We start from the raw sequence: 56611 nt of genomic DNA, 5'->3' as shown, positions 1-56611 counted from the left end.
CGTCGCGAGCAGGCCCTCGACGTAGCCGTAGACGTGGTACATCGGCAGGGAGAACAGCACCCGGCGACCATCCTGGAAGGCCCGGCCGAAGGCACTGCCGTACGCCGTGCGCAGCAGCATGTCGTGGGTGAGCAGCACACCCTTCGGGCTGCCGGTCGTGCCGGACGTGTAGAGCACGTCCGCGGGGGCGCCCGGACCGGTCGAGGTCACGGGCTCCCAGCCCTCGTCCGTGCCGCCGAGCTCCTCGACGGTGCGGGCTCCGGGGCGCGGCGTGCGTCCCTCCCCGGTCAGGACGAAGACCGCCCGCAGGTCGGGCAGGTCGGCCCCTCCTCCACCGGACTCCCAGCCGGGGGCGAGGTCGTCGAGCATGTCGAGGTAGTCGAGGTCTCGGAACGCGTCCATCGTGACCAGCGCCGAGGCACCCGACTGGCGCAGCACGTAGCCCAGCTCGTCGCGGCGGTTGAGGAAGTTCACCGGCACCGCGGTGGCCCCGGCGCGCGCGATGGCGTACTTGAGCGCCACGAACTCCGGGTGGTTGGCCATGACCAGGGCCACGAGGTCCCCGGGGCGCACCCCGGCGGCGACCAGGCCACGCGCCAGGCGACGTGACCAGTCCGCGACCTCGCGGTAGGTCCAGCTGCGGTGGTCGGTGACGACGTAGGGGCGGTCACCGAACTCCTCGACAGCGGCGTCGAGCTGCTCGTCGAGGCGTCGCGCGACCCAGGCCGGGTGCCGCCCCTCGAGCGCCTCCTGGCGCTCGGCCACGCTGGGGAGCATCGGCTCAGCCCTTCCCGTTCTGCGCGGCCACGCCCTGGTCGGCGCGGGTGCGGAGGTGGTCGTCGTGCTGCTCGTCCTCGCGGCCGCCCTGCCGACCGCGCGAGGCCTGGTAGGCGTCCCAGTAGGTGCGGTGGTGGGAGAAGGGCTCATCGCGGTCCTCGACCGCGGCGCGCACCCCGTGGGCGTCCTGGAACCGCTTGAAGTCCGCCATCGCAGGCCCGGCGATGGCCATGGCGTCGGCGTCGTTGGCGGCCGCGATCGCCGAGGCGATGCCCATGGCGTCCCACCACCGGTTGGTGGCCTCCTTGTGGGAGTAGAGCATCTCCAGCGGCACGTGCGCGATGCGCTCGGCGTAGGCCATGGCCACGTCGAGCACCTCCTCGGCGGGCACGGCGCGGTTGGCGAGCCCGAGCTCGGCGGCCTCGGTGCCGGTCATGCTGTCGCCGGTGAACAACCACTCCTTGGTCTTGCGCATGCCCAGGTGGACCGGCCACAGACCGAACGTGTGGATCTCGCCCATGGTGCGGGCCTCGGGCTGCCCGAACTGCGCGTCGTCGGCGGTGAAGACGATGTCGAGCACGCCGGCGAGATCGAGCCCACCGGCGACACACGCCCCTCGCACGACCCCGACAGTGGCCTGGCGGATGCGCCACAGGCGCATCCACCTCTCGCGGGACTCGTGGAACTCGCGCCTGGAGAAGATCGGCGCACGCCGGTGGGGGCGGCTGTCCTCGGGACGCGAGGGCTCCCCGCTGCCCCACAGGTAGCCCCACTCGGTGAGGTCGTAGCCGGTGCAGAAGTTCTTGCCGTTGCTCTTCACGACGAGCACGCGGGTGTCGTCGTCGCGGTCGAGGTCGTCCATGACGAGGTCCATGTCGTCGCGCATCTGCCGGCACAGGGCGTTGCCACGGTCGGGGCGGTTGAGGGTCATCGTCGCGATGCGGTCGGACTTCTCGTAGACGAGCGTCTCGAGCTCCATGGGTGGCCTTCCTGTCTGCTCGTCGTCGGCTCGGCCGACGCGGCGCTGGGTGATGCACGTCACTGTGCATCAACATAAGCGTTGACGCGGGGTGTCGCAAGGAGTCCCCCCTGTCCCGTCAACAAGTGTGTTGACCGAACGGATCGCGATGGCTACCGTCGGTGTTCCGGAGCACGACGAGCGAGGAGACCGGCTGTGGTGGACCCTGTGGTGGACGTGACCGAGGTCGACGTCGTGGTGGTGGGGGCCGGCTTCGCCGGTCTGCGTGCCCTGCACACGCTGCGCGGGGCGGGCCACTCGGTGGTGGTGCTCGAGGCGGGCGACGACATCGGCGGCGTCTGGCAGTGGAACCGCTACCCCGGTGCGCGCTGCGACGTGGAGAGCTACGACTACTCCTACGGCTTCTCCTCCGAGCTCGAGCAGGAGTGGCGCTGGAGCGAGCGCTACGCGACCCAGCCCGAGATCCTGCGCTACATCCACCACGTGGCCGAGCGCTTCGACCTGCGTCGAGACGTCCGCCTCGGCCAGCGGATGGTCGACTCCACCTGGGACGACGCGAGCGCCCGCTGGTCGGTGAGCACCGAGAGTGGCGGGGCCTGGAGGTCCCGCTTCCTGGTCATGGCCACGGGGCAGCTCTCGACCACCAAGACCCCGAGCCTGCCCGGCCAGGACGACTTCCGCGGCCAGGTGCTGCTCACCGCGCAGTGGCCCCGCGAGGGCGTCGACCTGTCCGGCAAGCGGGTCGGGGTGATCGGCACCGGGTCGTCCGGCATGCAGCTGATCCCCGTCGTCGCCCAGGAGGCCGCCCACCTCACGGTCTTCCAGCGCACCCCCAACTTCAGCGTGCCGGCCACCAACGGGCCGATCAGTGACGAGCGTGACGCCGAGGTCAAGGCGTCCTACGCCGAGCGCCGCGAGGCCTCGCGCAACTCGCCGAGCGGTCTCGGCACCATCCCCATCAGCAGGACCTCCGCGCTCGAGGTGAGCGACGCCGAGCGTCGTGAGCGCTACGAGGACTACTGGGCCACCGCCGGCTTCGGGTTCGCGCTCGTCTACTACGACATCCTGCGCGACCGGGCCGCCAACGACACCGCCGCCGACTTCATCCGGGAGAAGATCGCCGCCAAGATCGACGACCCCGTGCTGCGCGAGAAGCTGATGCCGCGCGACTTCCCCTTCGCCGCCAAGCGCCCCTCGGTCGACAGTGGCTACTTCGAGACCTTCAACCGCGACGACGTCACGCTCGCCGACATCCGGGAGGATCCGCTGCAGGCGATGACCCCGACCGGGCTCCGCACGGCGAGCGGTGCGGAGCACGACCTCGACGTCGTCGTCTTCGCCACCGGCTTCGACGCCCTCACGGGCTCCCTGCTGCGTCCGACCATCACCGGTCGGGGTGGGCTCACGTTGAAGGAGAAGTGGTCGGCCGGGCCGGTCACTCAGCTCGGGCTGTGCGTGCACGACTTCCCCAACCTGTTCATCGTCGCAGGTCCGGGCAGCCCCTCCCTGCTGAGCAACGTGCTGCTGTCGACCGAGCAGCACGTCGACTGGATCGCCGCGCTCCTCGCCCACCTGGAGTCCGTCGGCGCCGACGTCGTCGAGGCGACCGAGGCGGCCGAGCAGGCGTGGGTGGCCCACGTGAACGAGCGGGCCCAGGAGACGCTCTACCCGCTCGCCACGAGCTACTACAACGGTGACGAGGTCGAGGGGAAGCCTCGGGTCTTCATGCCCTACCCCGGTGGCGTGCGCGCCTACCGCAGGATCCTGGAGCGGGTGGTCGACGAGGGCTACTCCGGCTTCGAGCTCTCCTCGAGCCGCGAGCGGGAGCCGGCTCAGGCCTGAGCCGACCAGGTCGGACCAGCGCCGCCGGCGCAGGTCGCGGCCAGGAGCTCCGTCAGCTCGGCGGCCTGGCTGAGCGCCGCGTCCATCCACCAGAATCCGTGCGCCGCCCCGGCGTACGTCGTCTCCTCGACAGCGACGCCGGCCTCGGCGAGACGCGCGGCGTAGTGCAGCGCCTCGTCGCGCAGCGGGTCGAGCTCCGCGGTCACGATGGTGGTCGGCGGGAGGCCGCTGAGGTCCTCGGCCAGCACGGGCGCCGCGCGCGGGTCCCGGCCGGCCGCGGGCGAGGGCAGGTAGAGGTCCCAGAACCACGCCAGCTCCCGCGCGGTCATGAGCGGTCCGTCGGCGCGGCGGCGGTAGGAGGCGTAGGGCGTGTCGAGGGCGGGGTGCAGGCACGGGTAGACGAGCACCTGCGCCCGCACGGCCCCTGGGCTGTCGCGCAGCTCGAGCGCCGTCGCGGCGGCGAGGTTGCCACCCGCGCTGTCGCCGACCAGCACCAGCGCCTGTGCGGGGTCGCCCCCGAGCGCGGCAGGGTCGGCGGCGAGGGCGCGCGCGGCCGCGACGCAGTCGAGCAGCGGGCCGGGGAAGCGGGTCTCCGGTGCCCGGCGGTAGTCGAGGGAGACTACGACGCAGCCGCTCGCGGCGGCCAGGGCCCGGCACGGACGGTCGGCGGCCTTGAGTCCGCCGAGCACGAACCCGCCACCGTGCAGGTAGAGCACCAGCGGGCGCTGCTCGTCGGGCGAGGGGTGGTAGACCCGGGCGGGCAGCAGGCCGGCGTCTCCGGGCAGCAGCACGTCGCGCACCCCGGCGACCGGGGTGGCCGGGTGCTGCAGGCGCAGCACTCCGTCGAGCAGCGCGCGGGCGTGCGGCACGCTCACGGTGTCGTAGGTCGGCACGGCCAGCTCGTCGAACTGGGCCACGAGGCGCGCCACGTCGGGGTGGGCGGTGGGCTCCGCCACGCTCACCTCACCTCCACGCCGTCCAGGAGCATGCTGGCGTAGGACTCCCCGATGGTGGCGGCGTCGACGGCGGAACGCTCGGGGTTGAACCAGCGGTTGGTCCAGCTGACCATCCCGATCAGTCCGTAGGCCATGACCCGCGGGTCGGTGACCGGACGCAGGGTGCCCTCCTCGACGCCCTGGGTGACGATCGCGGTGACGGCCTCCTCCCAGCGACGGTTGACCTTGCGCATCTCCTCGGCCCACTCGCGCCGCGCCTCGGCGACGTGGGCGAGGTTCTCCTGGAGGTAGACGTAGAGGAACGGGTAGTTCTCGGCGTAGCTGACCATGAGCGAGGTGATCAGCTCGCGCAGCTTCGCGGGCGCCGGCTGGTCGGAGTCGCGGATGCCCTCGGCGACCACGAGGTTGGCCTTGACGACGTCGGTGACGACCTCGTCGAGGAGCTCCTCCTTGCTGCTGACGTAGTAGTACAGGCTGGCCCGCTCCGTGCCGACGGCCTCGGCGATGTCGGCCAGCGACGTGCCCTGGTAGCCGCGGACCTTGAAGACCTGTGCGGCGGCGTTGATGATCTCGGTCCGTCTGAGGCTGTAGCCGCCCTTCTTGCGTCCTCGCGCGGCGGCCCGGCGCCGGCCGATGCCGCTGTCGTCGGGGTCGGCGGCGGGAGGGTCGGCCGGAGGCGGGTCGCCCGCGCCGCTGGAGAGGGGAGGGGTGCGGTCGTCGCTCACGTCGGGCACCCTAGTGCGCCGCGCCGTGGCGCTCACCCGATCACGTACCCACCGTCGACCACCACGGTCTGCCCCGTGACGTAGCCGGCGGCGCTGCTGGCCAGCCACACCAGCGTCGCGGCGACCTCCTCGGGGTCGCCCTGGCGACCCACCGCGACCCGCTCCAGCTGGGTGTCGACGTAGCCCGGTGCGTAGCCGTCGCTGATCTCGGTCTCGAAGAAGCCGGGCGCGATGGCGTTGACACGGATCCCCTTGCGGCGGGTCCACTGGTTGGCCAGGTCGCGGGTGAGACCGATGAGCGCGGCCTTGCTCGAGGCGTAGGCGGCCTGGGGGAGGGGCTGGGGGCGGAGTCCGATGACGCTGGAGATGTTGACGATGCTGCTCCCGGGGCGCATCACCCGGCCACAGGCCTGGGCCATCCAGTAGGCACCTTCGAGGTTGGTCGCGAGCACCTCGCGGAACTGCTCCGGTGTCTCCCGTGTGGCGGGGTGCGCCGTGCCCACGCCAGCGTTGTTGACCAGGACGTCGATGCGGCCCAGGTGCTCCATGGCGGTCTGCGCGAGTGTCGTGCAGGCCGTCGGGTCGGTCACGTCGGTCGCGACCGGCACTGCCCGGCGCCCCTCCGCCTCGACGAGGAGGGCGGTCTCGCGCAGCCGCTCCTCACGTCGACCGGCGAGCACGACGTCGGCGCCGGCCTGGGCGAGGGCCACGGCGAAGGCGACCCCCAGCCCTGAGGAGGCGCCCGTGACGACGGCGACCTGGCCGTCGAGTCGGAACCGGTCGAGAACGCTCATGCGGGTGCTCCTCCCTGTCGCCCGGCGGGCGTGGGTCGACGGTAGGACCGACGTCGACCGAGGTCAACACGTTCGTAGATTTAGTCAACACGGCAGTTGACAGTCGGATCGCAGGCTGTTGTGATGCACGACACATGACGTGCCGCCAGGCTCGTCGCCGTGCTTCTCGGGCCTTCGAAGGGACCCACCGATGACCAACCACCACGCACGACTGCGCGGCATGGCGGGGATCGCCGCCGCCGGGATGCTGATCCTCGGCGCCTGCGCCGCTCCCGAGGACTCCGCAGGAGCGCCGGAGGCCGCGGCGACGGCCGAGGCCGGGTCGGCCGCCGAGGCCGAGGTGAGCGCCGCCCAGGAGGTGGTGACCCCACTCCTGGAGACGCCCAGCACCATCAACCAGACCGAGCCGATCACCGGCGACACCTCCAGCGACAAGCCCTTCGTCGTCATCACCTGTGAGCTGCCCCAGTGCCAGCTGATCTCCGACGGCACCCTCGAGGCCGCCGAGGCCATGGGGTGGGAGACAGAGCTGCTGGCCTACAAGACCACCGACGGCGCCACGCTGACCTCGGCCATGAAGGAGGCGCTGACCTACGACCCCTTCGCCGTGGCCCCGATCGGCTTCAGCCAGACGTTGTGGCAGCCCCTCGTCCAGGACTTCGAGGACGCCGGCGTGATCATCACCCCGGTCGCCGTGGGCGACACCGAGCCGGGCGGCCCCGTCACGCAGGGCTCGGCCAGCCAGCTCGACTACGCGGCCTCCGGCAAGGCCATGGCCGCCTGGGTGACCGCCGACTCCGCGGCCGACGCCACCATCCTGCTCCAGGACGTGCCGGCCTTCGCGGTGCTCGCCGCCTACGGCGACGGCTTCCGCGAGGGCATCGCGGAGTACTGCTCGGGCTGCACCATCACCGAGCTGGAGAACGCCCCTGCCCAGCTGGCCTCCAACGGCATCGTCCCGTCGGTGGTCTCGGAGCTGCAGAAGAAGCCCGACATCGACTACGTCGTCTCGACCGACACCGCCTTCCTCGCCGCAGGCCTGCCCAGCGCCCTCGAGGCCGCCGGCATCAGCGGGGTCAAGGTGGTGGGCGGCTCGCCCGACATCAACAGCCTGCAGGGTGTCGTCAGCGGCGACATCGCGGCGGTGAGCGCCACCGCCGAGGACCAGTACGGGTGGACCGCGGTCGACATCGTCGCCCGCACCATGACCGGCATGGACGTGCCCGAGGCCGACGGAGGTCGCGTGCAGATGATCGCCGTGCAGGACAACGTCGGCACGCCCTCTCCCGCCGGGCTCGGGTTCCCCGAGGACTACCGCGAGCAGTACAAGGCGCTGTGGGGCAAGTGAGCACCGGGACCTCCTCCGCGACGGCCGGGACGGACTCCGCCCCGGCGCTCGACATCGTCGGTCTCACCAAGACCTTCGTCGGCGGTCACGCGCTGCGCGACGTCGACCTGCGCATCGGCGCGGGGGAGGTCCACGCCCTGCTGGGCGAGAACGGATCGGGCAAGTCCACGCTCATCAAGACCCTCTCGGGCTTCCACCGCCCCGATCCCGGGGCCTCCATCCGCATCGGCGGCGAGGAGCTGGTGACGGGCAGCGCGGCGTCGTCGTACGCCCTGGGTGCGCGCTTCGTGCACCAGGACCTCGGGCTGGTCGAGGACTGCTCGGTCAGCGACAACCTCGCCTTCGGCCCTGGCTTCCCGACGCGCTTCGGGACGATCCGCGGCCGCGCGGCCCGGGCACGGGCCGCCCGCGCGCTGGAGTCGGTGGGCGTGGAGGTCGACCCCGACCGTCACGTCGGCCGGCTCTCCCCGGCCCAGAAGACCGGCGTCGCCGTCGCCCGCGCCCTGCTCGACGACGAGTCCAGCCCCGTGCACCTGCTGGTGCTCGACGAGCCCACCGCACGACTGCCCGAGCACGAGGTCGAGGCCCTCCTCGAGATCGTCGGCCGGGTCTCGGCACGCGGCATCGGCGTCCTCTACGTCACCCACCGCCTCGACGAGGTCTTCGCCGTCGCCGCGGCGGCCACCGTGCTCCGCGACGGGGTGCGGATGACGACCCAGCCGGTGGCCGGCCTGACCCGCGACTCCCTGCTGCACCACCTGCTGGGGGCCGCTCTCGAAGCCCAGGAGCGGCCGCCACTGCGGTCGGACCCGGCCTCCGAGCCGGCCCTCAGCGTCACCGGCCTGGGCTCGGAGAGCCTGCACGGGATCGACCTGGAGGTCCGTCCCGGCGAGGTGGTCGGCGTGGCCGGGATCACCGGCTCGGGGCGCGACTCGCTCCTGGGCACCGTCTTCGGGGCACGACACCGCGACCACGGCGAGGTGAGGGTCGCGGGACGACGGGTCGGGGCCGACCGACCCGACCGTGCGATGGCCGCCGGCGTGGCCTACGTGCCGGCCGAGCGGAAGCTCGAGGGCTGCTTCGTCGACCTGCCCGCCCGCGAGAACATCGGGTTCGGCAGCCTGCGCAGCCTCTGGCGCGGCGCCGGCCTCAGTCGGCGCCGCGAGCACGACCTCGCCACGGGCTGGTTCGAGCGGCTCGACGTGCGGCCCCGGTCCGGCACCGAGCGTGCGATGTCGACCTTCAGCGGGGGCAATCAGCAGAAGATCGTCTACGGCAAGTGGTTCGAGCGTCAGCCGGTGCTCTTCCTGCTCGACGAGCCCACCCAGGGCGTCGACGTCGGCGCCAAGGCCGAGCTCCACCGCGCGCTCTTCGAGGCCGCCGAGCGGGGCGCCGCCGTGCTGGTCAGCTCCAGCGACACCGAGGAGCTGATCGCGGTCTGTGACCGCGTCCTCGTGCTCAGGGTGGGGGAGCTGGTCGAGGAGCTCGTCGGCGACGAGATCAGTGCCCACGCCCTGACCCGCGCCTGCCTCGGCATCGAGCCCGACCAGGCCTCCGACCTCATGGAGGTGATGGAGAGCGAGGGCGACCCGGCTGACCTCCGCCACCCCCACCTCACGACCGACTCGCCCGACCACCCTGTCGACCACCGCTCCGACCGTGCGGCGGTCGGCAGCCTCGAAGGAGATCTGCGATGACCCGGCTCCCGCGCGGCCTCGGCCTCGAACGCTTCAGCGGCCTCTACCTGTGGGCCGTGCTCATCGTGGTCTTCTCGGTCTGGCAGCCGCTCTACTTCCCGACCATGGCGACGGTGCACTCGATCGCCGCCGACCGGTCGATCGCGGCGATGCTGGCCCTCGCGATCCTGGTGCCGCTGGCGTGCGGTGCCTTCGACCTCTCGGTCGGCGCCACGGCCAACATCTCGACCATCTCCGCGGTCATGCTGGTCAACGACGACTGGGCGTGGCCGACCGTGGTCGTGGTGTGCACGCTGCTCGGCACCCTCATCGGAGCCGTCAACGGCTTCATCGTGGTCAAGCTCAAGGTGAGCTCCTTCATCACCACGCTCGGCACCTCGTCGATGATCGCGGCCTTCCAGATCATCATCACCGACAACGCCCAGCCGCTCCCACCGATCAACGCCTCGTGGGCCGCGTTCACCCAGTCCACCATCCTGGGCTTCCAGGTGGTCGTGGTCTACATGCTGATCCTGGCCGTCCTGCTGTGGTGGGTGCTCCAGCACACCCCGGTGGGCCGCTACCTCTTCGCCATCGGCAGCAGTCCGGAGGCGGCACGCCTGTCCGGCGCGCGCGTGGACCTCTACACGTGGCTGGCCCTCATCGCCTCCGGCACCATCGCGGGTCTCACCGGGGCGATCTACGCCTCCCTCGCCGGGCCGTCGCTGACCTACGGCGCCTCGCTCCTGCTGCCCGCCTTCGCGGCGGTCTTCCTCGGGTCCACGCAGGTCATCCCGGGCCGCTTCAACGTCTGGGGCACGGTGCTCGCCATCTTCGTGCTGGCCACCGGGGTCAAGGGTCTCCAGCTGGCCACCAACGCCCAGTGGCTCGACCCGATGTTCAGCGGCGGTGCGCTCGTCGCCGCCGTCGCCGTCGCCCTCGGACGCCAGCGGGCGGCCGAGGAGAAGGCCCGTCGCAAGCTCGTCAGGGGGGAGGCCCCGAGCGACGCCCGTGTCGCTGCCGCTCCGTGAGGCCCGGCGGCGCTCACTGGAGGGCTGCCGTCAGTCGCGTGACGTTGTCGACGCAGCGCAGCCGGGCGGATCTGAGCGACCACGCCTCGAGGCCCAGCCACGGGGTCAGCAGCACGAGCAGCAGCCAGGCCGTGCCCGTCGAGGGCTTGCGGTCGCCGGGGCTGCCGGGCGAGGCGTGGTCTAGGGCCGGTCGTCGGCGAGGAGACGGTTGAGGGCGCGGGGCACGTCGAGCACGCCGGCGACGCTGGCGCAGCGCCCGCCGGCACGCAGGGCCAGGCGGCGGGCCTCCTCGTCGTCGTCGGCCGGGGCGAGGACGACCAGCTCGTCGAGCCGGCTGGCCGCGGGCACGGCGTCGTCGTCGGTGGTGCGGCAGTCGGAGAGCAGCAGGGTGACCCGGCGGCGGGCGGTGGCGCGCGAGAGCTGGAGCCGCGCGGCGTCGAGGGCGGCGGGCAGGGCGGTGGTGCCGTGGCCGCGCAGCGCGAGCACCGTGGCGATGGTCTCGGTGGCCGGGCGGCGCGCGGTGAGCGGGGCGAGGACGTCGACGCCGGAGGCGAAGGTCAGCACGGCGTGCTCGCGCGGAGCCATGCTGGCGCACGCGGCGGTCGTCACGGCGGCGGCGGTCAGGCGGGCGCCGTTCATGGACCCCGAGCGGTCGACCACGAGGCACAGCGCGAGGTCGGGGCGGGCCCAGTCGGAGGAGACCAGCTCGTCGAGGCGCGGCATGCGGCCCTCGGCGCGGGCGCCGACGACGGCCTCCATCGAGCGGTCGAGGTCGAGGTCGCCGCCCGCCACGGCGGGGCGCGTGCGCCGGCGGGCGACCCCGGCCGACCGGGGGAGACCACGACGGGTCTGGTCGAGCACGAGGCGGGGGGCCAGCCGGCGTACCTGGGCGCGCAGCGCCTCGTCCGTGGCCCGCGACATGTCGACCAGCAGCGTGAGGGTGAGGTCGGGGTCCTCGCGCAGCGCGGCGTCGAGGGCGTCCTGGTCGAGCACGCCGGTCTCGGGGGAGAGCTCGGCGAAGCGGGGGTTGCGGGCCAGCTCCGAGCGCCCGGTGGTGCGCTCGTTGCGCAGTCGCTCGCGGGGCTGTGGCTTGGAGGGGGCCGAGGGTGAGGGGGGCGAGCCCGCCGGGGTGGGCGGGCTCAGGGTTCCCCCGGCCCCGCCTCCCCGGTGTCGGGCGCGCCGTCGGGCGGGTCGGTCTCCGGGGGCGGCCCGAAGACACGGGTCCACAGCTCGGTGACGACCTGCTCGGGGGTGCGGCCGCAGCCCTCGTGCAGCCTGACCCGCCCCGTGAGCGAGGCCTTCGCGGCGGCCAGGCCGACGTGCCACTCGGTGGCGGGCACGCCGCGCAGGGCGGCCAGCTCGACGGTGATCCGGGCCACGTCGATCGCGCCGCGCACCGAGGAGCCCCACTCGAGGTCGGGGTGCTCGCGGGTGGCGCGCACCAGCTCGACGACCTTCGCCTCCCACTCCGGACCGGCGGTGCCGCCGGTGCCGCCGGTGCCGCCGGTGCTGCCCGGGCCGCCGGTGTGCAGCGCCACGATGGCCCTTTCGGCCTCGGCGGGCTGGTAGCCCATCGAGATCCGGCAGGTGCGGTCGTAGAGCGCGCTGGAGACCCGCGCGGTGCCGATCGCGTCGAAGGGATTCATGGCGGCGACCAGGCCGAAGCCGGGCGCGGCGACCACGCAGCCCAGGCGGGGCACGGTGATCTCCTTCTCCGACATCGCGGCCAGCAGGACGTTGAGGGTCTCCTCCGGGATCCGGTTGAGCTCCTCGACGTAGAGCAGGCCTCCCGAGCGCATCGCGGCCAGCAGCGGCCCGTCCTCGAAGATCTCCGGGCTGTAGCCGCGGGCCAGCACCAGCGCGGGGTCGAAGTGGCCGACCAGCCGCGCGGGGGTCAGCTCGGCGTTGCCCTCGACGAGCACGAAGGGGATGTCGCGCTCGCGCGCGACCTGGCGCAGCAGGGTCGACTTGCCGGTGCCGGGCGGTCCCTCGAGGAGCACGTGGGCGCCGCTGCGCAGCGCCGCCTGGAGCACCTGGGCCTCCTCGGAGCGGTCGACCGCGGCCACGGGCGCGACGGCGTCGGCCGTCGCGCCCGCGGTGACCGGGGTGGGGTGGTCGGGCACGGACCGCTCAGTGCTCGTGCACGACGACGCCACGCACGTTCTTGCCGGCCAGCAGGTCGTCGTAGCCCTCGTTGACCTGGTCGAGGCGGTAGGTGCGGGTGATGATCTCGTCGAGCTTGATGTCGCCGCTCTGGTAGAGCCCGAGGATCTTCGGGATGTCGGTCGTGGGGTTGCAGTCGCCGAAGAGGCTGCCCTTGAGGGTCTTGCGGTAGAGGGTCATGATCGAGCCCGGCAGCTCGATGTTCTGCTCGTCGAGCTTGTTGAGCCCGGTCAGCACGACCGTGCCTCCCTTGCCGACGGCGTTGAAGCCGCTGGCCACGATCTCGGAGGTCATCAGTCCCGGGGTGAGGATGGCGGAGTCGGCCATCTGGCCGCGGGTGAGGTCGGTGATGGTGTCCTGGGCCTCCTCGGCGCTGGCGAAGGCGTGGGTGGCGCCGAGCTCCATGGCCTTCTCGCGCTTGTTCTCCAGGGGGTCGACGACCACGATGTTCTTCGCGCCGCTGAGGCGCGCGCCCTGCACGGCGTTGATGCCGATGCCGCCGATGCCGAAGATCGCGACCGTGTCGCCGGCGCGCACGCCAGCGGTGTTGACCGCCGCGCCCCAGCCGGTCGGCACGCCGCAGCCCACCAGCACCGCCTTCTCCAGCGGCAGGTCGTCGTCGACCTTGACGCAGGAGTTCTGGTGGATCACGCCGTACTGGCTGAAGGTGCCGAGCATGCACATCGCGCCGTACTGCCCGCGCGGGCCGGTGATCGGGAAGCGCTCCCCGGGCAGGTAGCCCTCGAGGATGGTGGCGCCCATGTCGCAGATCGACTGCTGGCCGTTGGCGCAGTAGCGGCACGACCCGCAGTTGGGGATGAAGGAGCAGACCACGTGGTCGCCGGGCTGCACGCGCGTCACGCCCGGCCCGACCTCCTCGATGATCCCGGCGCCCTCGTGGCCCAGCACCATCGGCAGGCGCGCCTCGAGGTCGCCGTGGGCGATGTGCACGTCGGAGTGGCACAGCCCGGCGTGGGTGTAGCGGATCAGCACCTCACCGGCCTGGGGGCCGTCGAGGTCGAGCTCCTCGATCTCGATCGGCTTGCCGGGCTCGTAGACGACGGCGGCGATGGTCTTCATCGGTGGCTCCTCTGGGGTGTACGGCGGTCCGCCGGGCGGCCGCGGCGGCGCAGCGGCCGGGCGCGGGTCGTCGGGCGACGTGACGGGAGCCACACCATGACAAGCCGGGGGCGGGGTGACTGTTCAGTCTCTGCACACTCCGTCGCACCCCGGGTCCGGCGTCGGGGTGGCACTGCGCCGCCGCGGGGTCGGGCAACCGCGGACCAACCTCGACGGCGCAGGGTGTGACCTGCGACACACGTCGACCGCCCGCGACCGCCAGCGGGCCCGGGAGGACCGATGAGGCGCACCAGCGGCGCGGCTGCGGGTCCCGGCCTGCCCCCCGCGGCCGGGGCGCCCGCGGCCGGGGCGCCGGGCGTGCGCGAGGAGATCGCCTCCTCCTGGCGCCGTGTGCGCCTCGCCGGTCTCGACCCCGCGGCGCCCGTGGACACCGACGCCGACGCGGGGGTGGAGACGGTCGCCGACGTCGGCAGCACGCTGCTGCGCGGCGCCGTGCCGGTGCTCGAGGACCTCGAGGAGGGGCTGCGCGGCAGCCGCTACTCCACCGTGCTCGTCGACCGCGACTGCCGCGTGGCCCGGCGCTGGTGCGACGACCCGCGGCTCGGCGAGGCCTTCGACTCCCTCGACGTGCGCGTCGGCGCCAGCCTGCTCGAGGAGCGCATCGGCACCAACGCGCTGGGCACCGCGATGGTCGCCCGCCACGGCGTCGCCGTGCACGGCAGCGAGCACTTCGTGGAGGCCCTGCAGGCCTTCAGCTGCTACGGCCACCCGATCCGTCACCCCCTGACCAAGCGGATCGAGGGCGTGCTGGACCTCACCGCGCTGCGCGAGCAGGCCAGCCCGCTGCTGGCGCCGCTGGTCTCGCGCGCCGTGCACGAGATCGAGCAGCGCCTCCTCGACGGCAGCCGGGCCTCGGAGAAGAGCCTGCTGGCGGCCTTCCAGGGCGCGGTGGGTCTGCGGCGCCGTCCGATCCTGGCCGTCGGCGAGGACATCGTGCTCTCGAACCACGCCGCGCAGGACCTGCTCAGCCCCGCCGACGTCGCCCTCCTGCGGGTGCTGGCCGACGAGCCCCAGCAGCGCGACCAGCAGGCCATCGAGCTGACCCTGGAGTCGGGCCAGCCGGTGAGCGTCGAGGTCACCCGCGTGAGCGGAGCCCGCCGCGGTGCGCTGCTGCGCGTCGACAAGGTGAGCGGTGCGCTGGCGCGGGCGGTGACCACCCGCAGCCGCACCCGTCGCGACCGGGTCGGACCGCCCCGGCTCGTCGCGGGCGTCTCGGGCAGCGGCCGCACCACCCGCGCCCGCGCGCTGGCCGCCGACCACCTCCCCGTGCAGGTGATGCGACCCGCGACCGCGCTGCTGGAGGGCGCCGAGGAGTGGGCCCGACAGTTCGAGGCCGCCATGCGGCGGGGGTCGGGCACCGTCTGCGTCGACGGCATCGACCTGCTGCCCGACGCCCTGCTCGACGTCGTGACCGGGTGGGTCGACGCCCCCACCCGACCCGACCTCGTGCTGACCTCGGGCCCCGTCGCGGGGCTGCAGGGCGCGGCCGCCACGCTCGCGGGCATGGCCACCTGGCGCGAGGAGCTGGTGCCGCTGGCGGCCCGCCGTCAGGACGTGCCGGAGCTCGCGGCCTCCATGCTGCGCGAGGTCGCGGGCGGGCGCCCCGTGCACCTGACCCCACGCGTGGTCGAGGCCCTGTGCGCCCAGGCGTGGCCGGGCAACCTGCGCGAGCTCAAGGCCGTGGTGGTCCACCTGGCGCAGGCCCGCTCCACCGGCGGCCTGACCGTCGACGACCTGCCGGAGCAGTACCGCTCGGGTGCTCCTGCCGGCGCCCTCACCGCGCTGGAGCAGGCCGAGCGCGACGTCATCGTCACCGCGCTGCGCGACGCCGGCGGGGTCAAGGTGCGCGCCGCCGAGGCGCTCGGGCTCTCGCGCACCACGCTCTACGCGCGGATGCGGGCGCTGCGCATCAACGGCTGAGCCTGGACCGGGGCGTGGACCGGGGCGTGGACCGGGGCGTGGACCGGGGCGTGGACCGGGGCGTGGACCGGGGCGTGGACCGGGGCGTGGACCGGGGCATGGACCGGGGCATGGACCGGGGCGTGGATCAGGGTCGGGTGCCGGGGGCGGGCGTCGGGGCGGTGCTGCTGTCGCCGGTGAGCACGAGGGCGGCGACGACGGCGCCGACGAGCAGCAGCGCCACCAGCACGGCGGCGAGGATCTTCGGCACGCTCCAGGGCCGGTCGCCCACGACCTCGCCGGTGGTGGCGTTGACCATCACCTGGTAGGTCGTGCCGCGGTAGAGGTAGCTGGCCAGCCAGAGCGGCACGAGCAGCAGCTTGAAGGTCGCCTGGGCGTAGGTGACGTCCATGTCGCTGACGCGCTGCTCGTCACCGCCGATGTCACGGCGGCAGTCGTCCTCGATGACCTCGCGCATCTGGCCGCGGGCCTCCTTGGCGCCCTCCTGCGGGTCGACGTCGTAGCGCAGGGCGGAGTAGCCGGTGAGGTACTCCTGCTGGAAGGGGCGCGCGTCGGCGAGCGTCCAGGGCCCCATCTTCGCCAGCTTCCCCGGCTCCAGCCGCTCGCTGGCGACGACCAGGACGTCGTCGAAGCCGCGGGAGACGCGACCCGACGCGGGGTGCCACCGCGTCCGGCGCTCCTGGTAGGTCTCGGTCCTCGTGCCGCCCTTGCCGTCGGAGACCGTGCGGGTGCGGGTGACGTAGTAGTGCTCGCCGCGCTGGCCGGTGTAGTCGGTGACGGTCTGGGCGTCGAAGGTCCAGTGCGGCACGTAGGTGCCCTGGAGGCCGTGGGTCGAGCCGACCTCCTTGAGGGCCCCCGGGGCGAAGCGCCGCGAGCCGACCCACTCGCCGAAGGCCCGCTGGGCGCCCGACTCGTCGACGTGGAACGGGATGACCGCCTCGGGCGCCACGAGACCCTCGGGGTGGTCGACGACCACCAGGGCACCGCTGCAGAACTGGCAGCGCCCGGCCAGGTCGACGGTCTCGGTGCGTGCGCCGCACCCGCCGCACTGGAGCACGTGGGCTCCGATCGAGGCGACCGTCGTGTCGCCGTTGCGCGCGCGCCACGCGTCGTAGGAGTGCTCGCGGATCGTGGCTCCGGTCGCGGCGATGGCGGTCTGCGCGCCGCACGAGCCGCAGCGCAGGGAGGTCGTGCCGGGGGCGTGGGCGACCTGCGCGCCGCAGCTGCCGCAGGTGGCGCTGAGCGTCGCGGCGCCCGGGGCCACCGGGTCGCTCGCGTCGACCGGGCCGACCGGGTCGACCACGCCGGCCGCGCCGGGGGGCGAGGTCGCGGGCGGCTCGGGCAGCGGAGGGGGCCCCGCGGTGCGCCCGCCGGGCAGCGGAGGGGGACCCGCCGGGTCGGCGGGCTGCTGGCCGGTGGGGGTCGGGTCGGTGGGCACCGGGTCTCCTCGGCTCAGGCCTGGGGCGGCAGCGGCGGCGGCGTGGCGGCGAGGAGCGCGGACAGCGCCGGCACCTCGGCCGCCGCGGTCCAGGCGGTCATGCCCTGCTGCCAGACCAGGGTGGTCGCGGTGAGCTCGCCCGAGGCGACCCGGCCGGGCAGCTCGCCGGCGGGGACCGGTCCGACCTGCTGGCCGCCCACGGCCAGGAACCAGGGCTGGGACGCCCCGGGCAGGGGCGGCGGACCCGGCGGAGCGGCCTGGGGAGCCTGGGGAGCCGCCTGGGGAGCCATGGCCTGGGCGATCTGCTGGCCCAGGGCGATGCCCATGCCCATGCCGAGGCCCTCGCCCGCGCCGCCGGGGTTGGTGGCGGCGTCGCCGATGGCGGTGGCGGCCTGGAACTTCGCGTACTGGTCGAGGCTGCCCAGCACCCCCATCTGGGTGCGCTTGTCGAGGGCGGCCTCGACCTCCGGGGGCAGCGAGATGTTCTCGATGACGAACTTCGGGATGCTCACGCCCATGTCGGCCAGGCTCGTGGTCAGCGTCCCGGCGAGGGTCGCGGCGATGGTCTGCTGCTGGGCGGCGAGGTCGAGCATCGGGAGCTGGGAGTTGGCCAGGGCCGTGCCGACCTGGCTGACGATGTTCTGCCGGAGGAACTCCGCGACCTCGTCGGTGCGGAAGTCGGGGTCGGTGCCGACGAGCTGGCGCAGCAGCGCGGCGGGGTCGACGACCTGGAGCGCGTAGGCCCCGAAGGCCCGCAGCCGCACCATCCCGAACTCGGCGTCGCGCACGGTCACCGGATTCTGCGTGCCCCACTTGAGGTCGGTGTAGAGCCGCGTGCCGACGAAGTAGACCTCGGCCTTGAAGGGGGAGTCGAAGCCGTACTTCCAGCCCTTGAGGGTCGAGAGCACCGGCAGGTTCTGGGTGTCGAGGGTGTGGGTGCCGGGGGTGAAGACGTCGGCGATCTGGCCCTCGTCGACGAAGACGGCCACCTGGCCCTCGCGCACCACGAGCTTCGCGCCGTTCTTGATCTCGTTGCCCTGGCGCGGGAAGCGCCACACGATGGTGTCGCGGCCGTCGTCGAGGAACTCGACGATGTCGATGAACTGCCCGCGCACCTTGTCCATGAAGCCCATCGCCGTGTCGTCTCCTCAGCTCGCGCGCCGGCCCTGTGCCCGACCCGCCGAGCGTAGGGGGCCGGGGGCCGCCGCGCGGGCGAACTCCCCAGGCGGCGTCGTCGGCGCAGGGTGGGCGCAGGGTGGGCGCAGGGTGGGCGCGGGGTCCGCGCGGGGTGGGGGCCGTGCGGGCTCAGGTGCCGCAGTAGGTGGTGTAGGCGCCGAAGTCGGGCGGTGCGGGGGCCGCGAAGGCCTCGAGGCCGGGGCGCTCGACGTACGGCGACCGGACCGCCTCGAGCAGCCGCTCGAGCGGAGCGAGGTCGCCCGCGGTGGCGGCGTCGAGGGCCTCCTCGACCAGGTGGTTGCGCGGGACGTAGAGCGGGTTGACCCGGTCCATCGCGTCGGGGTCGGGCCCCAGCGCGCGCCACCGCTCGAGCCACGCGTCGAGCGCGGGCAGGTCGAGCACGACCCCGCGCACCGGCTCGGCGTCGCCGCGCGCCGCCGCCGACAGCGCCCGGTGGAAGGACGTGTGGTCGACGCGGCCGGCCTGCATGAGCGCCTGCAGGTCGGTGGCCAGCGCGAGCACCACGTCGGGCGTCAGCCCCGCGGGCAGGCCGAGCTTGGCGCGCATCCCCTCGGTCCAGGCGGCGTCGTAGCGCGGGCGGAAGCCCCCGAGCGCCTCGACGGCCAGCGCCACGGCCTGCTCCTGGTCGTCGTGCAGCAGCGGCAGCATCGCCTCGGCGAGACGGGCGAGGTTCCACTCCGCGATCGGCGGCTGCTGGGCGTAGGCGTAGCGGCCGGCGTGGTCGATGGAGCTGAAGACGGTGGCGGGGTCGACGGCCTCCATGAAGGCGCAGGGGCCGTAGTCGATGCTCTCGCCGGAGAGGGTCATGTTGTCGGTGTTCATGACGCCGTGCACGAAGCCGAGCAGCATCCACCGCGCCACCAGGTCGGCCTGCGCGGCCACGACGGCCTGGAAGAGGGCGAGGTGGGGGTGCTCGGCGTCGGCGGCCGCCGGGTGGTGCCGCGCGATCGCGTGGTCGGCCAGACGCGCCAGCAGGTCGCGGTCGTCGCGGGCCCGGGCGAGCTGCACGCTGCCGACGCGCAGGTGGCTGGCCGCCGTGCGGGCCAGGACGGCGCCGGGCAGCACCCCGAGCTCACGGCGTACGCCGCGACCCGTGGCGACGACCGCCAGCGCGCGCGTGGTGGGAACGCCGAGCGCGTGCATGGCCTCGCTGACCACCAGCTCGCGCAGCATCGGGCCGACCGCGGCCAGGCCGTCGCCGCCACGGGCGAACGGCGTGCGGCCGGAGCCCTTGAGGTGCAGGTCGACCACGCGGCCGTCGGGGGCGGTGAGCTCGCCGAGCAGCAGCGCCCGGCCGTCGCCGAGGCCGGGGTTGAAGCCTCCGAACTGGTGCCCGGCGTAGGCCTGCGCGACGGGGTGGGCGCCCTCGGGAACCTCACCGCCGACGAGGAAACCGACGCCCTCGGGCGTGCGCAGCCACTCCGGGTCGAGGCCGAGCTCGCGCGCGAGCTCCTCGCCCAGGTGCAGCAGCCGGGGCTCGGGCGCCTCCTCGGCCCGCCAGGGCTTGGCCAGCTCCGGCAGCGCGTCGGCGAAGACGTGGCCCAGGGCGGGCGCGGAGGTGCTCGTGACGCGTGTCGTGCTCATGACTCGAGCCTACGAGGGCCCCCGGGAGGCCGGGTGCGACGCGACTCGGGAGCCGCGCGTCGGTGGCGTGCTCACCCCTCCGGCGGTGCTGCGTGTCGGCGCGCGGCGGTAGACAGGACCCATGAGGACTCGAGAGATCGGCAACGACACCGTCGGACGCGTGCAGGTGGGGGCGATCGGCCTGGGCCTGATGACCTTCGACCAGACCGGCACCCAGCCGCGACAGCAGCTGCTCGACACCGTGCAGGCGGCGGTCGACGCCGGGGTGACCCTCTTCGACACCGCCGACGCCTACGGCCCCGGCGACGAGCTGGGCCAGGACGCCCAGGGCGCCAACGAGCGCCTGGCCATCGGCCTGCTCGACGAGCTCGGGCTGCGCGAGCGGGTGCTGCTGGCCACCAAGGGCGGCCACGTGCGCACCGACGGGGGAGGCTGGGACGTCGACAGCTCCCGCCAGCACCTCCACGAGGCCGTCGACGCGAGCCTGGAGCGGCTCGGCGTCGAGCAGCTCGACCTGTGGCAGCACCACCGGCCCGACCCCGCCGTGCCCTACGAGGAGGTGGTGGCGACGCTCAAGGAGATCCACGACTCCGGCAAGGTGAAGCGGCTCGGGCTCTCCAACGCCGACCCCGAGCAGATCCGTCTCGCCCACTCCGTGCTCGGCGGCGCGCTGGTGAGCGTGCAGAACCAGTTCTCCCCGAAGTTCCGCAGCAGCGCCCCCGAGATCGAGGTCTGCGAGGAGCTGGGCCTGGCCTTCCTGCCGTGGAGCCCGCTGGGCGGTCTGGGCGACGCCAAGGAGCTGGCCGCCCACCACCCGGCCTTCGCCGAGGTCGCCGAGGCGCGCGGTGTCAGCCCGCAGCAGGTTGCGCTGGCCTGGGAGCTCGCGCAGTCACCGGTCGTCATCCCCATCCCCGGGGCCAAGCGTCCCTCCTCGGTGACCGACTCCGCCGCGGCTGCCGACCTCGACCTCACCGCCGACGAGCTCGCCCGCCTCGACGCCGACCCCGAGGGCTGAGACCCGACCCCGGCGGGGTCGCCGGCGGGGAGGTGGCCGGGGAGAATGCGGCGCATGCCGCTGCTGCCCCGTCGCCACCGTCCCCCGACCCCCGCCGCGCCGCCGGCCGCAGCGGCGCCCGCGCCGGGCAGCGTGGGCGGCTCCGGTCGTGTCCCCGACGCGTCCGGCGGCGGGCACGAGCCCCCGCGACCGGCCGGTCGTCACGCCGGCCCGGCGACCGAGGAGGGCGCGTCGAGCGGCGCGACCGGCCCCGCAGCGCCCGACCACCGCGCCGAGGTGCTGGCCGCGCGGGTCCAGCGGTGGCGTCCCGACCTGGTCGAGGCCCTCGCCGAGATCTACCCCGACCCCGAGGGCCTGGCCGACGACCTCGTCGCCCTGGCCGCGCAGCGCTACGCCGAGCGCAGCGACGAGCTGCACCACCTCGACCTGCGCCGCTCGCTGGCACCCGACTGGTTCCAGCGCCCCGAGATGCTCGGCTACGCCGCCTACGCCGACCGGTTCGCCGGTGACCTCGCGGGCGTCGCGGAGCGCATCGACTACCTGCGCGACCTGGGCGTCACCTACCTGCACCTGATGCCGCTGCTCGAGCCGCGGCCCGGCGACAGCGACGGCGGCTACGCCGTGCAGAGCTACCGCCGGGTGCGCTCCGACCTCGGCACGACCGACGACCTCGCCGCCCTCACCGCCCGGCTGCGGGCCTCGGGGATCAGCCTGTGCCTCGACCTGGTGCTCAACCACGTCGCCCGCGAGCACGAGTGGGCCGAGCGGGCCCGGGCCGGCGACCCGGCCTACCGCGACTACTTCTACGTCCACCCCGACCGCAGCGTGCCCGACGCCTTCGAGCAGACGCTGCCCGAGGTCTTCCCCGACTTCGCCCCCGGCAGCTTCAGCTTCGACGCCGACCTCGACGGCTGGGTGATGACGACCTTCAACACCTTCCAGTGGGACGTCAACTGGTCCAACCCCGCGGTGCTGCGCGAGTACGCCGACATCATCATGACCCTGGCCAACGACGGCGTGGAGGTCTTCCGCCTCGACGCCATCGCCTTCCTGTGGAAGCAGCTCGGCACCACCTGCCAGAACCTCCCGCAGGTGCACGCCCTCACCCAGGCGCTGCGGGTGCTGGGCCGCATCGCCTGCCCCGCGGTGGTGTTCAAGGCCGAGGCCATCGTCGGCCCCGACGACCTGCCGGCCTACCTCGGCCAGGGCCGCCACCACGGCAAGGTCAGCGACCTGGCCTACCACAACGCGCTCATGGTGCACGTGTGGTCGATGCTGGCCACCAAGGACGCCGGTCTGGCCTCCCGCGCCCTCCAGCGGCTCCCCGCCACGCCCGCCTCCACCTCCTGGGTGACCTACGCCCGCTGCCACGACGACATCGGGTGGGCCATCGACGACGCCGACGCGGCGGCCGCCGGGCTCGACGGCCACCTGCACCGCCGCTTCCTCTCGCAGTTCCACGCCGGCGACTTCCCCGGCTCGTGGGCGCGCGGCCTGGTCTTCCAGGACAACCCGCGCACCGGCGACCAGCGCATCTCCGGCTCCCTGGCCTCCCTGGCCGGCCTGGAGGCCGGTGACCCCCACGCCGTCGACCGGATCCTGGCGGTCCACGCGGTCGTGCTCGGCTTCGGTGGCCTGCCCGTGCTGTGGATGGGCGACGAGGTGGGCCTGCTCAACGACCACGACTGGGACGCCGACCCCGCCCACGCCGCCGACAACCGGTGGGTCCACCGCCCGGTGATGCCCTGGCCGGTCGAGGACCCCCACGGCCTGCGCGAGCGGCTGCGCCACCTGGTCGGCGTGCGCCGCGACCTGCCCCACCTGCACGCCGGCGTGCCCACCGAGGTCCTCGACCCGCCGGCCCCCGGCGTCTTCGCCACCCGGCGGGTCCACCCGCTCGGTGCGATGGTGATGCTGGCCAACGTCACCCCCGAGCCGCAGTGGGTCTCCCGCGGCCGGCTGACCTCGCTGGTCGGCGGGCCGCCGGTCGACCGGATCACCGGGCGGGCGCTGGGCGAGGGGGCCGACCCGGGCGGCGACGGCCTGGCGCTCGCGCCGTACGAGGTGCTGTGGGTGTGCGCCGGATGACGGCGGGTCACGGCCCCGCGGGGCCGGAGGCCGGGGTGCACGACGGGCAGCGGCGCGCGTGGGTCAACCGGGCCGTCGCGACGATCCGCGCCGACGCCAACCGGTCGGCCGACACCCACCTGCTGCGGCTGCCGCTGCCCGAGGAGTGGGGCGTCGACGTCTACCTCAAGGACGAGTCGACCCACCCCACGGGCAGCCTCAAGCACCGCCTCGCCCGCAGCCTCTTCCTCCACGCGCTGGTCAACGGCTGGATCGGCCCGACCACCACCGTGGTCGAGGCGTCCTCGGGCTCCACGGCGATCTCGGAGGCCTACTTCGCCCAGCTCGTCGGGCTGCCCTTCGTGGCGGTCATGTCACGCACGACGAGCGTGGAGAAGATCAGCCTCATCGAGGGCTACGGCGGGCGCTGCCACCTCGTCGACGACCCCGCCGGCGTCTACGAGGTCTCCCAGCGGCTGGCCCGCGAGTGCGGCGGGCACTACATGGACCAGTTCACCTACGCCGAGCGCGCCACCGACTGGCGCGGCAACAACAACATCGCCGAGTCGGTGCTCGACCAGCTGCGCCTGGAGCGCCACCCCGTGCCGACCTGGATCGTCGTGGGCGCCGGCACCGGCGGCACGGCCTCGACCTTCGGCCGCTACGTGCGCTACCAGGGCCTGCCGACCCGGCTGTGCGTCGTCGACCCCGAGCACTCCGCCTTCCACCCCGCCTGGAGCAGCGGCGACCTCGGCCTCACCACCGACCGCGGCTCCCGCATCGAGGGCATCGGGCGCCAGCGGGTGGAGCCGAGCTTCCTGCCGGGGGTGGTCGACCACATGATCACCGTGCCCGACGCGGCCTCGGTGGCGACGATGCGCCACGTCGACCGGCTGCTCGCCCGCCGGCCCGGCCCCTCGACCGGCACCAACCTGTGGGGCGCCCTGCAGCTGGTCGACCGGATGCGTCGGGCCGGCGAGACCGGCAGCGTCGTCACCCTCCTCTGCGACGACGGCCACCGCTACGCCGACACCTACTACTCCGACGCCTGGCTGGTCGAGCACGACCTCGACCCCGCACCCCACCTCGACGAGGTCGCCCGGCTCTTCGGGACGTGACGTCCGGCGGGTCGTGCCGTCGGCCGCTCCGGCGCGCGGTGCCTCAGAGCCGTCGACCGGCCCAGCTCCAGGCGTAGGCGCCGTCGTCGACGGCCCGCCCGGCCTCGCCGAGCTCGAGGGGCCGGAAGGTGTCGACCATGACCGCGGTCTCGTCGAAGGCCTCGGCGCCGAGGGAGGCCTCGACGGCGGCGGGCTGGGGACCGTGGGCGTGGCCACCGGGGTGGAGGGTCACCGAGCCGACACCGATCCCCGAGCCCTTGCGGGCCTCGTAGTCGCCGGCGACGTAGAACATCACCTCGTCGCTGTCGACGTTGGAGTGGTAGTAGGGCACGGGCACGGCGAGCGGGTGGTAGTCGACCTTGCGGGGCAGGAAGGCGCACACCACGAAGCCGGCGCCCTCGAAGACCTGGTGCACCGGCGGGGGCTGGTGGACCTTGCCGGTGATCGGCATGTAGTCCTCGACGTTGAACGTGTAGGGATAGAGGCAGCCGTCCCAGCCGACGACGTCGAAGGGGTGGGTGGCGTAGGTCATCCGGGTGCCGACGATCCCGGCCGAGGTGCGGTGCCTGACGAGCACCTCGACGTCGGACGCCGGCTCGCCCGCGCCGGCGAGCAGCGGCTCGGTGGGGCCGTGGAGGTCGCGCTCGCAGTAGGGGGCGTGCTCGAGCAGCTGGCCGTAGCGCGAGAGGTAGCGCTTCGGCGGCGCGACGTGGCTGGCCGACTCGACCGCGTAGAGCCGGCTCGGCCCGGAGGCCGCGTCGGGGCGCCAGCGGTGGGTGGTGGCCCGGGGCACCACGACGAAGTCGCCGGCGCGGTAGGGCACGACGCCGAAGACGGTCTCGACCACCCCGCTGCCGGCCTCGACGAAGACGCACTCGTCGCCCAGCGCGTTGCGGTAGAGCGGGGAGTCGGCCGCGGCGACGACGTAGGACAGGTGGACGTCGGCGTTGCCGAGCACGAGCCGGCGCCCGGTGACCGCGTCGACGCCCGTGACGTCGGCGGGCACGAGGTCGGGCAGGCGCAGGTGGCGCGGCGTCAGCGGGTGGTTCGGGGTGAGGGCCTGGTCGGGGAGGTCCCAGACCTCGCTGGCCACGATCGCCGACGGCACGCCGCGGTGGTAGAGCAGCGAGGAGTCGGAGGAGAAGCCCTCCTCGCCCATCAGCTCCTCGGAGCGCAGCGCGCTCTGCTCGTCGCGGAGCTGGGTGTGCCGCTGGCGCGGCACCTCTCCGACCCGTCGGTAGTACGCCACAGCCAGCCACCTCACACCGAGAGGGGGACCTCGTCGTCCCCGCTGCGGCGATGCTGCTCGGCGCTCCCGACCGTGTCAATCGCACGGTCGACCGCATGGTCGGCCGCGTGGTGACCGCGTGGTGACCGCGTGGGCGCTCGCGCGGCGGCCTGGAGTCGCACGGGCGCGCGGCTTCCTCCGACCGGGCGCGCGGCATGGCCCGCACGGGCCATGCCCGGGCCGCCGACCATGGCCCGGACGGGGGGTTTCGCGGCCGCGGCCTCACCCTGTCGGGTCGGCGTCGTTGCTCCGGGTGCCGGGCGGGGGGTCCGGACTCGGGGGAACGGACGACGAGGGGGTCGTGACGTGTGCAGGACGACGTGCTCGGTGGAGCTCGTGGACGGTCCGACGGGGCGCGAGGGGCGCCCGACGATGGCGCTGGTGGTCAGGGGCGACCTCGACGTGTCGGCCGGGCCGGCGGTCGGCGCGGTGGTGGAGCGGCTGCGCCGGGAGCGGCCGACGGTGGTGCTCGTCGACCTCGAGCAGGTCGACTTCGTCGACACCGCGGGCCTGCACTGGCTGCGCCGCGCGCTGCGCGCCGCGGTGGTCCACGGCGCCGACGTCGGGGTGCTCGCGGAGTCGCCGGCCGTACGCCGTCTGCTGCGGCTCGGGTCGGAGCCGCTCTGGCCCCCGCCGGCCGCGCCGGCCGCGCCCCCTGCGACACGCACCCGCGGTGAGGCCGCCGGGGCCGCCGGGCTCCGGCTCGTGCCGGCGCTCGGCGCGACGACCGGACGCCGCTGAGCACCCTGCACCGGGGGGCGGGTCAGCCGCCGACGACCTCGCTGGCGCGCAGCACCTCGAAGGGCTCGGCGTAGCGGGTGTGGGAGACCTGGCGCGACCAGTAGCGGGCGCTCGCCACCACCAGGTCGGGCTCGAGGTAGTCGCGCGCCGACTGCGAGCGGTAGCAGGCCAGCAGGTCGAGCTTGGCCTCGATGGTGTCCTCGACGGGCACGAAGCGCGTGGGCGCGAAGCCGTTGCGCGAGGACGGCGACTGGTAGCAGAACAGCTGCGGCACCCGCCGGGCCGCGATCACGGCGGCGGCGTGCACGGCGCGGTGGTCCTGGTGGTTGTCGGCCGCGGAGTGGACGTAGACCGTCGTGGGGGAGACCGAGGCGATCACGGCCTCGATCAGCCCGATCATCTCGTGGGCCTCCTCCAGCCGGGTGTCGGGCAGGTCGGCCATCAGCAGCTCGGCCGACATCGCGGTGGCGGCGGCCACCGCCTCGCGCCGGCGCTCCTCGCGCGGGCCGCCCACGGTGCCCCGGCTCAGGGTGAGCACCGACACCGGGTGCCCCTGTGCGGCGTGGCGCAGCAGGGTGGCCCCGCAGCCGATCTCGACGTCGTCGGGGTGGGCGCCGATGGCCAGGACGCGCTCGCCGCGGTGGTGGGCCCGGGCCGGCAGCAGCTGCTCGAGGGCGGCGGGGTCGTCGGGGGCGACGACGTCGGAGAGGCCGTGGCGCAGCGCGGTGAGCAGACCGTGGGCGCCGGCCCCGGCGTCGGCCACGACGGCGACGCGGGTCTGGCGCGAGCGTCGCCGTACGCGCTCCAGCACGGCCACGGTGGCCTCGTCGAGCAGGTCGGACTCGACGAGGAGCAGCGCGGGCGCCCCCGCGGTCTCGAGGAGGTCCTCGGTCTCGGCCGGGTCGACGAGGAGCGGGAGGTGGCCGGCGCGCTCGAGGGTGGCGAGGAGCGCCCCGAGGTCGGTGCGCGCCCAGACCACCACCAGCCGCTCGGGGCCGTGCGCCTCGCGCACCACCCCGTCGGGCAGCGTCGTCGGCGCGTGCTCGTCGGTCTCCACGTCCCTCCCCAGGTCCGCCGCAGAGCCTAGACGGCGGGCCCCAGCGGCGCTGGCGGACGGCCCGCTCGGCCGGGTGGGACGGGGGAGAGGGGGCTCGCCGCGGGGCGGCGGGTCCGTGCGGGAATAGAAGAAGGCGCCGGGGTCTCGGGTCCCCGGCGCCTTCGAGATCCACTGTAGCCAACGGGTGGTGGTCTGTCAGCAGTTTCGCGACAAGTCCGATCGGGCCATGTCAACTGTCCGTTGGACCCTGGCCGATCCGGCCCCCACCTGGTTGCCTGACGGGTGCGGCGGCCCCCCACGCCCGATGCACGGGCGGTCGTCGTGTCTCGGGGGAGGGAGCGGCATGAGTGCAGCCGGGACGCACAGCGGACACGACCTGGACGATCCACGCGAGCGCGCCCGCCTCCGGGCGCTGCGCGACTTCGGTCTGCCGGATGGCGAGCACCCGGCCGCCGACGACCTGTCGGCGCTGGTCGCGGTGGCCGCGGCCGCGGCGGGGGTGCCGACGGCTGCGATCCACCTCCTCGCCGGTGACGAGCAGCGCGCCCTGGCCACGGTGGGCTTCGAGATCGTGGCCCTGCCCCGCCGCGACTCGATGTGCAGCCTTGTCGTCGACGAGCCCCGACCCGTCGTGGTCGCCGACGCCCGTGAGGACCCTCGCTTCCTCGCCAACCCCTTCGTGCGCGAGGGCCGCATCCGCTTCTACGCCGCCTTCCAGCTCCGCACGGCCGCCGACGTGTCCATCGGCACTCTCTGCGTCTTCGACGAGCGGCCCCACGTGCTCGGCGCCGAGCAGCGCAGCCTGCTGCAGGCGCTCGCCGACCGTGTCGTCGGGGTGCTGGAGCTCGACCGCCGGGTGCGGGGGCTGACCGAGGAGGTCCGCGCGCTGGAGGAGGTGCGCACGGGGCTGCGCGCCGACAACGAGAGCCTGCGCGCCTTCGCGGGCCAGGTCAGCCACGACCTGCGTGCCCCCCTGTCGACCATGACGCTGTCGCTGGAGCTGCTCGGCGTCGGGCTGTCGCAGGGCTGGTCGCCCCCCGACCTCGAGCCCGTGCTGGCCCGCGCCCTGCGTGGTGCGACCCGGATGCGCGGTGTGGTGGAGAACCTCTTCGTGCACGCCACCGGCGCGCCCGCCTCGCCGCACCCCGTCGACCTGGGCTCGCTCGTCGAGGACGCCCGCGAGGACCTGGGCCCGGCCCTCGACGGGGTCGACGTGACCGCGCGGGCGCTGCCGGTCGTCGTCGCCGACGGCCCGCTGCTGCGCCTGGTGCTGCAGAACCTGCTGTCCAACGCCGCCAAGTTCGCCGCCACCGAGCACGGCGGCCAGGTGACGGTGACCGCGTCGCGGCGTGACCGGTCGTGGCTCGTCGAGGTGGCCGACCACGGCCGCGGGGTGCCGGAGGCCGAGCGCGAGCGCGTCTTCGAGGCCTTCGCGCGGGTGGGCGAGCACGAGGCGCTGGCGCCCGGCGCCGGGCTGGGGCTGGCCACCTGCCGCGCCATCATCGAGGCCCACGGCGGGCGCATCGGGCTGCGCGAGACCGCCGGCGGTGGGGCCACCGTGTGGTTCGAGCTGCCCGATCCGCGCTGAGGTGTCCGATCGGCTCGGGACCTTCGACCCGTCCCCCGGGGGCCGGCCGGTGGTCGTATGACCACTGGCGGATGGCGGCTGCCTCCTCGCGGGTCGCACGCTGGAGGGGACCAGCCCGGTCGACCGGCCCGGCCGACCGCCGCACCCACCAGGAGACGCCATGACCCGCTCGCCCCGCACCACCACTCGCACCACCACCGGCACCACCACCCGCACGACCGCCCGCGCCGTGCTCGCCCTCGTCGTGCCGCTCACCCTCGCCGCGCCGCTGGTGGTGACGGCCTCGGCGAGCGCCAACGACGCCGACGTCATCCGCCGTGGCTCCTGCACCGGCAGCACCGACTGGAAGATCAAGGCCAAGCCCGACGACGGCCGGATCGAGGTCGAGGCCGAGATCGACAGCAACGTCAACGGCCAGACCTGGGGCTGGGTGCTCAGGCACGACGGCTCCGTGGCCGCACGCGGCAGCTCGACCACCAAGGCGCCGAGCGGCTCCTTCAGCGTCGAGCGGCGGCTGGTGGACGCCGCCGGCACCGATGCCTTCACCTTCCGCGCGACCAACGCCGCCAGCGGTGAGGTGTGCGTGGCCAAGGTGTCGCTCTGAGCCGTCCCGAGACCCGACCCGCGTCGCTGCCCCGCCCCCTCGGGCGCAGGTGGCGCGGTGCCGGACGCAGCCCGATCGTGTGGTTCCTCGCGGTCGGGCTGCTGGCGTGCGCGGTCATCGTCGGGGTCAGCCAGCACCTCGGCGACCGCGCCGCGCGGGCCGAGGCCCTGCAGGACGCCCGCTCGACGACCGAGCTCCTCGCCCGCTCCGTGGCCGGGCCCTCGGTGCCGCGCGGTCTCGTCGACGGGGTGCCCGGCGCGGTCGACCGCTTCGACCGCACGGCCCTGGCGCGCCTGGTCGGGGCCGGGGTGCGCCGGGTCAAGGTGTGGGCGGCCGACGGCACGGTGCTCTACTCCGACGACGTGCGTCTGATCGGCAGGCGCTTCGAGCTCGGGGAGGACGAGCAGCGCATCCTCGCCGAGGGCGGCACCGACGCCGAGGTCTCCGACCTCAGCGCACCCGAGAACCGCTTCGAGGCACCCGGCCGCGGTCTCATCGAGGTCTACACCCGGCTGGACTCCCCGGAGGGCGAGCCGCTGCTCTTCGAGACCTACTACTCCTCCGACCTCATCGCCACGCGCAGCGACGAGGTCGTGGCGCCCTTCCAGCGCATCAACCTGCTCGCCCTCGCCCTCGTCGTCGCGGTGGCCACCGGTCTGCTCTACCTGCTCAACCGCAGGATCCGCCTGGCCGGCCTGGAGCGGGAGCGGCTCATGGACCGGGCCGCCGCGGCCTCGGAGGCCGAGCGGCGGCGCATCGCCCGCGACCTGCACGACGGCGTGGTGCAGGACCTCGCGGCCACCGCCTTCGGGCTCTCGACGCTGGCGCGGCGCGCCGAGGGCACCCAGCGGCGCGAGCTGCTCGCCTCCGGGGCCGCGCTGCGGCGCAGCATGCGCGACCTGCGCTCGCTGCTCGTGGAGATCCACCCGCCCGGTCTCACCGCGACCACCCTGCCGTCGGCGCTGGCCGACCTCGTGGCGCCCCTCGCCGCGGCCGGGATCGTGGCCGACGTCGAGGTCGGCGACCTCGACGACGTCGACGAGGCCACCCTCGGACTGGTGTGGCGCGTGGCCCAGGAGGCGGTGCGCAACGCCCTGCGCCACGCCCGGGCCTCGACCGTGCAGGTCAGGGTCGGGGGCGGCGCGTCGACCACGGTGCTCGAGGTCGTCGACGACGGCGCGGGCTTCCGCGCCGACGTCGCACAGGCCGGCAGCCACTACGGGCTGCGCGGGCTGCGCAGCCTCGCCGAGGACCACGGCGGCCGGCTCACGGTGGAGTCGTCGCCCGGGGCCGGCACCACCGTCCGACTGGAGGTACGACGATGACCCCGCCCCCGACCCCGACCCCGACCCCGACCCCGACCCCGATCCGGCTGGTGCTCGTCGACGACCACGCGGTGCTGCGCGGCGCGCTCGAGCAGTTCCTGGCCGGCGAGGACGACATCGAGGTCGTCGGCTCGGCTCGCGACGGCGACGCCGCGGTCGAGGTGGTGGCCCGGACCCGACCCGACGTGGTGCTGATGGACCTGCAGATGCCCGGCACCGACGGCGTCACCGCCACCCGGGCCATCGTGGCGGCGGGCGGCTGCGACGTGCTGGTGCTGACGTCCTACTCCGACTCCGAGCGCATCCTGGCCGCCCTCGACGCCGGCGCGGTCGGCTACCTGCTCAAGGACGCCGAGCCCGAGGAGGTGGTGGAGGGCGTGCGAGCCGTCGCCCGCGGGGAGTCGCCGCTGCACCCGCGCGCTGCGCGCACGCTGCTCTCGGCCCGCCCGGCCGCGCCCGAGGGCCACGGGCTGAGCCCGCGCGAGGTCGAGGTGCTGGCGCTCGTGCGGGCCGGCCTGGCCAACAAGCAGGTGGCGCGACGCCTCGGCATCTCCGAGGGCACGGTCAAGTCGCACCTCACGTCGATCTTCCACCGCATCGGCGTCGCCGACCGCACCTCGGCCGCGGTCTGGGCCGAGCGCCGCGGGATCGGCGACCGGACCGACGGGCCGGGCGGTCCGACCTGACCGCGGGCGGCCCGTCGGGCGTGCGGAGGGCCCGGCGCGCGCCCGCCGTACGGCGAGCCGGGCCGGGCCCTCGACGTGGTGCGGGGCGGGTCAGGCCTTGGGGGCGAAGACCTCGAGCGCGATGTTGTCGGGGTCGCGGAACTCCAGGATCCAGCCGGCGCCGATGTCCTTGACGCCCTCGTGGGCCACACCGAGGTCGTCGAGCACGCCCGCGGCGGCCTCGATCGCGGCCTGGTCGGCGACGGCGAAGGCGACGTGGTCGAGGCCGGTCTTGTCCTCGTCGAAGTGGTCGTCGGCCACCGGGCGCAGGCCCAGCAGGCTGTCGCCGAGCTGGTAGATGACGCCGCCGAAGAGGAACGAGAGCTGCTGCCGGGTCTCCTCGTCGGCGTTCGGGGGGAGCTCGAAGGCGACGGGGAGGCCGAAGACGTCGTCGTAGAACTTCCGCGACCGCTCGATGTCGGTGACGGTCAGGCGGACGTGGGCGTAGGCGCTGGTCTGGATGGGCATGCCGCCACGGTGCCACCGCCCCCGCCGCGACGGGCTCACCCGAGTGGGGCCGGGCCGGAAGGGGGAGGTCCGGGGGCAGGGGCGTGGCTAGCGTCGAGGAGGTCCCGACCAGCCGCGTCCAGCCGGGCGCCCTCACTCTCGGAGCCACCGATGACCCTGCTCTCCCCGCCCCGCTCGTCCCCCCTCGCCGGCCGCACCGGCCGCCGGCGTCCGCGCCAGGGCCTGGCGCGGCTCGCCGCACTGGCCGCCACCGGTCTGACCGCGACCGGTCTCGCGGCCTCCGCCCTGCTCGCCCCGACCGCGGCCGGTGCTGCGCAGGCCCCCGGCGACGGGCCCTTCCCGCAGCGCGTGGCGCTGCCCGACGGCTTCCAGCCCGAGGGCATCGCGGTCGGCCGCGGCTTCGCGGCGTACTTCGGGTCCCGCCTCGACGGCGACCTCTACCGCGCCAACCTGCGCACCGGCACCGGCCGCGTGATCAGCCAGGGCCCCGGCACCCCCTCGGTCGGCCTCAAGGTCGACGAGCAGAACCGGATCTTCGTCTCCGGCGGCACCGCCGGCGACGCGCGCGTCGTCAAGGCCGGCAGCGGCGAGGTGCTGGCCGACTACCAGCTCGTCGACGTGCCCGCCGACTCCGACGCGGCCTTCATCAACGACGTCGTGCTCACCGACGACGCCGCCTGGTTCACCGACTCCGAGAACGCCCAGCTCTTCGGGCTGCCGCTCGAGGGCGGCGACCTCCCCGACGCCGCCGACGTCGTGCGGCTGCCGCTCGGCGGCGACTGGGAGCAGGCCGAGGGCCTCAACGCCAACGGGATCACCGCCACCCCCGACGGCAAGGCGCTGCTCGTGGTCAACTCCGCCTCCGGCGGGCTCTTCCGCGTCGACCCCGCCACCGGCGACGCCACCCGGGTCAACCTCGGCGGCGCCGAGCTCACCAACGGCGACGGGATGCTGCTGGAGGGCCGCCGGCTCTACGTCGTGCAGAACCGGCTGAACCAGGTGGCTGTGCTGCGCGTCGCCGCCGGCGGGCGCAACGGCACGCTGCAGCGGACCCTCACCTCCGGCCAGTTCGACGTGCCGACCACCATCGCGCGACTCGGCGACCGGCTCTACCTGCCCAACGCCCGCTTCTCCACCCCGCCGACCCCCACCACCGAGTACTGGGTGACCCGGGTGGCCGTGCCCCGCGGCTGAGCCACCCGCTCGGGGGGGCGGGCGGCCGGGCGGCCGGGTCCGCCGCCCGCCAGGTCCGCCGCCGGCCGCGTGACCGGCCGCGTGACCGGCCGCGTGACCGGCCCGGTCACCCGCCCGGTGACCCGCCCCGTGACGCGCTCCGTGACGCGCTCCATGGTCGGAAGGCTTCCGCGCGGAGCCCGGATCGGGCACCGTGGACAGATGCAGGAGACCGAGGAGGAGCGCCTCGCCCGCGAGGCCCGCGAGGAGCAGGTGCGCGCCGACGCGGCCCGCGCCCGGGCGCGGGCGGCCGAGCGCCGGGAGACGATGCAGTTCGTGCGGGAGCTCGACATGAGCGAGGAGATCGACGACTGAGCGTCGCACCGGACGTCATGCGGAGGGTGGATGCGCATCCACCGAGCGCATGACGTCGGGTGGGCGGCCGCGGGGCGTCGAGGGGGACGTCATGCGGAGGGTGGATGCGCATCCACGCCCCGCATGACGTCCCGCCTGCGCATGACGTTCCGCCTGCGGCGCTGTCGGGCCGGGGCGTCGTCCAGGTGGGCGCGCACGGACGTCATACGAGGGGTGGATGCGCTTCCACCGAGCGCATGACGTCGGGCGGGCGGCCGCGGGGCGTCGAGGGGGACGTCATGCGAGGGGTGGATGCGCTTCCACTGAGCGCATGACGTCGGGTGGGCGGCCGCGGGGCGTCGAGGGGGACGTCATACGAGGGGTGGATGCGCATCCACCGAGCGCATGACGTCGGGTGGGCGGCCGCGGGGCGTCGAGGGGGACGTCATACGAGGGGTGGATGCGCATCCACTGAGCGCATGACGTCCCGCTCGACGAGGCGTTGCGCCCCGGCCGGCTCAGGGCAGGACGACGATCCCGTCGTCGTCGCTGACCACGGTGGCGCCGGGGGCGAACGACACGCCGCCGAACTCCACCACCACGTCGCGCTCGCCCGCACCGTCCTTGGCGCTCTTGCGCGGGTTGGAGCCGAGGGCCTTCACCCCGAGGTCGAGCTCGCGCAGGGCGGCGACGTCGCGCACGGCACCGTGGATCACGACGCCCTCCCAGCCGTTGGCGACGGCCGAGGCGGCGATCAGGTCGCCCATCAGCGCGGTGTGCAGCGACCCGCCCCCGTCGACGACCAGCACCTTGCCGGCGCCGGGCTCGGCGAGGGTGGCCTTCACGAGGGCGTTGTCCTGGTGGCAGCGCAGCGTCACGGCGGTGCCGGCGAAGCGGGCGCGAGCGCCGTACTGGCGCAGCTGGAGGTCGCAGGACTGCAGCGCCTCGCCGTGCTCGTCGACGAGGTCGGCGGTCGGGGTGGGCCCGGTGGTCGGCCCGGTGGTCGGCTGGGGAGTGGAGGTCACGCGGCCATCCCAGCACAGCCCACCCAGCCCGCCCGGCGCCGCCGTCCGCCGCCGACCGCCGCCGTCCGCCCACCGCGGGCCGCCCGCCGCCGCGCCGCGCCCGCGGCGGGGGACGATGGGCGTGTGACTCCCCGCCCCGCCGGTCCCGCCGATCCCGCCGATCCCGCTAGCCCTGCCGGTCCCGCCAACCCCGCCGGTCCCTCCAGCCCGGCCGGTCCCGCCAGCTCTGCCAGCCCGGCCGGTCCCGCCAGCTCTGCCAACCCGGCCGGTCCCGCCAGCTCTGCCAACCCGGCCGGTCCCGCCAGCCCTGCCGGCCTCGACGACCTCGCCCCGCAGTCCGCCGACCGACCCGTCGTGCTCGACGGAGGGCTGTCGAACGCGCTCGAGGACCGCGGCGTCGACCTGTCGTCGCAGCTGTGGACCGCGACGGTGCTGCGCGGGTCGCCGGAGGAGGTCGAGGCCGTGCACGCGGCCTACTTCGCCGCCGGGGCCGAGGTCGCCACCACGGCCAGCTACCAGGTCAGCGAGCAGGGCGTCGTGGCCGCGGGCGGCACGCCCGAGGAGGCCCGGGCGCTGCTGGCGCGCAGCGTCGAGGTGGCCCGCCGGGCCCGCGACGCGGCGCAGGAGCTGCGCGCGGGGTCGGGCGGCCCGGAGCACCGGGGGGCCGAGCGCGGTCGGCTGCTGGTGGCGGCGTCCGTGGGCCCCTACGGCGCGGTGCTGGCCGACGGGTCGGAGTACCGCGGCGACTACGGGCTCACCCCCCGCGCGCTGCGCGACTTCCACGCGCGGCGCCTCGACGCGCTCGCCGCCGCCGGACCCGACCTGCTTGCGGTGGAGACGCTACCCGACGTGCGCGAGGCCGAGGTGCTGGTGCCGCTCCTCGACGACCTGGGCCTGCCCGCGTGGGTGTCCTACTCCGTCGCCGGGGGACGCACGCGGGCGGGCCAGCCGCTCGATGAGGCGTACGCCGTCCTGGCCGGCTGCACCAGCGTGGTGGCCGCCGGGCTCAACTGCTCCGCCCCGGGCGAGGTGGCCGCGGCGGTGCGAGTGGCCGCCGAGGTGACCGGACTGCCCGGCGTGGTCTACCCCAACCGCGGCGAGACCTGGGACGCGGTGGCCAAGGCCTGGCGCGGCGAGCGCGACTGGGACGTCGCGCCCGCGGCCGGCTGGGTCGGCGCCGGGGCCCGGCTCGTCGGCGGCTGCTGCCGCGTGGGACCCGCCGACATCGAGCGGCTGGCCCGGGCCCTGGAGGCCTGACCGACCGCCCCGGTGCCTCCTGGCCTCGCGCGCCCGGCCTCAGCGGGCGACGAGCTCCTTGGCGCCGGCGTCCCAGACGACCTCGGTGGCGCCGGAGGCGAGGGCCTCGACCACGGTGTCGACCACGACCTGACCGGGCAGCGGGGCGGGCAGCTTCGGCGGCTCGCCGGCCAGCGCGCGCTCGGCCAGCCCGGTGTCGAGGTGGGGCGGGCGCACGTCGAGCACGGTGAAGGCGCGACGGTTCTCCCGGCGCAGGACGGTCAGCCAGGTGGAGAGGGCCGCCTTGGTGGCGGAGTACTCCGCCATCTGGTTGGTGGGCAGCTCGGCCAGGATGGCCGAGAGCACCGCGACCGTGCCGCCGTCCTCGAAGCGCCCGGCGGCCGCGCGCACGAGCGCCATCGGACCGAGGGTGTTGACGGCGAAGAGCTCCTCGACCACCGCCGGGTCGGCCTCGGTCGCGGGGCCGAAGCCCGCGACCCCGGTGGCCACGACGAGCAGGTCGAGGCCGCCCATGGCGTCGGCCGCCGCCCCGACGACCTCGCGGCAGGCGTCGGTGTCGACCAGGTCGAGCACGAGCGGCTCGGTGCCGCAGGCCTGCGCCACCGGCGCGAGCCGCCCGGCGTCGCGACCGGCGACGCTCACGGTCGCGCCACGCTCCACGAGGGCGCGGGCGATGCCTGCGCCGAGCACCCCCGAGGCCCCGACGACCAGTGCGCGTGCTCCCGACAGCTCCATGGCTCCTCCTGCGTGCGGGCCCGGTCGGCGCGGGCCGTGGTGCGGCGGCTCGACGCGGGTCCCGGGCGGGTCCGAGGGGCCCCGACGAGGCCCTCCCGAGCGACGGTAGGGGGCCCGCCGGGCGATCACCCAGGACTCACACCCGCAGGGGTGGGAGCAGCGTCGGTGGCCGTGGCTACCGTCGAAGGAGCGCCCCGCGCGGCCGCCCGCCCGGGTGACCACCGCCGACCAGGGAGGACCACCGATGCTGATCCCCCAGGCCCGAGGAACGCTGAGCGAGCGGGTCTTCCCGCAGCTCACCGGAGGCCTCGAGGACACCGCGAGTGCGGGTCTCGGCCGCGGCGGGGACGCCGACTCCCGCGACGACGCCGCGGTGACGCTCTGGGCGCTCCAGGAGCTGCACTACCGCGGCTTCGACGACGTCGACGACGCCCTCGAGTGGCACCCCGCGGTGCACGCGCTGCGCTGGGAGCTCGAGGCCGACCTCGAGGCGCGGCTGCGCGAGCGCCACGCCGACCTGGTGCCGCGACCCGAGGACCACACCGCCGAGGGCCTGGCCGAGCGGCTCTTCGCCATGGTCGAGGCCGACGACGGACCCTCGCTGGCCCGCCACGTCGAGACCACCGCGACCCGTGACGAGGTCGAGGAGCTGCTGCGCCACCGCTCGGTCTACCACCTCAAGGAGGCCGACCCCACGACCTGGGTCGTGCCGCGCCTGGAGGCCACGGTCAAGGCCGCGCTCATGGAGGTGCAGCTCGACGAGTACGGCGGCGGCGACCCCGCCCGCCTGCACCACCACCTCTTCGCCCGCGGCCTGGCCGCCTCGGGCCTGAGCGCCGACTACGGCGCCACCGTCGACGAGGCGAGCGCCGCGGTGCTGGAGCAGAACGCCGCGCTGTCGATGCTGGGCCTGCACCGCCGCCTGCGCGGCGCCGCCCTGGGCCACCTCGCCGCCGTCGAGGCCAGCAGCTCCGGGCCGTCGCGACGCATGGCCCGCGGCCTGCAGCGCCTCGGCTTCGCCCCCGAGATGGTGGAGTACTACACCGAGCACGTCGAGGCCGACGCCGCGCACGAGCAGCTCGCCGTGCGCGCCATCTGCGGCGCCCTGGTCGAGCGTGAGCCCCACCTCGCCGGCGACGTGCTCCTCGGCGCCGCGATCTGCCTCGACCTCGAGGCCCGCACCGCGACCGACCTGCTCGCCCGCTGGGACCGCGCGGCGTGAGCGACCCGACCCCCCGCACGGCCCCGCCGCGGGTCGGCGCCTGCGGAGCCGGCGTACCCGTGGTGGGGGCGGGGGAGCTCACGGCGGAGGCCGCCCCGGTGGTCGACGACGTCTCACGCCCCGACGTGGTGCTCTGCCCCGGGGGCCCGATGCTCGTGCGCGGGCGGCTCGTGGTGGAGGACGACCAGGGCGTGCGGCACACCACCCACCGCCCGGTCTCCGCGATCTGCCGCTGCAGCCGCTCGGCCACGCTGCCGTGGTGCGACGGCACCCACAAGGTGCTGCCCGCCGGGCTGCGTCCCTGACAGCAGCCCGAGCGCAGCCTGCGCGGGGCGGGCTCAGGCGCGGTCGAGGCGCAGCAGGGCGCCACGACCGACGACGCGACGGTCGACCGGCACGAGGCCGTGGCGGGTGCCCCAGGCCGCCTCGACGACGTCGCACTGCGCGGTGTCGGCGAGCTGGAGCAGCACCGAGCCGCCGGGCAGCAGGTGGCGCTCGGCAACCTCCAGGCAGGTCCAGGCCAGGTCGAGGCCGTCGGCGCCGCCGTCGATGGCCAGCAGCGGGTCCGCGGGGAAGCGCCCGGTGTCGGCGGAGGGCAGGTAGGGCGGGTCGGCGATGACCAGCGCGAACCGCTCGTGGTCGGCCACGGCCTCGCGCAGGTCGCCCTCGCGGACCTCGGTGAGCTCGGCGGGCCGCTCCGCGGTGGCGTTGGCGGCGACGTTGTCGCGGGCGAAGGCGCAGGCCACGGGGTTGGCGTCGACGCACACCAACGCGCGCCGCGACCCGGCCACCGCGGCCAGGCCGATGTGGCCGACCCCCGCGCACAGCTCGAGCACGGCCCCCTCGGCCCCCTCGGACCCGGCGGGCCCGGCGGCCCCGGCGGACCCGGCGGCCCCGGCGGCGGTGCCGTCCCGCTCGGCGAGGAGCTCGGCGGCCCACCGCGACTGGGCCAGCGTCCACTCCCGCGGCTCGAGCACCCGGTCGTCGAAGGTCAGCACGAGCGGCCCGAACTCCGCCCGCCGCACCGCGTGGTCGGCGCCGGGGCCGGTCACGACGCGCCCCCGCCGGCCGTGCCGCGGCCGAGGGTGCCCCGCACCGAGCGTCCCACCGAGCGCGGCAGCGCCGTCAGCGTCGAGACCCGGGCGTGGGCCAGCGCGGCGCGGGCGGCGTTGCTGCCGGGGGCGCCGTGCACGCCGCCGCCGGGGTGGGCGGCGGCCGAGCCGAGGTAGAGCCCGGCGACGCCGGTCTCGGCGCGGCCCCACTGGCCGGGCACGGGCCGGAAGAGCAGCATCTGGTGCAGCTGGGAGGTGCCCGCGCCGACGGCGCCTCCGACGAGGTTGGCGTTGCGCTGCTCCAGCTCGCGGGGGCCGAGCACGCGACGGGCCCTGACCAGGGAGCCGAAGCCCGGGGCCAGCTCCTCGAAGCGCGCCTGCATGCGGTCGGCGAAGCGCTCGCGGTCGTCGGGGCCCCAGTCGCCGCCGACCGTTCCGCCGGTGCTGCCCGAGCCGCTCGCCGCGCCGTCCGCGGCGTCGCCGCGGGTCTGCTGCGGCACGTGGGTGTAGGCCCACACCGCCTCGGTGCCGGCGGGGGAGCGGGTGGGGTCGGCGGTGGTCATCTGCCCGGCGAGCATGAAGGGGTGGGCGGGCACGTAGCCGGAGGCGACCTGCGCGGTGGCCTCGGCCATCTCGGCGCGCGACGCGGCCAGGTGCAGCGTGCCCGGGGCGTGCTCGGGGGCGCTGGCCCAGGGGATGGGGCCGTCGAGGGCCCAGTCGACCTTGACCGTCGCGGGGTCCATCTCGAAGCGGTCGAGCCCGCGGGCGACCCGGGCGGGCACGTCGGAGGGGTCGAGCAGGTGGCGGTAGAGCGCCTCGACGCCCACGTCGGCGACGACGGCGCGGCGCGCGGCGTACCGCTCGCCCGAGCGCAGCCGCACCCCGGTCGCGCGGCCGCGGTCGGTCTCGACGGCCACGACCTCGGCGTCGCAGCGCACCTCGCCGCCCAGCGACTCCAGGCGGCGCACCATCGCGGCGCTGAGCTCGCCGGCGCCGCCCTGCGGGGCGGGGAAGCCGACGGTCTGGCCCATCATCGTCAGCAGCAGGCCGAGCATGCCCGAGCCGGCCGCGTCGAGGGGGATGTCGGCGTGGCCGGCGTTGCCGGCCACCAGGGTGCGCAGCGCCTCGCCGCCCAGGCGTCCGTCGAGCATGGTCAGCGCGGGGCTGAGCAGGGTGCGCACGAAGTCGACCCCGCCGACGTGGCGCAGCCGGGTGAGCACCCCGAGGCCCCCGCGCACGGGCGGGAACGGGGTGAGCAGCGCGTCGATGAGCGCGGGGCCGATGGCGTCCCAGTCGGCGCACAGCCGCAGCCAGGCCTCGCCGTCGCCGGGGTGGGCGCGCTCGGCCAGGTCGGCGGTGATCCCGCGGTCGCGGTGCAGCAGCGCCCACGAGCCGTCGGGGAAGGGGTGGCCCTGCACCGCGGGCGGGTGCGACCAGGTCAGGCCGTGGCGCTCCAGGTCGAGCCCGAGCATGACCGGCGAGGCGCGCGCGAAGGGGTAGAAGGCGCTGAAGGTGTCGTGCACGAAGCCGTCGGCCAGCTCGTGGCTGCTGCGCACCGCGCCGCCGGCGTCGGGCTGCGCCTCGAGCACGAGCACCGACCAGCCGGCGTCGGCGAGCAGGTTGGCGGCGACCAGCCCGTTGGGGCCGGAGCCGATGACGAGGGCGTCGTACGTCGCTCCCGTCACGGGCGGTTCTCGCACACGTAGGCCAGCCGGCGCAGGGTCTCGGTGTTGCGCCAGGTCATCGGCGGGTCGTGGAGGAGGCTCGGCACGAAGCGGCCCGGTCCGCGGTCGACCCGCTCCTCGACCTCCACCGACGTGCCGGCGCCCGACGGCGTGAGGCGGAAGGTGACCCGCGCGCGGCCGAAGGGCCGGCCGTAGGCGAGCAGGGTCAGGGTGGTGCGCGGGTGCATCTCGACGACCTGGGTGCTGTCGTCGAGCAGCGCCGGCCAGGCGCCGACGGAGTGGTGCAGCCGTGACCCGACCTCGGGCCAGTCCTCGTCGACCTCGCGCATCCGGGAGGCGCCCACCACGAAGAGGGGGTACATCCACCCGTCGCTGAGGACCTCCCAGACCGTCTCGGGGGTGGCTGCGACGTCGCGCGAGGTGTGGCTCATGGCTCCCACCCTCCTCGCACCCCCCGCCGGGCACCACACCCGCGGGGGTCAGGCGGGTCGCGCGCGTCTTACCGACCGTTGCGACCACTACCTGACCGTCACGACAGTCGGCCAGTGGTCGCAACGGTCAGTAGGACGCGCGCGCGGCGGCGACCGCCGTCGTCAGGGGGCGAGCGGGGCCACGTGGTCGCGGATCCAGCCGAGCAGCGGCGTCATCAGCGCGACCGCCTGCTGGCCGGCGGGGGTGAGGGAGTACTCCACGTGCGGCGGCACGACCGGCAGGGCCTCGCGCAGCACCAGGCCGTCGGCCTCGAGGGTCTGCAGGGTCTGGATGAGCATCTTCTCGCTCACCCCGTCGATGCGGCGCTTGAGGGCGCTCCAGCGCATCGTGCCCTCGGCCAGGGTGACCAGCACCATCACGCCCCACTTGCTGGTGACGTGCTCGAAGACGGCGCGGGTCGCGGGGCACAGCGAGTCCACGGGCACCGCGGCGGCGGGGGTGCGGGGGAGGGTGGTCACGATCCGACCTTACTCCGAGGTGAGTACCCCACTTCGAAGTGCGTACCCCACCGCGGGAAGGGTGACGGGGCGGGCGCGGTTGGCAGGGGCGGGGCCGCCGACGGCGCGGCCCGCCGCGGTGACCGCCGCGGCAGCGACGTGTGGAGGAGACAGGGATGACGATCGTGGTGAGCGGAGCGACGGGGCAGCTGGGCCGGCGCGTGGTGGAGGAGCTGCTGGCGCGGGGCGTGGCCCCGGCCGACGTGGTGGCCGGCGGCCGCGACGAGGGGCGGCTCGCGGCGCTGGGCGAGGCGACCGGCGTGCGCACCGCGCGGATGGACTACGACGACCCCGCGACCCTCGGGGCGGCCCTGTCGGCCGGCGACGTGTTCCTGCTCGTCTCCGGCAGCGAGCCCGGCGGGCGCGTGCCGCAGCACGCCGCGGCGATCGACGCCGCCGTCCACGCCGGCGTCGCGCACGTCGCCTACACCAGCGTCCTCGGCGCGGGCGCCACCCCGCTGTCGCTGGCCGCGGAGCACGAGGCCACCGAGAAGCTGCTGCGCGCCAGCGGGCTGCCGGTGACGTTGCTGCGCAACGGCTGGTACACCGAGAACTACGCCCCCACCCTCGAGCAGGCGCGCGCCACCGGCGTCGTCCTGACCAGCACCGGGGCGGGCCGCGTGGCCAGCGCGACCCGCGACGACTACGCCGCCGCCACCGCGCGCGTGCTCGTCGACGTGGCCGCCGGCGACGGCGCCGAGCACGTGGGTGCGGCCTACGAGCTCTCCGGCGACCACGCCTGGGACGCCGAGGAGCTGGCCGCCGCGCTCGGCGAGGTGCTCGGCCGTGACATCACGCTGCGGGCCGTCGACACCGACACCCACGTCGCCGCCCTGCGCGAGGCGGGGCTGGACGAGGGCACCGCGGGCTTCGTCGCCGGTCTCGACGCCGCCATCGCGCAGGGCGCGCTCGCCGCGACCCCCGGCGACCTGTCCCGCCTGGCCGGGCGCCCCACGACCCCGCTGGTCGACGCCCTGCGCGCGATGGCCTGAGCCCGGGAGGCGCGTCGCGCCCCGCCCGGACGGGCGAGGTCGGGGCGGGGCGGGCACGGGAACGGCGTGGAGCGCCTAGGCTCCCCAGCAGGACGCCGTGACGCGCCGGGCCCCCGGCACGACCGGGCCGTGCCCGCCGTACCCCGCAGTGACCGCCCGCCCCCCTCGCCCCCTCGTCGCCTGGAGCCCCGCGTTGACCGACGTCCGACCGTCGCACACCCCCGCCTACGGCGGTGTCGACCTCACGACGTGCGACCGGGAGCCGATCCACGTGCCCGGCGCGATCCAGCCCCACGGCGTGCTGCTGGCCCTGGAGCCGGACGACCTGACCGCGGTGGTGGTCTCCGCCAACTGCGAGCAGCTGCTCGGGGTGCCGTCGGGCGCCGCGCGCGGACGCACGCTGGCCGAGCTGCTCGGCGAGGCGGCGGCCGCGGCGATCGCGCCGCGGGCCGCGAGCCCCACCAAGGGTGAGCCGATGGTGCTGCGCCTGCCCGAGGACCTGCCGCTGGCCACCGGTGCGCGCGGCGCGCTGGCCGGGGCCGACGTCGACGTCACCGTGCACCGCTCCGGGGAGCGCGTGGTGGTCGAGCTCGAGCAGCTCGGCGGCCCGGGCGCCGGCACGCTGTCCTACCAGTCGGCGCGCGGCGCGATGGCCCGCCTGGCCAGCGCCGGGTCGGTGCCGGAGCTGGCCGACCGGCTGGCCCACGAGGTGCGCGGGCTCAGCGGCTTCGACCGGGTCATGGTCTACCGCTTCGACCAGGACTGGAACGGCGAGGTCATCGCCGAGGACCGCCGCGAGGACCTCAACCCCTTCCTCGGCCTGCACTACCCCGCCACCGACATCCCGGCCCAGGCCCGGCGGCTCTACACCGTGAACTGGACGCGGCTGATCGCCGACGTCTCCTACACCCCGGTGCCGCTCGACCCGGTGCTCGACGAGGTCACCGGCGCCCCGCTCGACCTGTCGCACTCCACGCTGCGCAGCGTCTCGCCGATCCACGTCGAGTACCTCACCAACATGGGCGTGGGCGCCTCGATGTCGGTCTCGCTGGTCATCGACGACGAGCTGTGGGGCCTGGTGGCGTGCCACCACTACTCCGGGCCGCACCGGCCCAGCCACGACGCGCGCGCCGCGGTGGAGTTCCTGGGGCAGGTCGCCTCGCAGATGATCAACGACCGCGAGCGCGCCGACGGGCGCGAGGCCGCCATCGGGAGCCAGGCCGAGCTCAACCGGTTCACCGCCGCCCTCACCGCCTCCGAGCTCAACCCGCTGGTGCAGCTCATGGCCGACCCGGCGCTGCTGCGCCTGGTCGGGGCCGGCGGAGCCGCGCTGTCGGTGGAGGGCGTCATCACCACCACCGGGCGCGTGCCCGAGGAGCGGCACCTGCGGCGCATCGGCGCCCTGCTGCACCGCCCCGACGGCCGCGCCGTGCACACCCACCACCTCGGCGTCCTCGCCCCTGACCTCGAGGAGGTCGCCGACGTCGCCGCCGGCGCGATGGTGATCGGCAGCAGCGACCCCACCAGCTGGCTGATGTGGGTGCGGCCCGAGCTCGAGGAGGTCGTCGACTGGGGCGGCGACCCCACCAACAAGCTGCTCTACGACGCCGAGGGCCCCGAGGTCCGCCTCAGCCCCCGCAAGTCCTTCGACAAGTGGCGCCAGGTGGTGCGCGGACGCAGCGAGCCCTGGACCGCCTGGCAGGTCGACACCGCCGAGGCCCTCAACGCCCACGTCACCGGGGTGCTGCTGGCCCGCTCCCGCGAGCAGATCGCCATGGCGGAGTCGCTGCAGCGCTCGGTCGTGGCCGAGGTCGCCCCCGACTTCGACGGCGTGGAGATCGCCGCGCGCTACCTGCCGGCCTCGACCTACCAGCTGGGCGGCGACTGGTGGGACGCCTTCGAGCTCGACGACGGCCGGGTGGCCTTCGTCGTCGGCGACGTCGCCGGCCACGGCGTGCAGGCCGCGACCGCGATGACCCAGGTGCGCACCGCGCTGCGGGCCTACCTCTTCGGCGGCGACACGCCCGCGGGCTGTCTCGACCGGCTCGACCGGCTGATGGACGGGCTGCTCGACCAGCGGGTCGCCACCGCCCTCGTCGGGGTGCTCGACCGCGCGAGCGGCGTGCTCCAGCTCTCCTCGGCCGGCCACCTCCCGCCGCTGCTGTGCGTCGACGGCGAGGCCCACGAGCTGTCGCTGCGGCAGCGCCCGCTGCTCGGTATCGGGGTGGGGCAGGCCGTCGTCGACGAGGTCGACCTCTCCGGCGGCGCCACGGTGCTCATGTACACCGACGGCCTCGTCGAGCGTCGTGGCCTCGACATCGCCGAGACGCTCGAGCAGCTGCGCGTCACCTCCTGCGTCGGACCCGGCGAGCGGATGCAGGAGTGGGTCGACGAGATCGTCGAGGCCGTCGCCGGCGTCAAGGACGACGACACCACCGTGCTCGCCATCCGGATGGGCCCGCAGGGCTGAGCCCGACGCCCCTGAGCGGGGGCGTGAGCGGGGCGTGTGCGGGGCGCGAGCGGGGCCGTGGCCGGGAGGCGTCAGGCCACGAGCACGGCGAGGGCCGCGGCGACGGCGGCCACGAGGGCCAGCACCGCGCGGGCGAGGTCGGCGCGCAGCAGCAGGCGCAGCAGGGCCGGGTCGGGTCGCACGGCGCCGGTGGGCCCGGGCCGGCCGAGCCGGCCGTGGGTGGGGGCGGCCAGCGTGGCGGTGACCGCGACGGCGCCGCCGGCCGCGGCGAGGGCGACCAGCTCGGCGGGACCGGGCACGACGAGCGCGGCGACGACGCCGACGACCAGCAGGGCGCCGTAGACGAACCCGACGAGCGGGGCGATCACCCGCGAGTGCCGGGCGTGGGCGGTGGGCCAGCGCTCGGGCTGCTCACGTCCGGTGGCCACCAGCACGGGGTAGACCAGCGCGCTGACGACCGCCTGGAAGCCGAGGTGGAGCCACGTGACCGCGACCAGCGCCGCCCGCACCACGTCGGGGTCGCCGAGCGGACCGCTCACGGGGTGGCGCTCACAGGTCGGCGAGCACGGTGCGGGCGGCGCGGTCGCCGCTGACCAGGGCGCCCTGGATGGAGGCGGTGTCGCGGTGGTCGCCGCAGACCACGACGCCGGAGTCGAGGGCCTGGCGGCGGCGCGCGGCCAGCGGCGCGGGCTGGGCCGGCAGGGCGTGCTCCACCTCGTGGCGCACCACCACGCGCCACGAGGAGGTGTCGACCCCCAGCAGGAGCCCGGCGTGGCGGCGGATCTCGCCGTCGGTGGCCGGCGCGGTGCCGCGCCGCAGCAGGGCCGAGCCCTGCACGAGGTGGCTCCCCTCCGGTGCGTACGTCGGGGCCGCTGCGGACACCACCGCGGTGTTGACCAGCGGACCGGCGGGCACCTCGCGCGCGTCGACGTGGAGCATGCGGGCCTCGGTGGCGCTGCGCAGCCCGACCGGCTCGTCGGTGGCGAACCACGTGGTCACCACGCCGCGGGTGCGCACCGGCTCCAGCGCGGTGAGCCCGGCGGCGTCGACGCCGTCGGTGGCCACCACCACGCGGCGCGCGCGCACGGAGCCGGCCGGCCCCTCGACGAGCACCCCGCGGGGCCCGGCGGAGCCGACCCGCTCGACGCGGTGGTCGAGCCGCACCCGCCCGCCGAGCGGCGCGGCGAGCTGCTCGGGCAGCGCCTGCATGCCCTGCGCGGGCAGGCCGGGCACGCCGGTGAGGAAGGAGCGCAGCAGCAGCAGCGCGAAGGCCGAGGAGGTGGCGCCGGAGTCGTCGAGCACCACGCCGGACAGGAAGCGGTCGAGCACCCGGCGCAGCAGACCGTGCACGCCGGCCCGGTCGAGGGCGGTGCGCAGGTCGGTGTCGCCGCCGCTGGTGAGGTGGTGGGCCAGGTGGCGCCCGGCGGGGTGGCGCAGCAGGGGCGCGGCCCAGCGGGCCAGGGGCAGCACGTCGAGGGCGCGGGGCGCCACGTGGCGCAGCGTGGAGGGCAGCGTGCGGGTGGCGCGCAGCGGGTCGCCGAGCAGCAGCCGGCCGTCGTCGGTGCCGGCGACGACCCCGGCCCCGAAGGACTGCAGGCCCAGCGCCGGGGCGTCGACCCAGGCGCGCACGGCGGCGTAGGCCGGGTTGAGCAGCTGGAAGCCGCGGTCGCACCGGTGGCCGTCGACCACGTCGGTGCGGATCCGGCCGCCGACGGCGTCAGCGGTCTCCCAGACCTGCACGTCGAGGCCGGTGTCGGCGAGCACGCGGGCGCAGCGCAGGCCCGCGAGACCGGCGCCGACGACCAGGACGTCGGTCTCGGTCGCGGCGGCGCTCGCTCCGGTCGCCTCGGCGGCGGTGCCGGCAGGGGTCACGTCAGCGGACCGCGTAGCGGTCGACGTAGGACACGACGCGGTTGAACATCGCCGTCACCGAGGCCAGGTCGGCCAGCGCGGGGTCGGGGGAGCTGGCCAGCTCGTAGAGCACGGGCCGGGCCTCCTCGACGCCGGCGGCCTGGGCCACGCGGGCGCAGACCCGGGCCGCGTCGCGCACCGGGCCGGGCTCCACGGTCCACAGCGACTCGAAGACCCGGTCGCGGTCGGGGGTGTCGTCCTGGCCGGGCAGCTCCCAGGCGGTGAGGGCGGCGGAGAGGTCGGGGGCGTCGCAGACCACGGTCCACTCGCGGCGCATCGGGGCGTCGTGGGGCAGGGTCACCGCCATCGGCGTACGACGCGGCGGCTGCGGTCGCGCGGGACGCGTCGGGCGAGCCCCGGCGCCGGGCTGCGACCCGGGCGCGTCGGCCGAGGCGGGCCCGGCCGACAGCGTGGTGGTGCCGTCGTCGGAGCTGCGGGTCACGGGCGGGCTGGTGAACTCGGCGAAGACGAAGGTCTGGCGGGCCACCCGCGCCAGCTCCTCCCAGCGCTGCTGGGAGTGGGCGTAGAACTTCTCGTGCTGGAAGGCGCCGAAGAGGTAGGGCCGGTCGGCGAGCGCGCAGAACTCGTCCTCGATGGCCCACGACAGCGCCAGCAGCGTCGACTTGCGCAGGCGGTAGCTGGTGAGCCGCGGGTGGAGCCGGCGCAGCTCGGCGTAGGCCGACGGGGTCGTCGGCTCGGCGTCGGACCAGGCCGCGGAGACCGCCTGCTCGACGGCGACGTCGAGGCGCACCCCCATCTGGCGGCGGCGGATCACGTCGAGCACGACCTCGACGTCGGCCGCGGAGTAGCGCCGGTGACCGCTGTCGCGGCGCTGCGGATTGGGGAAGCCGTGGCGCTGCTCCCACATGCGCAGCGTCGCCGGGGCGACGCCCGTGCGCGAGGCCAGTTCACCGATCGTGAGGGTCTCGGGACCGGGGTTCGACGCGTCGTTCATGGCGCCACTGTAAACCTCCACAGGGTGTTGAGGAACGTGTGGACAACTGTTCACACCCCACCGGGCGGCCCCGGGTGCCCCTCGGACCAGACCAGTGACCGGACCAGTGACCGGACCAGCGGCCGGGCACGTGGCCGGTCGCGAGGCCGGCCAGGAACCGGGCCGGCGGTCGGCCCCGGTCGGCCCCGGGCTGTCCGGAGAGCCGGGTCAGACCGGCTCGCCGAGGGCGCGGCCGAAGACGACCACGTTGCTCGCGTAGGCCGCGCCGTCCCAGTCGGTGCACGAGATGAGCACGAGGCGCCCGTCGCGACGGTCCTGGCCGAAGACCTGCTGGGCGTTGGCCGCGAGCTGGTCCTTGTCGTAGACCACGACGCGGGTCACCTCGTACCGCATCCGTCCCCGCGGGGTGGTCACGTCGACCGCCGCGCCGCGCCGCACGTCGCCGAGGCGGTCCAGCGAGCCGCCGCCGGTGTGCACCGTGTGGCCCGCGATCACGGTCTGGCCGCTCTCGGCGCCCGGCTGCGCGGAGGCGTCCCACCAGCCGACGTCGAGCACGTCGGTGGGCGGGTCGAGCACGCGGTCGGTGGTGACGGCGACGGGCACGACGGGGGCGTCGATGCGCAGCGAGCGCACCTGCAGCCGCACGGGGTCGGCCGGGCCCAGGTCGGCGTACGACGGGCCGCTGTCGTCGGTGCCGCTGGGCAGGACCAGCCCACCGAGGACGAGCCCGACGCCCAGCACGAGCAGGGCCGTGGTGAGGGCTCCGAGACGGGCGGTGACGCCCGCCCCGTCTCCGGCTCCCGGGCCGGCGGGGCTGTCGGTGCCCACGGCTCAGGCCCTCGTGGCGCGGCGCCAGCTCGCGACGCCCGCGGCGCCGGCCAGGGCCAGCAGCCCGCCGAGGGCGAGGGTGCCGCCGGCGCCCAGACCCTCGTCGGGTCCGGCGGTGGCGCCGGCCTCGGCCACGCCGGCCGGCACCGAGGTGGGCACGTCGGTGGGCTGGGGCGTCGGGGTCGGGTCGGGGGTCTGCGGCGGCGCGCCGACGCGGCCGTTGGGGCCGCAGGTGCTGCGGCCGACCTGGGCGCCGAGCACCTCGACGCCGAAGTCGCTGGTCACCGGGAGCACGGCCAGGTCGAGCGCGGTGACCTCGATGGCGCCGTCACTGGAGCGGACCTGCTTGTTGAGGGTGAGGTCGAGGACGTTCTCCTCCAGCGGCGCGAGCTGCTCCCCGAGGGTCGCGAGCGCCTCCTCCACGACGGCGGTCTGGTCGATCGCGTCGCCCAGCGGGCCGAGGGCTCCGTCGAGGGCGGTGGTGAGCTGCTCCTGCAGCGCCTGCTCGAGCAGCGCCGCGACCTCGCCGAGGTCGGTGACGACCTTGGTGTTGGGGGCGGGGCTGACCGGCAGCGAGACCAGGTCGACGCGCTGTCCCATCACGCGTGCGTAGGCGCTGACGTCGGCGAGGTCGGCGCTGCCGTCGGCGGTGCCGGGCGCGGCCGTGCAGCGGCTCTGGATGGCGCCGGCGTCGAGGAAGACCCCGAGGTCGGCGGCGTCGAGCACCTGACCGACGGCGTCCTGCAGCGCGGGGAAGACCTGGTCGAGCACGGGGGCGAGGGCGTCCTGGAGCTGCTGGTCCAGGCCCTGCAGGAGGTCCGACTGCACCAGCTGGACGCCGGTGAGGTCGAGCGACGCGGCGTCGAGGGTGAGGTTCTGCCCCGGGGTCAGGCAGCTGCTGTCGCCGGCGGCGGCGACCGTGGCGCCGTCGCCCGCGAGCCCGGCGCACGCCGCCGAGCGGCCGTCGCGGCCCACGATGCGGGTGGTGGCGTCCTGGGCGAGGGTGCCGGCGCCCACGAAGTCCTGGCCGGCCAGGGCGGTGATCGCCGGGGAGCTCGTGCCGGTGGCGCGCTCGCGGCGGCCGTCGTTGGTCACGGAGTAGGACCCCGAGTCGGTGGGCGTACTGGCCACCGTGACCTCCAGCGCCGTCGCGCTGGCCTGGGCGACCGGTCCGGCCGCCATCGCCGGGCTCGCGGCCAGCGCGGCCACCGCCGCGGCGGCCGTCGTCGCGGCCACCCGGGTGGCGGTGCGGGCGGTGGTGCGGGCGGTGGTGCGGGTGCGGCCGGTCCGGCCGGGCGTACGACGTGCTGCGGGTGCTGACATGTCCGAGAAACCCCTCCCAAGGCGTGCGGCCACGCGCGTGACCACGCTCACTCAACGGGGCCGCCCGCTGATGGTTACGCCGCCCGGGCGGGTCCCACCCCTGTGGTGGCCGCGGGTGGGACGTCATGCGGGGGGTGGATGCGCATCCACGGGGCGCATGACGCCCCGGGTGGTCGCGGGTGGCCGCGGGTAGCCGCGGGTGGGACGTCATGCGAGGGGTGGATGCGCATCCACGGGGCGTATGACGTCGTGGGGTGGGTGTGCCGGGTCGCGGCGAGCGGGTGGCTGTGGTGGCCGCGGGTGGGACGTCATGCGAGAGGTGGATGCGCATACACGGGGCGTATGACGCCCCGGGTGGTCGCGGGTGGCCGCGGGTGGGACGTCATGCGAGGGGTGGATGCGCATCCACGGGGCGCATGACGCCCCGCCCGCGCGCCGGCCGGCGCTCAGCCCAGCGACCGGCCGATGCCGCGGGCGGCGACCTCGAGGGCGGCCACGAGACGGGCCCGGTCGCGGCGCAGCGACGGCACGACGATGCCGACGGCGGCCACGACCTCGTCCCCGCGGCGCACGGGCACGCCGACCGAGCACGCGCCGAGACTCATCTCCTCCGAGGTGGTGGCGTACCCCTCCGCGACGACCCGGTCGAGCTGGCGGCGCAGGGTGCCGGGGGCGACCACGGTGTAGGGCGTCACCCGGGTCAGCCGCGCGAGCACCTGGGCCTGCACGTCGGCGGGCGCGTGGGCCAGCAGCACCTTGCCGACCCCGGTGGCGTGCAGCGGCAGCCGCGACCCGACGGTGCTGACCACCGGCACGGAGGCGTGTCCGCGCAGGCGGTCGAGGTAGAGCACCTCCAGGCCGTCGCGCACCGCGAGGTGCAGGGTCGAGCGGGTGGCGGCGTGCAGGTCCTGCAGGAAGGGCGAGGCGATCTCGACCAGCCCGGCCTGGTGCGGGGCGAGCAGGCCGAGGTCCCAGAGGCGACGGCCGACGACGTACTCCCCGCTCTCGACGCGGGCCAGCGCCCCCCACCCGACCAGCTCGGCCACCAGGCGGTGGGCCGTGGGCACGGGCAGGCCGGCGCGCTGCGCCAGCGTGGTCAGCGAGAGCCGACGGTGGTCGTCGTCGAAGGCCTCCAGCAGCGCCAGCACCTTGCTGGCCACGCTGGCCCCGGGGGCGGAGGAGTTGCCGGCCATGGTCGCGATCCTGCCACCGGGCGCCGGTCGGTGGACCCCGGCCGGCGCCACTCCTCAGGCCGCGGTCGCCGAGGCCCGCACGTGGGCGGGCACGGTGGCCAGAGCGACGACGGCGAGCACGGCCGCGACGGCGAAGGCGTAGAAGCCCCACGGGTAGGCCACGCCGGCGGTGACCAGCGCGCCGCCGAGCGAGGGCCCGACGATGGCGCCGACGCGACCGACGCCGGCCGACATGCCCAGCGCGGTGCCGCGCACCTGCGGCGGGTAGAGGTGGCCGACGAAGGCGTAGACCAGCACCTGGGCACTGAAGACGAAGACGCCCGCCAGCAGCACGCCGACGTAGACCAGCAGCGAGCTCTCGATGCGGATGCTCAGCAGCGCGAGGAAGACCGCCGCGAGCCCGAACCACACCAGCACGGTGCGCTTGTTGCCGCGTGCGTCGGCGATCTGCCCGGCGACCAGCAGCCCGATCACGGCGCCCACGTTGAGCACCAGGATGAGGCCGGTGCCGGCCTGGATGGAGTAGCCGGCCTCGCCCATGATCTTCGGCAGCCACGTGTTGAGCCCGTAGACCAGCAGCAGGCCCATGAACGAGGCCACCCACAGCCCCAGGCTGATGCGCAGGTAGACCCCGCGGACCACGTCGGAGGCGCGCGCCGCGCGCGCCACGGGCGCGTCGGGGGTGACGGTGCCGTGGCGGTCGGGGTCGCCGGCGCCACGGGTGGTGGCGCCGGTGGGGCTGCTCGAGGTGGGTCCCGCGGTCGCGCGCTCGTCGCGGGCGCGGAGGTAGGCCTCCGACTCGGGCAGGCGGGCCCACATGACCGGGAGCGTGAGCAGGCCGGCGACGCCGCCGACGACGAACATCGCCTCCCACCCGTAGGCGTCGACCAGCCACAGCCCGAGCAGGGCGGTGAGCACGGCGCCGACGTGGTAGCCGGTCATCATGCGGGTCACGGCACTGCCGCCGCGGCCGGGCCGCGCGTGCTCGGACATGAAGGCCAGGGCGGTCGGCAGGCAGGCGCCGAGACCCAGACCGGCCAGGAAGCGCAGCACGGTGAACTCGGTGACGGTGCGCGCCAGCGGGAGCACCAGCGTGAGCACGGAGAAGACCGCGATGCTCGTGAGGAGGGCGCGGCGACGACCGAAGCGGTCGGTGAGCGGGCCGACCGCGACCGCGCCGATGCCGACCCCGACCAGGCCGAGGGTGGAGGCCCAGGTGAGCGAGGCGTCGGTGAACCCCAGGGCCCCGGTCGCGGACAGCACCGGGATGACGACCCCGAGCACCACGAGGTCGAAGCCGTCGAGGGCGACCGCGACCCAGCAGAGGGCCACCGGCCACCACGCGGCGGGGCTCGCCGACCCGGCGGGTCCGGAGGGGGCGTCGGCCGCCCCGGGGGAGGTGGTCCCGGGGGCGGTGCCGGGCCGCGCGGGGGTGGGGGAGGGGGAGGAGGACATGGCCTCACCGTGACAGCGCTCACATCGCGTCGACCACCGGCCGCTTCCGGTCAGCGGAAGGGCGGCGGCGCCGGTGTGACCGGCGTCGCCCTACGGTGCCGGGGTGAGCACACCCATCACCCCGGAGCCCGCCCCCGAGCCCGGCAGCCAGGCCGAGGTCAGCGCCGAGATCGCCGCGCTCGACGGCACCCCCGGGCGCCAGCCGCGCCTGGACTACCCGCCCTACCGGTCCTCCGCCCTGCGCCACCCCACCCAGGCCCTGCACCAGGTCGACCCCGAGGGGCTCGAGCTGTGGGCCCCGGTCTTCGGGCGGCGCGACGTCGACCCGCTGGAGGCCGACCTCACCATCGGCGGGCGCGGCGAGCCGATCGGCGAGCGGATGGTCGTCACCGGTCGCGTGGTCGACGGCGAGGGTCGCCCCGTGCGCCACCAGCTCGTCGAGGTCTGGCAGGCCAACGCCGGGGGGCGCTACGTGCACCAGCGCGACCAGCACCCCGCACCCCTCGACCCCCACTTCACCGGGGTCGGTCGCTGCCTCACCGACGCCGAGGGCACCTACCGCTTCACCACGATCAAGCCGGGGCCCTACCCGTGGCGCAACCACCGCAACGCCTGGCGACCCGCACACATCCACTTCTCGCTCTTCGGCACCGACTTCACCCAGCGCCTGGTCACGCAGATGTACTTCCCCGGCGACCCGCTCTTCGCCCTCGACCCGATCTACCAGGCCGTCACCGACCCCGCCGACCGCGCCCGGCTCGTCGCGACCTACGACCACGACCTCACCCAGCCCGAGTGGGCCACCGGCTACCGCTGGGACATCGTGCTCACCGGCTCCCACCGCACCCCGCGCGAGGACGACGTCGAGCCCGACCACGCCGAGCACCGAGCAGGAGACGCCCGATGAGCACCCCCGCCGCTCCCACGCCCGCCCCCACGCCCGCCCCCACCCCCGCCGCGCCCACGCCCGGGCAGACCGTGGGGCCCTTCTTCCACGACGCCCTGCCCTTCCCCCGCGACCGCGAGCTCGTGCCGCCCGGCTCGCCCGGCTCGGTGGTGCTCCGGGGCCGCGTGCTCGACGGCGCCGGAGAGCCCGTGCCCGACGCGCTGGTCGAGCTGTGGCAGACCGCCCCCGACGGCACGGTCGTGCAGCAGCCCGGCTCGCTGCGCCGCGACGGCGTCACCTTCACCGGCTGGGGCCGCTGCGCCACCGACGGCGAGGGGCGCTGGTCCTTCGTGACGCTGCGCCCGGGCACGCCGTACGTCGCCCTGACGCTGCTCGCCCGCGGCCTGCTCGACCGGCTCCAGACCCGGGCCTACCTCCCCGACGCGCCCGACGACGACCTCCTCGCCGCGCTCGGTCCGCGCGCCGCGACCCTGCGCTGCACCGACGACGAGCACGGTCTGCTCATCGACCTGCGGCTGCAGGGCGAGCACGAGACCGTCTTCCTCGACCACGCCGCGCGACCGGGCGGGCCCCTCGGCGACGGTGGGACACACTGACGCTGTGGCCGACCTCTTCTGGCCCGGCGACCACCGGGCCCGCGACGTCCTCTCCGACGAGGCCTTCCTGGCCGCGATGCTCGACGTCGAGCAGGCCTGGCTCGCCGCGCTCGTCGCCGCCGACGTGGCGCCGGTGCGCGCCCGCGCCGACCTCGGCGGCCTCGTCGGCCCCGGTGACCTCCCCGGCCTCGCCGAGCGGGCCGAGGCCGGCGGCAACCCGGTGCTCCCGCTGCTGGCGCTGCTGCGCTCCCGCCTCGGCGCCGAGACCGACGCCGCGCGCTGGCTGCACCGCGGCCTGACCAGCCAGGACGTCGTCGACACCGCGCTGGTGCTGCTGGCCCGCGCCGCCCTCGACGACGTGGCCACCCACCTCGGCGCGCAGGTCACGACCCTGGTCGCGCTGGCGGAGGAGCACCGCACCACCGCGATGACCGCCCGCACGCTGACCCAGCACGCCGTGCCCACGACCTTCGGCCTCGTCGCCGCCAGCTGGCTCGGCGGCGTGCTCGACGCCCACGACGAGGTCGCCGCCCTCGGCGGGCGGGCGCTGCCCGCGCAGCTCGGCGGTGCCGCCGGCACCCTCGCCGCCCTCGGTGAGCTGCTCGCGCCCGGCCACGACCCCCTCGCGCTCACCACCGAGGTCGCCACCTCCCTCGGTCTCGCGCCGGCCGTGCCGTGGCACGGCGTGCGCAGCCCGCTGACCCGCGTCGGCGACGCCGCCGTGCGCTGCACCGACGCCTGGGGCCACGTCGCGCGCGACGTGCTCACCCTGGCCCGCCCCGAGATCGGCGAGCTCTCCGAGGGCGCCGGGGGCGGGTCCTCGACCATGCCCCACAAGGCCAACCCCGTGCTGGCCGTGCTCGTGCGGCGCGCCGCGCTCACCACCCCCCAGCTCGCGGCCACCCTCCACCTCGCCGCCGCCGACCAGGTGGACCAGCGCGCCGACGGCGCCTGGCACGCCGAGTGGGCCACCCTGCGCGACCTGCTGCGCCGCACCTGCACGGCCGCCTCCCAGACCGCCGACCTGCTCGCCGGCCTCCGGGTGCACCCCGCGCGGATGGCGGCCACGCTGGAGGCCGCGGACTCCGACGTACGCGCGGAGCAGCGGAGCATGGCCGCCCTCACCGGGCGCGACCCCCGACCGACCTACCTCGGCGCCACCGACGCCCTCGTCGACGCCGTCCTCCACCGAGCCCGTGAGGTGACCCCGTGACCCCCGACCCGACCCCCGACCCGACGCCCGACCCGACGCCCGACCCGACTCCCGCCCCGGCCGCGGCGGGTGGCTCCTCCGGCGAGCCGCCGGTCGTGCCCGCGGTCACCGGGGTGCGCCTCAGCGGAGCCGCCCACCGCGCCGACCTCCCCCTGCTCGTGCTCGGACCCTCGCTCGGCACCTCGGCCGCCACCCTGTGGACCCGCTGCGCCGCGGCCGGCCTCACCGAGGCCTTCGACGTCCTGGCCTGGGACCTGCCCGGACACGGCCACAACACCGCCGTGCCCGCGCGCGCCTTCGACCTGGCCGGGCTGGCCGCCGGCGTGCTCGTGCTGGTCGACGAGGTGATGACCCAGCGCGGTGACCCGCCCGGCTCGTCCTTCGCCTACGCCGGCGACTCCGTCGGCGGCGCCGTCGGCCTCCAGCTGCTCCTCGACGCCCCCGACCGCGTCGACGCCGCCGTGCTGCTGTGCACCGGCGCGCGCATCGGCACCGCCGCCTCCTGGACCGAGCGGATGGCCACGGTCACCGACTCCGGCACGCCCGCGATGGTGAGCGGGTCGGCGCAGCGGTGGTTCGGCCCCGGCTTCCTCGACCGCGAGCCCGAGGCCGGCTCCGCGCTGCTGCACGCGCTCTCGGCGGCCCGCGACGAGGGCTACGTCGCCGTCTGCGGCGCCCTGGCGGCCTTCGACGTGCGCGACCGTCTCGGCGAGATCACCGCCCCCGTCCTCGCCGTCGCCGGCAGCCACGACGTCGCCACCCCGCCGGAGTCGCTGCGCGCGATCGCCGAGGGCGTCGTCCACGGCTCCTACGTCGAGCTGCCCGACGTCGCCCACCTCGCCCCCGCCGAGGCCCCCGAGGTCGTGGCCCGGCTCGTGCGGGCGCATCTGCTGGGCGGGTCGCTCGACGAGGCGCTCGCCGGCCCCGGAGCCGTCGGCGGCGCGGGTGGTGGCGCGGGTGGTGGCGCGGGTGGTGGCGCGGCGCCCGCGGCGTACGACGGTGACGACCCGCGCGTCGCCGCCGGCCTGGTCACCCGCCGCGAGGTGCTCGGCGACGCCCACGTCGACCGCGCCCGGGCCGCCACGACCGACTTCACCCGCGACTTCCAGGAGCTCATCACCGCCTACGCCTGGGACGGCGTCTGGAACCGCCCCGGCCTCGACCGCCGCAGCCGCTCCCTGGTCACCCTCACCGCCCTCGTCGCCCGCGGCCACCACGAGGAGCTCGCGATGCACGTGCGCGCCGCCCGCACCAACGGCGTCACCGTCGAGGAGATCCGCGAGGTCCTGCTCCAGACCGCCATCTACTGCGGCGTCCCCGACGCCAACGCCGCCTTCCGCGTCGCCCAACAGGTGCTGACCGACCTCGGGGAGGCCTGAGCGGCGGCTTGGCGGGTTTCACCAGCCGGCTGGCGAAACCCGCACCTGTCGGCCGGTGCGTGGGCCGACAGGTGCGGGTCCGGGCCGACAGGTGTGGCTGACGTGGCGGCTGTGGCCCAGCCGACACCGGTCGCGACCGGCCACCACCGGCCCGGCGGGGCCTGCGGGAGGCCCTCGTACCATCGATCCCGTGCGCATCCGATCCGCCCGACCGACCAGTCCGAGCCCGCGACGGCGGCGTACGGCGGGGGCGCTGGCCGCCCTCACCGTGACCGCGCTGGTCGCCTCGGGCTGCTCGCAGGAGCAGCAGGTCGACTTCACCGGCCGCGTG

General features: G+C 75.5%; 51 protein-coding genes and 2 pseudogenes (2 of these 53 only partly in view). 26 read left to right on the top strand and 27 right to left on the bottom strand.

Annotated features, from left to right (window positions below; all coding sequences use genetic code 11):
* Together LPA27_RS01830 and LPA27_RS01825 are read right to left on the bottom strand one after the other, a co-directional pair.
* Window positions 1-777: the 5' portion of a class I adenylate-forming enzyme family protein gene (locus LPA27_RS01830; RefSeq protein ID WP_228941293.1), read on the bottom strand. The gene continues 942 nt to the left of window position 1, outside the view; the window shows 777 of its 1719 coding nt (coding positions 1-777); the start codon lies at window positions 775-777; its stop codon lies beyond the left edge, outside the window.
* Window positions 778-781: 4 nt separating this feature from the next.
* Entirely contained in the window at window positions 782-1756 is a 975-nt protein-coding gene (locus LPA27_RS01825; RefSeq protein WP_056863044.1) for an enoyl-CoA hydratase-related protein, read from the bottom strand.
* 198 nt (window positions 1757-1954) lie between these two features.
* Here LPA27_RS01825 and LPA27_RS01820 point away from each other — a divergent pair, with 198 nt between their 5' ends.
* Complete coding sequence (locus LPA27_RS01820; RefSeq protein ID WP_228941292.1) at window positions 1955-3598, top strand: flavin-containing monooxygenase; 1644 nt, start codon at window positions 1955-1957, stop codon at window positions 3596-3598.
* On the opposite strand, the gene LPA27_RS01815 is transcribed toward LPA27_RS01820, so the two are convergent.
* From LPA27_RS01815 to LPA27_RS01805, 3 genes are read right to left on the bottom strand one after another with little or no spacing between them, the layout of a single operon-like run.
* Window positions 3589-4554, bottom strand: a complete 966-nt coding sequence (locus LPA27_RS01815; protein ID WP_056903117.1) for an alpha/beta hydrolase — start codon at window positions 4552-4554, stop codon at window positions 3589-3591. The genes LPA27_RS01820 and LPA27_RS01815 overlap by 10 nt on opposite strands.
* Window positions 4555-4556: 2 nt before the next feature.
* The gene (locus tag LPA27_RS01810; RefSeq protein ID WP_162242352.1) at window positions 4557-5279 is read right to left on the bottom strand and encodes a TetR/AcrR family transcriptional regulator; all 723 of its coding nucleotides are present in this window, start codon (window positions 5277-5279) and stop codon (window positions 4557-4559) included.
* Window positions 5280-5311: 32 nt separating this feature from the next.
* On the bottom strand, window positions 5312-6073 hold the full coding sequence (locus LPA27_RS01805) for an SDR family NAD(P)-dependent oxidoreductase (RefSeq protein WP_056863047.1): 762 nt from the start codon (window positions 6071-6073) through the stop codon (window positions 5312-5314).
* A gap of 190 nt (window positions 6074-6263) precedes the next feature.
* Between LPA27_RS01805 and LPA27_RS01800 the strand changes: the two genes are divergently transcribed.
* The 3 genes from LPA27_RS01800 to LPA27_RS01790 are packed head-to-tail and all read left to right on the top strand — an operon-like array spanning window position 6264 to window position 10128.
* Window positions 6264-7421, top strand: coding sequence for a sugar ABC transporter substrate-binding protein (locus tag LPA27_RS01800; RefSeq protein WP_056863048.1), 1158 nt, complete (start codon window positions 6264-6266; stop codon window positions 7419-7421).
* Complete coding sequence (locus LPA27_RS01795) at window positions 7418-9118, top strand: sugar ABC transporter ATP-binding protein (RefSeq protein WP_228941291.1); 1701 nt, start codon at window positions 7418-7420, stop codon at window positions 9116-9118. Before LPA27_RS01800 ends, LPA27_RS01795 begins: the two co-directional genes overlap by 4 nt.
* Window positions 9115-10128 carry an ABC transporter permease gene (locus LPA27_RS01790; RefSeq protein WP_056863049.1) on the top strand — a complete coding sequence of 338 codons (1014 nt, stop codon included), beginning with the start codon at window positions 9115-9117 and terminating at the stop codon, window positions 10126-10128. Before LPA27_RS01795 ends, LPA27_RS01790 begins: the two co-directional genes overlap by 4 nt.
* Before the next feature lie 180 nt (window positions 10129-10308).
* On the opposite strand, the gene LPA27_RS01785 is transcribed toward LPA27_RS01790, so the two are convergent.
* The 3 genes from LPA27_RS01785 to LPA27_RS01775 all read right to left on the bottom strand — a co-directional run bounded on the left by LPA27_RS01785 (window position 10309) and on the right by LPA27_RS01775 (window position 13371).
* Window positions 10309-11121 carry a VWA domain-containing protein gene (locus tag LPA27_RS01785; protein ID WP_056863521.1) on the bottom strand — a complete coding sequence of 271 codons (813 nt, stop codon included), beginning with the start codon at window positions 11119-11121 and terminating at the stop codon, window positions 10309-10311.
* A gap of 146 nt (window positions 11122-11267) precedes the next feature.
* The gene (locus LPA27_RS01780; RefSeq protein ID WP_082502582.1) at window positions 11268-12251 is read right to left on the bottom strand and encodes an AAA family ATPase; all 984 of its coding nucleotides are present in this window, start codon (window positions 12249-12251) and stop codon (window positions 11268-11270) included.
* Between the two features lie 7 nt (window positions 12252-12258).
* Window positions 12259-13371, bottom strand: coding sequence for an NDMA-dependent alcohol dehydrogenase (locus LPA27_RS01775; RefSeq protein WP_056863050.1), 1113 nt, complete (start codon window positions 13369-13371; stop codon window positions 12259-12261).
* A gap of 279 nt (window positions 13372-13650) precedes the next feature.
* On the opposite strand from LPA27_RS01775, the gene LPA27_RS01770 reads away from it, so the two are divergent.
* Window positions 13651-15351, top strand: a complete 1701-nt coding sequence (locus LPA27_RS01770; RefSeq protein WP_228941290.1) for a sigma-54-dependent Fis family transcriptional regulator — start codon at window positions 13651-13653, stop codon at window positions 15349-15351.
* Between the two features lie 127 nt (window positions 15352-15478).
* Here LPA27_RS01770 and LPA27_RS01765 read toward each other — a convergent pair whose 3' ends face one another.
* The 3 genes from LPA27_RS01765 to LPA27_RS01755 form a co-directional block, all read right to left on the bottom strand.
* Complete coding sequence (locus tag LPA27_RS01765) at window positions 15479-16789, bottom strand: hypothetical protein (protein ID WP_228941289.1); 1311 nt, start codon at window positions 16787-16789, stop codon at window positions 15479-15481.
* Between the two features lie 14 nt (window positions 16790-16803).
* A complete protein-coding gene (locus LPA27_RS01760; protein WP_228941288.1) occupies window positions 16804-17922 on the bottom strand; it encodes an SPFH domain-containing protein in 1119 nt (372 codons plus the stop codon).
* Window positions 17923-18094: 172 nt separating this feature from the next.
* On the bottom strand, window positions 18095-19570 hold the full coding sequence (locus LPA27_RS01755) for a protein adenylyltransferase SelO (RefSeq protein ID WP_228941287.1): 1476 nt from the start codon (window positions 19568-19570) through the stop codon (window positions 18095-18097).
* Window positions 19571-19691: 121 nt separating this feature from the next.
* Here LPA27_RS01755 and LPA27_RS01750 point away from each other — a divergent pair, with 121 nt between their 5' ends.
* From LPA27_RS01750 to LPA27_RS01740, 3 genes are read left to right on the top strand one after another with little or no spacing between them, the layout of a single operon-like run.
* Complete coding sequence (locus LPA27_RS01750) at window positions 19692-20585, top strand: aldo/keto reductase (protein ID WP_056863053.1); 894 nt, start codon at window positions 19692-19694, stop codon at window positions 20583-20585.
* 54 nt (window positions 20586-20639) lie between these two features.
* On the top strand, window positions 20640-22673 hold the full coding sequence (locus LPA27_RS01745) for an alpha-amylase family protein (protein ID WP_228941286.1): 2034 nt from the start codon (window positions 20640-20642) through the stop codon (window positions 22671-22673).
* Window positions 22670-23770 (top strand): PLP-dependent cysteine synthase family protein, encoded by a 1101-nt coding sequence (locus LPA27_RS01740; protein WP_228941314.1) that lies wholly within the window; start codon window positions 22670-22672, stop codon window positions 23768-23770. The genes LPA27_RS01745 and LPA27_RS01740 overlap by 4 nt, the downstream gene beginning before the upstream one ends.
* A 43-nt stretch (window positions 23771-23813) precedes the next feature.
* On the opposite strand, the gene LPA27_RS01735 is transcribed toward LPA27_RS01740, so the two are convergent.
* Entirely contained in the window at window positions 23814-25019 is a 1206-nt protein-coding gene (locus LPA27_RS01735) for a homogentisate 1,2-dioxygenase (RefSeq protein WP_228941285.1), read from the bottom strand.
* Between the two features lie 366 nt (window positions 25020-25385).
* Between LPA27_RS01735 and LPA27_RS01730 the strand changes: the two genes are divergently transcribed.
* Window positions 25386-25799: an STAS domain-containing protein gene (locus tag LPA27_RS01730; RefSeq protein ID WP_228941284.1), complete on the top strand. Its 414-nt coding sequence runs from the start codon at window positions 25386-25388 to the stop codon at window positions 25797-25799.
* Between the two features lie 22 nt (window positions 25800-25821).
* On the opposite strand, the gene LPA27_RS01725 is transcribed toward LPA27_RS01730, so the two are convergent.
* Complete coding sequence (locus tag LPA27_RS01725) at window positions 25822-26856, bottom strand: PIG-L deacetylase family protein (protein WP_056903124.1); 1035 nt, start codon at window positions 26854-26856, stop codon at window positions 25822-25824.
* A 343-nt stretch (window positions 26857-27199) separates the two neighbouring features.
* Between LPA27_RS01725 and LPA27_RS01720 the strand changes: the two genes are divergently transcribed.
* From LPA27_RS01720 to LPA27_RS01705, 4 genes are all read left to right on the top strand, one after another.
* Window positions 27200-28444 carry a GAF domain-containing sensor histidine kinase gene (locus LPA27_RS01720; protein WP_056903125.1) on the top strand — a complete coding sequence of 415 codons (1245 nt, stop codon included), beginning with the start codon at window positions 27200-27202 and terminating at the stop codon, window positions 28442-28444.
* A gap of 160 nt (window positions 28445-28604) precedes the next feature.
* Entirely contained in the window at window positions 28605-29048 is a 444-nt protein-coding gene (locus LPA27_RS01715) for a hypothetical protein (protein ID WP_056903126.1), read from the top strand.
* 77 nt (window positions 29049-29125) lie between these two features.
* The gene (locus LPA27_RS01710; protein ID WP_228941283.1) at window positions 29126-30373 is read left to right on the top strand and encodes a sensor histidine kinase; all 1248 of its coding nucleotides are present in this window, start codon (window positions 29126-29128) and stop codon (window positions 30371-30373) included.
* The gene (locus LPA27_RS01705; protein ID WP_228941282.1) at window positions 30370-31059 is read left to right on the top strand and encodes a response regulator; all 690 of its coding nucleotides are present in this window, start codon (window positions 30370-30372) and stop codon (window positions 31057-31059) included. The genes LPA27_RS01710 and LPA27_RS01705 overlap by 4 nt, the downstream gene beginning before the upstream one ends.
* Window positions 31060-31149: 90 nt before the next feature.
* On the opposite strand, the gene LPA27_RS01700 is transcribed toward LPA27_RS01705, so the two are convergent.
* Window positions 31150-31566, bottom strand: coding sequence for a VOC family protein (locus tag LPA27_RS01700; RefSeq protein WP_056903129.1), 417 nt, complete (start codon window positions 31564-31566; stop codon window positions 31150-31152).
* A 150-nt stretch (window positions 31567-31716) separates the two neighbouring features.
* Here LPA27_RS01700 and LPA27_RS01695 point away from each other — a divergent pair, with 150 nt between their 5' ends.
* Together LPA27_RS01695 and LPA27_RS01690 are read left to right on the top strand one after the other, a co-directional pair.
* Window positions 31717-32760, top strand: a complete 1044-nt coding sequence (locus tag LPA27_RS01695; protein WP_228941281.1) for an SMP-30/gluconolactonase/LRE family protein — start codon at window positions 31717-31719, stop codon at window positions 32758-32760.
* Between the two features lie 201 nt (window positions 32761-32961).
* The gene (locus LPA27_RS01690) at window positions 32962-33114 is read left to right on the top strand and encodes a hypothetical protein (RefSeq protein ID WP_156697763.1); all 153 of its coding nucleotides are present in this window, start codon (window positions 32962-32964) and stop codon (window positions 33112-33114) included.
* 497 nt (window positions 33115-33611) lie between these two features.
* Here the strand turns inward: LPA27_RS01690 and rraA are convergent, their stop codons facing one another.
* A complete protein-coding gene (gene rraA, locus LPA27_RS01685) occupies window positions 33612-34118 on the bottom strand; it encodes a ribonuclease E activity regulator RraA (protein ID WP_056863061.1) in 507 nt (168 codons plus the stop codon).
* A gap of 354 nt (window positions 34119-34472) precedes the next feature.
* Here rraA and mmuM point away from each other — a divergent pair, with 354 nt between their 5' ends.
* Window positions 34473-35375, top strand: a complete 903-nt coding sequence (gene mmuM / locus LPA27_RS01680; RefSeq protein WP_228941280.1) for a homocysteine S-methyltransferase — start codon at window positions 34473-34475, stop codon at window positions 35373-35375.
* A 39-nt stretch (window positions 35376-35414) separates the two neighbouring features.
* Here mmuM and LPA27_RS01675 read toward each other — a convergent pair whose 3' ends face one another.
* Complete coding sequence (locus LPA27_RS01675; protein WP_228941279.1) at window positions 35415-36110, bottom strand: SDR family NAD(P)-dependent oxidoreductase; 696 nt, start codon at window positions 36108-36110, stop codon at window positions 35415-35417.
* A 244-nt stretch (window positions 36111-36354) separates the two neighbouring features.
* Between LPA27_RS01675 and LPA27_RS01670 the strand changes: the two genes are divergently transcribed.
* Both LPA27_RS01670 and LPA27_RS01665 read left to right on the top strand, forming a co-directional pair.
* Window positions 36355-37332, top strand: coding sequence for an iron-containing redox enzyme family protein (locus LPA27_RS01670; protein WP_228941278.1), 978 nt, complete (start codon window positions 36355-36357; stop codon window positions 37330-37332).
* A complete protein-coding gene (locus LPA27_RS01665) occupies window positions 37329-37637 on the top strand; it encodes a CDGSH iron-sulfur domain-containing protein (protein WP_228941277.1) in 309 nt (102 codons plus the stop codon). The genes LPA27_RS01670 and LPA27_RS01665 overlap by 4 nt, the downstream gene beginning before the upstream one ends.
* 33 nt (window positions 37638-37670) lie before the next feature.
* On the opposite strand, the gene LPA27_RS01660 is transcribed toward LPA27_RS01665, so the two are convergent.
* The 4 genes from LPA27_RS01660 to LPA27_RS01645 all read right to left on the bottom strand — a co-directional run bounded on the left by LPA27_RS01660 (window position 37671) and on the right by LPA27_RS01645 (window position 41019).
* Complete coding sequence (locus LPA27_RS01660) at window positions 37671-38384, bottom strand: methyltransferase (RefSeq protein WP_228941276.1); 714 nt, start codon at window positions 38382-38384, stop codon at window positions 37671-37673.
* The gene (locus tag LPA27_RS01655; RefSeq protein WP_228941275.1) at window positions 38381-40069 is read right to left on the bottom strand and encodes a phytoene desaturase family protein; all 1689 of its coding nucleotides are present in this window, start codon (window positions 40067-40069) and stop codon (window positions 38381-38383) included. The genes LPA27_RS01660 and LPA27_RS01655 overlap by 4 nt, the downstream gene beginning before the upstream one ends.
* A complete protein-coding gene (locus tag LPA27_RS01650; protein ID WP_056863068.1) occupies window positions 40066-40500 on the bottom strand; it encodes an SRPBCC family protein in 435 nt (144 codons plus the stop codon). Before LPA27_RS01650 ends, LPA27_RS01655 begins: the two co-directional genes overlap by 4 nt.
* Before the next feature lie 162 nt (window positions 40501-40662).
* Window positions 40663-41019: a winged helix-turn-helix transcriptional regulator gene (locus LPA27_RS01645; RefSeq protein WP_228941274.1), complete on the bottom strand. Its 357-nt coding sequence runs from the start codon at window positions 41017-41019 to the stop codon at window positions 40663-40665.
* Between the two features lie 155 nt (window positions 41020-41174).
* Between LPA27_RS01645 and LPA27_RS01640 the strand changes: the two genes are divergently transcribed.
* Window positions 41175-42050, top strand: coding sequence for an NAD(P)H-binding protein (locus LPA27_RS01640; RefSeq protein ID WP_228941273.1), 876 nt, complete (start codon window positions 41175-41177; stop codon window positions 42048-42050).
* Between the two features lie 193 nt (window positions 42051-42243).
* Window positions 42244-44520: a SpoIIE family protein phosphatase gene (locus tag LPA27_RS01635; protein WP_228941272.1), complete on the top strand. Its 2277-nt coding sequence runs from the start codon at window positions 42244-42246 to the stop codon at window positions 44518-44520.
* A gap of 71 nt (window positions 44521-44591) precedes the next feature.
* Here the strand turns inward: LPA27_RS01635 and LPA27_RS01630 are convergent, their stop codons facing one another.
* From LPA27_RS01630 to LPA27_RS01600, 7 genes are all read right to left on the bottom strand, one after another.
* Window positions 44592-45059 (bottom strand): hypothetical protein, encoded by a 468-nt coding sequence (locus LPA27_RS01630; RefSeq protein ID WP_228941271.1) that lies wholly within the window; start codon window positions 45057-45059, stop codon window positions 44592-44594.
* Between the two features lie 10 nt (window positions 45060-45069).
* Window positions 45070-46392, bottom strand: a complete 1323-nt coding sequence (locus tag LPA27_RS01625; protein WP_228941270.1) for an FAD-dependent oxidoreductase — start codon at window positions 46390-46392, stop codon at window positions 45070-45072.
* A 1-nt stretch (window position 46393) separates the two neighbouring features.
* Window positions 46394-47386 (bottom strand): DICT sensory domain-containing protein, encoded by a 993-nt coding sequence (locus LPA27_RS01620; RefSeq protein WP_228941269.1) that lies wholly within the window; start codon window positions 47384-47386, stop codon window positions 46394-46396.
* Window positions 47387-47593: 207 nt separating this feature from the next.
* A complete protein-coding gene (locus tag LPA27_RS01615) occupies window positions 47594-48214 on the bottom strand; it encodes a class F sortase (protein ID WP_228941268.1) in 621 nt (206 codons plus the stop codon).
* Between the two features lie 3 nt (window positions 48215-48217).
* On the bottom strand, window positions 48218-49537 hold the full coding sequence (locus LPA27_RS01610) for a hypothetical protein (RefSeq protein WP_228941267.1): 1320 nt from the start codon (window positions 49535-49537) through the stop codon (window positions 48218-48220).
* A 446-nt stretch (window positions 49538-49983) separates the two neighbouring features.
* Complete coding sequence (locus LPA27_RS01605) at window positions 49984-50730, bottom strand: IclR family transcriptional regulator (RefSeq protein WP_056903142.1); 747 nt, start codon at window positions 50728-50730, stop codon at window positions 49984-49986.
* Between the two features lie 54 nt (window positions 50731-50784).
* On the bottom strand, window positions 50785-52185 hold the full coding sequence (locus LPA27_RS01600) for an MFS transporter (protein ID WP_228941266.1): 1401 nt from the start codon (window positions 52183-52185) through the stop codon (window positions 50785-50787).
* A 103-nt stretch (window positions 52186-52288) separates the two neighbouring features.
* Here LPA27_RS01600 and pcaH point away from each other — a divergent pair, with 103 nt between their 5' ends.
* The 6 genes and pseudogenes from pcaH to LPA27_RS01575 all read left to right on the top strand — a co-directional run.
* Window positions 52289-53092, top strand: a complete 804-nt coding sequence (gene pcaH, locus LPA27_RS01595) for a protocatechuate 3,4-dioxygenase subunit beta (RefSeq protein ID WP_228941265.1) — start codon at window positions 52289-52291, stop codon at window positions 53090-53092.
* On the top strand, window positions 53089-53688 hold the full coding sequence (gene pcaG / locus LPA27_RS01590) for a protocatechuate 3,4-dioxygenase subunit alpha (protein WP_228941264.1): 600 nt from the start codon (window positions 53089-53091) through the stop codon (window positions 53686-53688). The genes pcaH and pcaG overlap by 4 nt, the downstream gene beginning before the upstream one ends.
* A 4-nt stretch (window positions 53689-53692) precedes the next feature.
* Window positions 53693-54901, top strand: a complete 1209-nt coding sequence (locus tag LPA27_RS01585; protein ID WP_228941263.1) for a lyase family protein — start codon at window positions 53693-53695, stop codon at window positions 54899-54901.
* A pseudogene (locus LPA27_RS19375) lies at window positions 54898-55641 on the top strand (alpha/beta fold hydrolase); the annotation flags it as partial. The gene LPA27_RS01585 and the pseudogene LPA27_RS19375, both read left to right, overlap by 4 nt.
* A 270-nt stretch (window positions 55642-55911) precedes the next feature.
* Window positions 55912-56280: pseudogene (gene pcaC, locus LPA27_RS19370) on the top strand (4-carboxymuconolactone decarboxylase); the annotation flags it as partial.
* 190 nt (window positions 56281-56470) lie between these two features.
* Window positions 56471-56611: the start of an SCO family protein gene (locus LPA27_RS01575; RefSeq protein WP_162242264.1), read on the top strand. 519 nt of this gene lie beyond the right edge of the window; only the first 141 of its 660 coding nucleotides appear in the window; it begins with the start codon at window positions 56471-56473; its stop codon lies beyond the right edge, outside the window.

It is taken from the genome of Nocardioides sp. Leaf374 (assembly GCF_916862475.1).
Taxonomy (GTDB): Bacteria; Actinomycetota; Actinomycetes; order Propionibacteriales; family Nocardioidaceae; genus Nocardioides; species Nocardioides kribbensis.
The sequence above is the reverse complement of the archived record's forward strand: the minus strand, read 5'-3'. Positions and strand labels throughout refer to the sequence as shown.

Excerpts from the sequence above, each read along its gene's own strand:
- LPA27_RS01825 (WP_056863044.1), bottom strand. The coding sequence starts at position 1,756 with ATGGAGCTCGAGACGCTCGTCTACGAGAAGTCCGACCGCATCGCGACG.
- LPA27_RS01805 (WP_056863047.1), bottom strand. The coding sequence starts at position 6,073 with ATGAGCGTTCTCGACCGGTTCCGACTCGACGGCCAGGTCGCCGTCGTC.
- LPA27_RS01800 (WP_056863048.1), top strand. The coding sequence starts at position 6,264 with ATGACCAACCACCACGCACGACTGCGCGGCATGGCGGGGATCGCCGCC.
- LPA27_RS01790 (WP_056863049.1), top strand. The coding sequence starts at position 9,115 with ATGACCCGGCTCCCGCGCGGCCTCGGCCTCGAACGCTTCAGCGGCCTC.
- LPA27_RS01775 (WP_056863050.1), bottom strand. The coding sequence starts at position 13,371 with ATGAAGACCATCGCCGCCGTCGTCTACGAGCCCGGCAAGCCGATCGAG.
- LPA27_RS01770 (WP_228941290.1), top strand. The coding sequence starts at position 13,651 with ATGAGGCGCACCAGCGGCGCGGCTGCGGGTCCCGGCCTGCCCCCCGCG.
- LPA27_RS01760 (WP_228941288.1), bottom strand. The coding sequence starts at position 17,922 with ATGGGCTTCATGGACAAGGTGCGCGGGCAGTTCATCGACATCGTCGAG.
- LPA27_RS01755 (WP_228941287.1), bottom strand. The coding sequence starts at position 19,570 with ATGAGCACGACACGCGTCACGAGCACCTCCGCGCCCGCCCTGGGCCAC.
- LPA27_RS01750 (WP_056863053.1), top strand. The coding sequence starts at position 19,692 with ATGAGGACTCGAGAGATCGGCAACGACACCGTCGGACGCGTGCAGGTG.
- LPA27_RS01745 (WP_228941286.1), top strand. The coding sequence starts at position 20,640 with ATGCCGCTGCTGCCCCGTCGCCACCGTCCCCCGACCCCCGCCGCGCCG.
- LPA27_RS01740 (WP_228941314.1), top strand. The coding sequence starts at position 22,670 with ATGACGGCGGGTCACGGCCCCGCGGGGCCGGAGGCCGGGGTGCACGAC.
- LPA27_RS01720 (WP_056903125.1), top strand. The coding sequence starts at position 27,200 with ATGAGTGCAGCCGGGACGCACAGCGGACACGACCTGGACGATCCACGC.
- LPA27_RS01715 (WP_056903126.1), top strand. The coding sequence starts at position 28,605 with ATGACCCGCTCGCCCCGCACCACCACTCGCACCACCACCGGCACCACC.
- LPA27_RS01705 (WP_228941282.1), top strand. The coding sequence starts at position 30,370 with ATGACCCCGCCCCCGACCCCGACCCCGACCCCGACCCCGACCCCGATC.
- LPA27_RS01700 (WP_056903129.1), bottom strand. The coding sequence starts at position 31,566 with ATGCCCATCCAGACCAGCGCCTACGCCCACGTCCGCCTGACCGTCACC.
- LPA27_RS01695 (WP_228941281.1), top strand. The coding sequence starts at position 31,717 with ATGACCCTGCTCTCCCCGCCCCGCTCGTCCCCCCTCGCCGGCCGCACC.
- LPA27_RS01690 (WP_156697763.1), top strand. The coding sequence starts at position 32,962 with ATGCAGGAGACCGAGGAGGAGCGCCTCGCCCGCGAGGCCCGCGAGGAG.
- LPA27_RS01675 (WP_228941279.1), bottom strand. The coding sequence starts at position 36,110 with ATGGAGCTGTCGGGAGCACGCGCACTGGTCGTCGGGGCCTCGGGGGTG.
- LPA27_RS01670 (WP_228941278.1), top strand. The coding sequence starts at position 36,355 with ATGCTGATCCCCCAGGCCCGAGGAACGCTGAGCGAGCGGGTCTTCCCG.
- LPA27_RS01650 (WP_056863068.1), bottom strand. The coding sequence starts at position 40,500 with ATGAGCCACACCTCGCGCGACGTCGCAGCCACCCCCGAGACGGTCTGG.
- LPA27_RS01640 (WP_228941273.1), top strand. The coding sequence starts at position 41,175 with ATGACGATCGTGGTGAGCGGAGCGACGGGGCAGCTGGGCCGGCGCGTG.
- LPA27_RS01620 (WP_228941269.1), bottom strand. The coding sequence starts at position 47,386 with ATGAACGACGCGTCGAACCCCGGTCCCGAGACCCTCACGATCGGTGAA.
- LPA27_RS01610 (WP_228941267.1), bottom strand. The coding sequence starts at position 49,537 with ATGTCAGCACCCGCAGCACGTCGTACGCCCGGCCGGACCGGCCGCACC.
- LPA27_RS01605 (WP_056903142.1), bottom strand. The coding sequence starts at position 50,730 with ATGGCCGGCAACTCCTCCGCCCCCGGGGCCAGCGTGGCCAGCAAGGTG.
- LPA27_RS01600 (WP_228941266.1), bottom strand. The coding sequence starts at position 52,185 with ATGTCCTCCTCCCCCTCCCCCACCCCCGCGCGGCCCGGCACCGCCCCC.
- pcaG (WP_228941264.1), top strand. The coding sequence starts at position 53,089 with ATGAGCACCCCCGCCGCTCCCACGCCCGCCCCCACGCCCGCCCCCACC.